General features: G+C 50.1%; 51 protein-coding genes (1 of these 51 running past the window's edge). 31 read left to right on the forward strand and 20 right to left on the reverse strand.

What is annotated here, in order from left to right; all coding sequences use genetic code 11:
- Positions 1 to 1311, forward strand: a 1311-nt coding sequence (locus tag GM173_RS10025) for a beta strand repeat-containing protein (RefSeq protein ID WP_203571244.1), incomplete at its 5' end; no start/stop codon positions are given.
- Between the two features lie 121 nt (positions 1312 to 1432).
- Here GM173_RS10025 and GM173_RS10030 read toward each other — a convergent pair.
- Positions 1433 to 2596 carry a class I SAM-dependent methyltransferase gene (locus GM173_RS10030; RefSeq protein WP_203571245.1) on the reverse strand — a complete coding sequence of 388 codons (1164 nt, stop codon included), beginning with the start codon at positions 2594 to 2596 and terminating at the stop codon, positions 1433 to 1435.
- Between the two features lie 137 nt (positions 2597 to 2733).
- On the opposite strand from GM173_RS10030, the gene GM173_RS10035 reads away from it, so the two are divergent.
- Positions 2734 to 3636 (forward strand): NAD(P)/FAD-dependent oxidoreductase, encoded by a 903-nt coding sequence (locus GM173_RS10035; RefSeq protein WP_203571246.1) that lies wholly within the window; start codon positions 2734 to 2736, stop codon positions 3634 to 3636.
- The gene (locus GM173_RS10040) at positions 3626 to 4552 is read left to right on the forward strand and encodes an endonuclease/exonuclease/phosphatase family protein (protein ID WP_203571247.1); all 927 of its coding nucleotides are present in this window, start codon (positions 3626 to 3628) and stop codon (positions 4550 to 4552) included. The genes GM173_RS10035 and GM173_RS10040 overlap by 11 nt, the downstream gene beginning before the upstream one ends.
- Positions 4553 to 4611: 59 nt before the next feature.
- On the opposite strand, the gene GM173_RS10045 is transcribed toward GM173_RS10040, so the two are convergent.
- Positions 4612 to 4929: a hypothetical protein gene (locus GM173_RS10045; RefSeq protein ID WP_203571248.1), complete on the reverse strand. Its 318-nt coding sequence runs from the start codon at positions 4927 to 4929 to the stop codon at positions 4612 to 4614.
- A gap of 174 nt (positions 4930 to 5103) precedes the next feature.
- On the opposite strand from GM173_RS10045, the gene ttcA reads away from it, so the two are divergent.
- The 6 genes from ttcA to phnD all read left to right on the forward strand — a co-directional run bounded on the left by ttcA (position 5104) and on the right by phnD (position 11623).
- Positions 5104 to 6057, forward strand: coding sequence for a tRNA 2-thiocytidine(32) synthetase TtcA (gene ttcA / locus GM173_RS10050; RefSeq protein WP_203571249.1), 954 nt, complete (start codon positions 5104 to 5106; stop codon positions 6055 to 6057).
- The gene (locus GM173_RS10055; protein ID WP_203571250.1) at positions 6057 to 6845 is read left to right on the forward strand and encodes a fused MFS/spermidine synthase; all 789 of its coding nucleotides are present in this window, start codon (positions 6057 to 6059) and stop codon (positions 6843 to 6845) included. Before ttcA ends, GM173_RS10055 begins: the two co-directional genes overlap by 1 nt.
- Positions 6846 to 6989: 144 nt before the next feature.
- Complete coding sequence (locus tag GM173_RS10060; protein WP_203571251.1) at positions 6990 to 7481, forward strand: RNA pyrophosphohydrolase; 492 nt, start codon at positions 6990 to 6992, stop codon at positions 7479 to 7481.
- A gap of 123 nt (positions 7482 to 7604) precedes the next feature.
- Positions 7605 to 9191, forward strand: coding sequence for a sensor histidine kinase (locus GM173_RS10065; protein ID WP_203571252.1), 1587 nt, complete (start codon positions 7605 to 7607; stop codon positions 9189 to 9191).
- Positions 9175 to 10554 carry a sigma-54-dependent transcriptional regulator gene (locus GM173_RS10070; RefSeq protein WP_203571253.1) on the forward strand — a complete coding sequence of 460 codons (1380 nt, stop codon included), beginning with the start codon at positions 9175 to 9177 and terminating at the stop codon, positions 10552 to 10554. Before GM173_RS10065 ends, GM173_RS10070 begins: the two co-directional genes overlap by 17 nt.
- Positions 10555 to 10648: 94 nt before the next feature.
- Positions 10649 to 11623: a phosphate/phosphite/phosphonate ABC transporter substrate-binding protein gene (phnD, locus tag GM173_RS10075; protein WP_203571254.1), complete on the forward strand. Its 975-nt coding sequence runs from the start codon at positions 10649 to 10651 to the stop codon at positions 11621 to 11623.
- A 21-nt stretch (positions 11624 to 11644) separates the two neighbouring features.
- Here the strand turns inward: phnD and GM173_RS10080 are convergent, their stop codons facing one another.
- From GM173_RS10080 to GM173_RS10095, 4 genes are read right to left on the reverse strand one after another with little or no spacing between them, the layout of a single operon-like run.
- A complete protein-coding gene (locus GM173_RS10080; RefSeq protein ID WP_203571255.1) occupies positions 11645 to 12508 on the reverse strand; it encodes a DUF6999 family protein in 864 nt (287 codons plus the stop codon).
- Entirely contained in the window at positions 12505 to 14412 is a 1908-nt protein-coding gene (locus GM173_RS10085) for an iron-containing redox enzyme family protein (RefSeq protein WP_203571256.1), read from the reverse strand. The genes GM173_RS10080 and GM173_RS10085 overlap by 4 nt, the downstream gene beginning before the upstream one ends.
- Positions 14402 to 15286, reverse strand: a complete 885-nt coding sequence (locus tag GM173_RS10090) for a fatty acid desaturase family protein (RefSeq protein ID WP_203571257.1) — start codon at positions 15284 to 15286, stop codon at positions 14402 to 14404. Before GM173_RS10090 ends, GM173_RS10085 begins: the two co-directional genes overlap by 11 nt.
- Entirely contained in the window at positions 15276 to 16052 is a 777-nt protein-coding gene (locus GM173_RS10095; RefSeq protein WP_203571258.1) for a sterol desaturase family protein, read from the reverse strand. The genes GM173_RS10090 and GM173_RS10095 overlap by 11 nt, the downstream gene beginning before the upstream one ends.
- Before the next feature lie 112 nt (positions 16053 to 16164).
- Here GM173_RS10095 and ampD point away from each other — a divergent pair, with 112 nt between their 5' ends.
- Both ampD and GM173_RS10105 read left to right on the forward strand, forming a co-directional pair.
- Complete coding sequence (gene ampD / locus GM173_RS10100) at positions 16165 to 16767, forward strand: 1,6-anhydro-N-acetylmuramyl-L-alanine amidase AmpD (protein ID WP_203571259.1); 603 nt, start codon at positions 16165 to 16167, stop codon at positions 16765 to 16767.
- Positions 16768 to 16867: 100 nt separating this feature from the next.
- Positions 16868 to 18760, forward strand: a complete 1893-nt coding sequence (locus GM173_RS10105) for a potassium transporter Kup (protein WP_203571260.1) — start codon at positions 16868 to 16870, stop codon at positions 18758 to 18760.
- Positions 18761 to 18842: 82 nt separating this feature from the next.
- Here the strand turns inward: GM173_RS10105 and GM173_RS10110 are convergent, their stop codons facing one another.
- The 3 genes from GM173_RS10110 to argB form a co-directional block, all read right to left on the reverse strand.
- The gene (locus tag GM173_RS10110; RefSeq protein ID WP_203571261.1) at positions 18843 to 19463 is read right to left on the reverse strand and encodes a pyrimidine 5'-nucleotidase; all 621 of its coding nucleotides are present in this window, start codon (positions 19461 to 19463) and stop codon (positions 18843 to 18845) included.
- Positions 19464 to 19589: 126 nt separating this feature from the next.
- Positions 19590 to 20021, reverse strand: a complete 432-nt coding sequence (locus GM173_RS10115) for a CBS domain-containing protein (protein ID WP_203571262.1) — start codon at positions 20019 to 20021, stop codon at positions 19590 to 19592.
- Between the two features lie 106 nt (positions 20022 to 20127).
- Positions 20128 to 21006, reverse strand: coding sequence for an acetylglutamate kinase (gene argB, locus GM173_RS10120; protein ID WP_203571263.1), 879 nt, complete (start codon positions 21004 to 21006; stop codon positions 20128 to 20130).
- Positions 21007 to 21180: 174 nt separating this feature from the next.
- On the opposite strand from argB, the gene GM173_RS10125 reads away from it, so the two are divergent.
- The 10 genes from GM173_RS10125 to GM173_RS10170 all read left to right on the forward strand — a co-directional run bounded on the left by GM173_RS10125 (position 21181) and on the right by GM173_RS10170 (position 34725).
- Positions 21181 to 21828: a TetR/AcrR family transcriptional regulator gene (locus GM173_RS10125; protein WP_203571264.1), complete on the forward strand. Its 648-nt coding sequence runs from the start codon at positions 21181 to 21183 to the stop codon at positions 21826 to 21828.
- On the forward strand, positions 21818 to 22897 hold the full coding sequence (locus GM173_RS10130) for an efflux RND transporter periplasmic adaptor subunit (protein WP_203571265.1): 1080 nt from the start codon (positions 21818 to 21820) through the stop codon (positions 22895 to 22897). The genes GM173_RS10125 and GM173_RS10130 overlap by 11 nt, the downstream gene beginning before the upstream one ends.
- A 1-nt stretch (position 22898) precedes the next feature.
- Complete coding sequence (locus GM173_RS10135; RefSeq protein ID WP_239078480.1) at positions 22899 to 26009, forward strand: efflux RND transporter permease subunit; 3111 nt, start codon at positions 22899 to 22901, stop codon at positions 26007 to 26009.
- Entirely contained in the window at positions 26006 to 27337 is a 1332-nt protein-coding gene (locus GM173_RS10140; RefSeq protein ID WP_203571266.1) for a TolC family outer membrane protein, read from the forward strand. Before GM173_RS10135 ends, GM173_RS10140 begins: the two co-directional genes overlap by 4 nt.
- Positions 27338 to 27431: 94 nt before the next feature.
- Complete coding sequence (locus GM173_RS10145; RefSeq protein ID WP_203571267.1) at positions 27432 to 27749, forward strand: H-NS histone family protein; 318 nt, start codon at positions 27432 to 27434, stop codon at positions 27747 to 27749.
- 90 nt (positions 27750 to 27839) lie between these two features.
- Complete coding sequence (locus tag GM173_RS10150) at positions 27840 to 29972, forward strand: UvrD-helicase domain-containing protein (protein WP_203571268.1); 2133 nt, start codon at positions 27840 to 27842, stop codon at positions 29970 to 29972.
- A gap of 71 nt (positions 29973 to 30043) precedes the next feature.
- Entirely contained in the window at positions 30044 to 31732 is a 1689-nt protein-coding gene (locus GM173_RS10155; RefSeq protein ID WP_203571269.1) for a tetratricopeptide repeat protein, read from the forward strand.
- 260 nt (positions 31733 to 31992) lie between these two features.
- Positions 31993 to 32709, forward strand: a complete 717-nt coding sequence (locus GM173_RS10160) for a metal ABC transporter ATP-binding protein (protein WP_203571270.1) — start codon at positions 31993 to 31995, stop codon at positions 32707 to 32709.
- 168 nt (positions 32710 to 32877) lie between these two features.
- Complete coding sequence (locus GM173_RS10165) at positions 32878 to 33753, forward strand: metal ABC transporter permease (RefSeq protein WP_203571271.1); 876 nt, start codon at positions 32878 to 32880, stop codon at positions 33751 to 33753.
- A gap of 81 nt (positions 33754 to 33834) precedes the next feature.
- On the forward strand, positions 33835 to 34725 hold the full coding sequence (locus GM173_RS10170; protein WP_203571272.1) for a metal ABC transporter solute-binding protein, Zn/Mn family: 891 nt from the start codon (positions 33835 to 33837) through the stop codon (positions 34723 to 34725).
- An 89-nt stretch (positions 34726 to 34814) separates the two neighbouring features.
- Here GM173_RS10170 and GM173_RS10175 read toward each other — a convergent pair whose 3' ends face one another.
- Positions 34815 to 35270 (reverse strand): ASCH domain-containing protein, encoded by a 456-nt coding sequence (locus GM173_RS10175; protein ID WP_203571273.1) that lies wholly within the window; start codon positions 35268 to 35270, stop codon positions 34815 to 34817.
- A 6-nt stretch (positions 35271 to 35276) separates the two neighbouring features.
- Positions 35277 to 36725 carry a GNAT family N-acetyltransferase gene (locus tag GM173_RS10180; RefSeq protein WP_203571274.1) on the reverse strand — a complete coding sequence of 483 codons (1449 nt, stop codon included), beginning with the start codon at positions 36723 to 36725 and terminating at the stop codon, positions 35277 to 35279.
- A gap of 256 nt (positions 36726 to 36981) precedes the next feature.
- Between GM173_RS10180 and GM173_RS10185 the strand changes: the two genes are divergently transcribed.
- Both GM173_RS10185 and GM173_RS10190 read left to right on the forward strand, forming a co-directional pair.
- A complete protein-coding gene (locus tag GM173_RS10185; RefSeq protein ID WP_203571275.1) occupies positions 36982 to 38187 on the forward strand; it encodes an MFS transporter in 1206 nt (401 codons plus the stop codon).
- Positions 38188 to 38284: 97 nt separating this feature from the next.
- Positions 38285 to 39370, forward strand: a complete 1086-nt coding sequence (locus GM173_RS10190; protein WP_203571276.1) for an acyltransferase family protein — start codon at positions 38285 to 38287, stop codon at positions 39368 to 39370.
- 21 nt (positions 39371 to 39391) lie between these two features.
- On the opposite strand, the gene GM173_RS10195 is transcribed toward GM173_RS10190, so the two are convergent.
- Positions 39392 to 40174, reverse strand: a complete 783-nt coding sequence (locus tag GM173_RS10195; protein ID WP_203571277.1) for a substrate-binding periplasmic protein — start codon at positions 40172 to 40174, stop codon at positions 39392 to 39394.
- A gap of 512 nt (positions 40175 to 40686) precedes the next feature.
- Between GM173_RS10195 and GM173_RS10200 the strand changes: the two genes are divergently transcribed.
- Complete coding sequence (locus GM173_RS10200) at positions 40687 to 41034, forward strand: YgiW/YdeI family stress tolerance OB fold protein (protein WP_203571278.1); 348 nt, start codon at positions 40687 to 40689, stop codon at positions 41032 to 41034.
- 39 nt (positions 41035 to 41073) lie between these two features.
- Here GM173_RS10200 and yaaA read toward each other — a convergent pair whose 3' ends face one another.
- The 6 genes from yaaA to GM173_RS10230 form a co-directional block, all read right to left on the reverse strand.
- Entirely contained in the window at positions 41074 to 41841 is a 768-nt protein-coding gene (yaaA, locus tag GM173_RS10205; RefSeq protein ID WP_203571279.1) for a peroxide stress protein YaaA, read from the reverse strand.
- Between the two features lie 64 nt (positions 41842 to 41905).
- A complete protein-coding gene (locus GM173_RS10210) occupies positions 41906 to 42535 on the reverse strand; it encodes a response regulator transcription factor (RefSeq protein ID WP_203571280.1) in 630 nt (209 codons plus the stop codon).
- A gap of 54 nt (positions 42536 to 42589) precedes the next feature.
- On the reverse strand, positions 42590 to 44914 hold the full coding sequence (locus GM173_RS10215; RefSeq protein ID WP_203571281.1) for a PAS domain-containing sensor histidine kinase: 2325 nt from the start codon (positions 44912 to 44914) through the stop codon (positions 42590 to 42592).
- A complete protein-coding gene (locus tag GM173_RS10220; RefSeq protein ID WP_203571282.1) occupies positions 44892 to 45887 on the reverse strand; it encodes a 2-hydroxyacid dehydrogenase in 996 nt (331 codons plus the stop codon). The genes GM173_RS10215 and GM173_RS10220 overlap by 23 nt, the downstream gene beginning before the upstream one ends.
- Positions 45888 to 45893: 6 nt before the next feature.
- Positions 45894 to 46151: an RNA-binding protein gene (locus GM173_RS10225; RefSeq protein WP_203571283.1), complete on the reverse strand. Its 258-nt coding sequence runs from the start codon at positions 46149 to 46151 to the stop codon at positions 45894 to 45896.
- Positions 46152 to 46219: 68 nt separating this feature from the next.
- On the reverse strand, positions 46220 to 48109 hold the full coding sequence (locus GM173_RS10230) for a lytic transglycosylase domain-containing protein (protein ID WP_203571284.1): 1890 nt from the start codon (positions 48107 to 48109) through the stop codon (positions 46220 to 46222).
- Between the two features lie 628 nt (positions 48110 to 48737).
- On the opposite strand from GM173_RS10230, the gene glyQ reads away from it, so the two are divergent.
- From glyQ to GM173_RS10260, 6 genes are all read left to right on the forward strand, one after another.
- Entirely contained in the window at positions 48738 to 49631 is an 894-nt protein-coding gene (glyQ, locus tag GM173_RS10235; protein ID WP_203571411.1) for a glycine--tRNA ligase subunit alpha, read from the forward strand.
- Positions 49632 to 49649: 18 nt separating this feature from the next.
- Positions 49650 to 50132 (forward strand): hypothetical protein, encoded by a 483-nt coding sequence (locus GM173_RS10240; protein WP_203571285.1) that lies wholly within the window; start codon positions 49650 to 49652, stop codon positions 50130 to 50132.
- A 296-nt stretch (positions 50133 to 50428) separates the two neighbouring features.
- Positions 50429 to 52498, forward strand: a complete 2070-nt coding sequence (gene glyS / locus GM173_RS10245; protein WP_203571286.1) for a glycine--tRNA ligase subunit beta — start codon at positions 50429 to 50431, stop codon at positions 52496 to 52498.
- Between the two features lie 151 nt (positions 52499 to 52649).
- Positions 52650 to 53192 (forward strand): D-glycero-beta-D-manno-heptose 1,7-bisphosphate 7-phosphatase, encoded by a 543-nt coding sequence (gene gmhB / locus GM173_RS10250; RefSeq protein WP_203571287.1) that lies wholly within the window; start codon positions 52650 to 52652, stop codon positions 53190 to 53192.
- A 141-nt stretch (positions 53193 to 53333) separates the two neighbouring features.
- On the forward strand, positions 53334 to 54062 hold the full coding sequence (locus GM173_RS10255; protein ID WP_203571288.1) for a lysophospholipid acyltransferase family protein: 729 nt from the start codon (positions 53334 to 53336) through the stop codon (positions 54060 to 54062).
- Positions 54063 to 54139: 77 nt separating this feature from the next.
- Entirely contained in the window at positions 54140 to 54832 is a 693-nt protein-coding gene (locus GM173_RS10260; protein ID WP_203571289.1) for a M48 family metallopeptidase, read from the forward strand.
- Between the two features lie 66 nt (positions 54833 to 54898).
- Here GM173_RS10260 and GM173_RS10265 read toward each other — a convergent pair whose 3' ends face one another.
- Positions 54899 to 55192, reverse strand: coding sequence for a hypothetical protein (locus GM173_RS10265; RefSeq protein ID WP_203571290.1), 294 nt, complete (start codon positions 55190 to 55192; stop codon positions 54899 to 54901).
- Between the two features lie 350 nt (positions 55193 to 55542).
- Here GM173_RS10265 and waaC point away from each other — a divergent pair, with 350 nt between their 5' ends.
- Positions 55543 to 56511 (forward strand): lipopolysaccharide heptosyltransferase I, encoded by a 969-nt coding sequence (gene waaC, locus GM173_RS10270; protein ID WP_203571291.1) that lies wholly within the window; start codon positions 55543 to 55545, stop codon positions 56509 to 56511.
- A 16-nt stretch (positions 56512 to 56527) separates the two neighbouring features.
- Here the strand turns inward: waaC and GM173_RS10275 are convergent, their stop codons facing one another.
- On the reverse strand, positions 56528 to 57671 hold the 3' portion of the coding sequence (locus GM173_RS10275) for a deoxyguanosinetriphosphate triphosphohydrolase (RefSeq protein ID WP_203571292.1). It continues 179 nt past the right edge of the window; 1144 of the gene's 1323 nt are visible here — the last part of the coding sequence; the start codon falls outside the window, past its right edge — the gene reads right to left on this strand; the stop codon is at positions 56528 to 56530.

The raw sequence follows: 57671 nt of genomic DNA on the forward strand, positions 1-57671 counted from the left end.
GGCGTCGATATCACGCTGTCGGCCACGAACCTCGATGGCTTTGCGTCGATCAACGGCGTCAATGGTGGAGCGGATGAAACGATTGCGATTTCGGGGGCTTTCGCTACCCTCAATTTGGTCGGTAATAATTTAACTGACATTGCCTTGTTAGCAATGACTGCCGGTAATGACAGTTTGACTGTGACTGCGGATACCTTAGGTGCTACGGGGGTTGCTACGATCAATGGTGGTAATGGTGTTGATACTTTAGTATTTGCTGCCGATGTGGCAGGGATTACTGCAGTTGATTTCAGTGTTGGTGCAGGTTCGCAGCAGCTGACAGGCTCTACTGCTGATGTGCGAAATTTTGAGAATCTAGACTCCAGCTTGTACGCGACTTCGATGACCGTGACTGCTGGTGGTGCAACTACATCGATCATTACAGGAGCTGGTGACGATACCATTAATGCTTCTGCAGCCGGTGGTGCTGTAACGATTTCGGGTGGTAACGGTAATAACGACATCACCGGTAGTGCTCAGGGCGACATGATTACTATCGGTTCCGGCAACGATGTGGTTCATGCCGGTGACGGTAGTGATGTGGTGTTGGGCTTAAGTAGTGGTGGTAATGATACGATTTGGTTGGAGGCGGGTAATGATAGCTTTACATTTGGTAGCACTAATTTGACAGAAGCTGATTCAATTGACGGTGGTTCCGGCGTGGATACGCTGATCTTTACTGGTTCTGTGGCAGGAACAGGGCAAATCAACGTGACATTCAATGCAGCTACCAATGCCGATCAATTATCGGGTTTGGGCAAATTTAGTAATTTTGAAAACCTCGATGCAAGTGGCGTTACCAATAATCGTAGTTTCTCGGTGATTGCGACAGCTGATACGTCAGTCATTAAAACCGCAGGTGGTATTGATTTGATTGATGCAACTGATGCAAGTCAGTCTGTGTTAATTAATAGCGGAGCGGGTGGCGATCAAATCACAGGCAGTGCGTATAACGATACGATTAATGCTGGTACTGGTGATGATGTGATTACGGCAGGCGCGGGGAACGATGAAATTACCTTGGGGACGGGGAGTGATGTGGTTACGATGGCGTCGGCATTTGGTAATGACACGGTTAATGATTTCAATATATCGGTTGATAAAATCGATATTTCGAGCATTGTTGGCAGCGGCACACTGAGTGACTTCTACAGCGTAACTGGCAATGCTGTTACTATTTATGGTGATAGTGGCCATGGTTCAACATTGGGTACATTGACGCTGTTGGGGGTTGATAGCAGCAGCATCAATGACAGCTTGTTTGTGGCTTAATCCGATGAAGGCTAACGTTTAGCCGTTGATTCTGCAAATTAAAGTGCCGTTTACTTTAACTGGTAAACGGCATTTTTATATTGAATCGAAACGGTTTATCGTTAGGTGTTGGCTGTTCGGCTTACAGCTCGCCGGATCGATCTCGCCCACGTAGGCCCGGTGCGGTATCGCCCTCTAGTCCTTTGGAAAACGCGATGGCTTTGAAAATTTCGCCCATTTCCGCGTTGGTTGTGAGTTTTTGGATTGCGGCGGCAGTTTTCATGTAGTCGATGCTTTCGGTGTCTAATTGTTCGGCCAGACTTAAAATGCCAGCATCGAGCAAGAAACTGGCTTGTGATGTATAGCCCTCTAAGCTAAGTCCATGAATGTCTGCTGCTGTATACATAGCAGAAAAATCCACGTGGCAGGTCAGGTCAGTTAGACCCGGATAATAGAAGGGATCATGAATCGTATGGTGGCGGTAGTGGCCAATGAGCGTGCCCATGCTGCGCTCGGGGTGGTAATACTCGCTAGCAGGAAAGCCGTAGTCGAATAATAAAATCATGCCGCGTTGTAGGCTTTGCGCCAGCGCGGCGATAAAGCCTTGTGCTTCGAGGTGAATTTCGCTGGTGTAGAGCGGGATTTGTGGTAACGGTGCGCAGGCGGCAGCGAGTTTGGGATTGCTGATTGGGCGATTGGCCATTGCAAAACCATTAGAGCCAACGGTGACGCCGCGTTGCTGCCATTGATGCTCGGAAAATTGCACTAATTCGCATGGCATTGCGTCTAGCACTTCGTTGCCAACGATGACGCCAATAAAGTCGGTGGGTAATTCATCGAGCCAGACGACTTGCGCCAGCAAATGTGGGGCTAATGTGTGCAAAGTCTGCCGTTGGCGTTCACGTAGTTGGCCAGAAAGCTCCAAAATCGCGTAGTGTTCGGGCAGTGTTTGGCGGCGTTCCAGTTCCAGTAGAATTTGCGCGGCAAGTTGTCCGGTGCCGGCGCCGACTTCCAGAATGGCACCACCGGTTTCCGCCAAGACGTGCGCTAGCGTTGCGGCAACACTGCCACCAAACAGTGGCGAGATTTCTGGGGCGGTGACAAAATCACCCGCGCCGCCAAATTTAGTTGCGCCACCACTGTAATAACCCAAGCCAGGCGTGTACATCGCGGCGCGCATATAGTCGGCAAACGAAATCCAGCCGCCTGCCAAGTCGATTTGCTCGGCAATCTGTTGGCAGAGCGTTTGGCTAGAGATGAGGGCTTCAGGGGATGGCGTTGGCAGTTGTACTTGCTGTGGATTCATAAGGTTTGGCGTCAAGAAAAGAGTGTTGCGATTTTAGCACTGCGACTGTCGCAGCTGTTTTATTTTGGTGAAAGTTGGTGCGCTGAGATGGTTGATGCATGGTGCTGGTTGGCGTAGTTCCGTTTGGGCAAAATTTGATGATTGATATGAAGAATGACGCAGTGACGCAATTGGAGCGCCAAGTCGATGTGTTGATTATCGGTGGCGGCGTGGGTGGTTTGACGCTGGCGCAATGGCTAACCGGCTTGGGGCGTAGTTGGTGCCTGCTCGAGCGCGAGTCGCATTTGGGTGGCCCATTGGCTACTAGCGAATATGTTTTGAAATGGATTCCGGGGCAGGCGCAAATCTCTGGGCGCGATTATCTGGCGGCGATGGTCGCGCAAATTGATCCGGCGAATTGTGAGTTACAAACGCAATTGAGCGCCGTCAAAGTGGGAACCGATTTAAGTCTGGGTGATTTTGCGTGCACCTTGAGTAATGGTGATAGTTTGCGCGCCAAAAAGCTGGTGTTTGCTTGCGGCGCAACGCCGTTTTCACCATTTACAGAATCGGAACGAGTGATTGTTGGCCCTGGCTTGCAAAAAATCGCGCATATTGCCGCTGGGCAACGCGTCGCGGTGCTGGGTGGGGGCGATAATGCAGCCGATCATGCGCTGATTTTGGCGGAGATGGGGGCTGTCGTTACGATGCTAGTGCGTGGTCAATTGCGTGTTTCGGCGGCCTTAATGCAACAACTTCGGCAAAATGCAGCGATTGTGATTAGGACGGGTTGCCAGAATATTGAGTTAAACGCTAATGCTGAAAGCGTGCTTGTGCAAGGCGAGCGCTACGATTACGCCGCGGTGTATTTTGGTTATCAGGTCTCGCAGCAGTTGAATGCTTTTCCCGAGCTCAAAACTGCTGCAGGTGCGCTGCAAGCTGGGGTATTTGCGATTGGCGATATGACCGAACCTGTATTTCCCAATATCTTGCTGACCCAAGGCCAAGCGGCGGTCGTCGCCAAGCAAATCGACTTTGAATTGTCGCGCGATGCGAGCTAACTGGCACGCTGTTTGGACGCTGAGCGCACGTTATGGTCGATTGGTGTTAGCGTTGGCGTTGCTGGGTGCGGCGCTAGCTAGTTTGGCCGCGTGGGATTGGCGCTTGGAATTGTTTAGCCATTTTCAGCCGTTTTATCTCATTTGTACTTTGCTGGGCGCGTTTTGGCTTAAGCAGCGCCGCTGGCGGATTGCTTTGCTGCTGATTTCGGTCATTTTGCTGTGGCAAATGGCGTTGGCGCTGAGTTCTCCAGTCCAATCAGTCGTCGAGCACTCGAAACCTTTGCGTGCGATTGCGATGAATCTGTTGTTGAGCAACACCGAGTATCAACAAACCGAGCAATGGCTGTTGGCGCAGCAGGCCGATGTGATTGTGCTGACCGAAGCAACGCCGCTGTGGCAGCAGCATTTGGCTAATGTGCAAAAAGTAATGCCCTACGGCTGTGCTGCTTGGGAAGACAGTTCGTTTGGGATTGCGGCGCTATTGAAGGAAAAACCGATTCAATGTGAAGTTCTTTACACGGATCAGCAGTATAGGCTGTTCCCCTATGTTCGGATTGAGTTAGCGGACAATACCGTCATATATGGTATTCATCCGCCACCACCATTGGGCATCGAATTGGCTACTGCGCGTAATGAAGCCTTGCTGATTTTAGCGGAACGCATCGCCAAAGAAAGTCAGGCTGTGATCGTCTTGGGCGATATGAATATCACGCCGTATTCGCCGCTGTATCAGGCATTTCGCCGCGATGCGGGTTTGAGCGAAATCGGCTTTGCGGGTTGGCCAACGTGGTCGCCGATGAAAGGCTTACCACTCTTGCCATTAGATCGTGCTTTGGTACGTGGTTTAGCGGGGCGATTGAGTGTGGCGCCTCACTTGGGCTCAGATCATCGGGCGATTGTGCTGGATGTTGAGTAAATGTAAAGGGTATTTGCTTGTGGATTTTTTAAATTAAAGTCTTTGTTTGTATACCCATGCTAAGTGATGTCCGTACTGCAATGAGAATCACAGCCAACGCCAGCGGCAATCCAGCGTTTTGCCCAGCGCGATAGGCGTCGATTTAACCATGTCCAGTTCACCGCTAAATATGCTTTGGGCTGCGTTGCCATTCCGCAAACATAACGCGTTTGCGCATCATCCCACAGCAAAGCATCACAACGCCCATGTCGCTTGCGGCTAATCAGTATGCCCATCGGGCAGGGCTCTACCGCGCAGCACGCCCCGCAACCATTACACGGCTCGCCGATTACGGGTTTGTTGGGGGTAAGTCGGTGGAGGTGGATGACTTTGGGCATGATTTTGTCTGGTTAGATTGTGTCTGGAGTTTAGCAATAAAGTCGTTCTGCGCGCGGGCTTGCCATTTTTCTTGTGTGGATTAGGCGCGACGGCGGGGGCGTTTTGCGCTAAAATCACTGCCAATTCAATTACCTAGAAACGGGGCGTCTTTGTGGCGTCCCGTACTCATTCTTATGAACGCAATCTCTGATTTACCTCAAGACAAGCCGCAATTGACCGAGGCGGAGCAAAAGCAAAAATACAATTTTAATAAACTCGTCAAACGCTTACGCCATAACGTCGGCGATGCGATCAATGATTTTAATATGATCGAGGATGGCGACCGCGTGATGGTTTGCCTGTCGGGCGGCAAAGACAGTTACACCATGCTGGATATTTTGCTAAGTTTGCAAAAATCGGCGCCGATCAATTTTTCGATTGTCGCGGTCAATCTCGACCAGAAACAGCCTGGCTTTCCTGAGCATGTTTTGCCGACGTATTTGGCGGAATTGGGCGTTGAATACAAGATTATCGAAGAAGATACGTATTCTATCGTCACCCGCGTGATCGAAGAAGGCAAAACCACCTGTGGGCTGTGTTCGCGCTTGCGCCGTGGGATTTTGTACCGCGTAGCGGATGAACTAGGGGCAACGAAGATTGCGCTAGGTCATCACCGCGACGATATTCTGGAAACGCTGTTTTTGAATATGTTTTACGGTGGCAAACTGAAAGGCATGCCACCGAAGTTGGTGTCGGACGATGGTAAGCATATGGTGATTCGCCCGCTGGCCTATTGCCGTGAGAAAGATATCGAGAAATACACCGCCGCGCGCGGCTTCCCAATTATTCCGTGCAATTTGTGCGGTTCGCAGCCGAATTTGCAGCGTCAAATCATCGGCGATATGTTGAAAGACTGGGATAAACGTTTTCCCGGTCGCTTGGAGACGATGTTTACCGCGATGTGTAATGTGGTGCCTTCGCATCTGGCCGACCCGAAACGCTATGATTTTGTGAATGCTAAAGCCGATGGCATCCCGCGCGCTGATGGCGATAAAGCGTTTGATAAAGAAACCTTTAGCGATCCAAACCGGATTTCTATCCTGGCAAGCAAACCCGCTGGCGTTACAGGCTGTGGGGGCGACGAATAATGCTATTTCGCTCGAAACGCTTTTCTAAACGCGATGATGACGACATTATGATCGATGTGTCGGAAGAGGGCGGCGTACGCAAGTTGCACTTTGGTAATGACGACACGCAAAGCGCGATGAAGGTCAACGCGCCTAATGAGCTGATTTTGGCGTATTCGCGTTGTGTGTTTGGTAGTTTGCTGTTTTTAGAGCCGCCACAAAAAATGCTGTTGATTGGCTTGGGGGGCGGTTCGATCGCGAAATGGGTACATGAGTATCTGCCTAATACTCACCTGACTTGCGTTGAGTTATTTCAGCAGGTCGTAAATGTGGCGCGCTCGATGTTTTTCTTGCCGCCGGACGATGAACGCCTAGAGGTGATTACCGGTGACGGTGCGGCACATGTTTACAATATGGCCGATGAATCGGTTGATATGATTATGATGGATGCGTATTCGGCAACGGGTATTGCAGCGCCACTTGCGAGCACCGATTTTTTTACCGCCTGCAAAAATAAACTCACCGATAACGGTGTATTGGCCGTCAATCTGTGGAGCATCGACCGCCGGTTTGAGCAATATTGCGCGCAATTGTCCGAGGTCTTTGAAGGCCGTTTGATTTGTTTGCCAGCGCGGCAAAAGGGCAATGTGATTGCTTTTGCGTTTATGCGCGGACAAAACAGCCCGCAGTGGGAACGCTTGGCCGATAAAGCCAAAAAATTAGAAGCGCAGTATGGCTTGGAGTTTGCTGAGTTTGTTAGCGATTTAGCACGGATGAATCCGCATAACGATAGGCGTTTGTTTATTTAAATTGCTGAGTGCAAGGAGTAAGGTGTGGGATCTGGCTTTTTGCCCTTACGCTTTACGCCTCACTCCTCACAGATAAAGGTTTTCAAGTTCGCTTAGATGTGAAAAAATTAGGGTAATCAACGAAATACTATATAGGTCGTATCTATGCTCGATCGTGATGGCTATCGGCCAAACGTCGGCATCATCATCATTAATCGACAGAACCAAGTTTTTTGGGGAAAACGAGTGCGTGAGCATTCGTGGCAGTTTCCACAGGGCGGCATCAAGCAAGGCGAAACTCCTGAACAGGCTATGTTTCGGGAGTTGGCAGAAGAAGTAGGCTTATTGCCGCAGCACGTCGAAATTGTCGGCCGTACCAGAGACTGGATGAAATATGATGTGCCGACCAATTGGGTGCGTCGTGAATGGCGCGGTACTTATAAAGGGCAAAAACAAATTTGGTTTATGCTGCGGCTCACCGGGAAGGATTCCGATGTTTGCTTACGCAAAACCACACATCCGGAGTTTGATGCATGGCGTTGGAATGAATATTGGTCGCCGCTTGATGCGGTGATTGAGTTCAAACGTGGCGTTTATGAAGCAGCTTTGGTTGAGTTGGCGCGATTAATTGGACAACAAGCACCATTAAATAATTAATGGTTTGCTTGCTAGACGGGTGGCTAGGGCCGCCCGTTTTTTTTAGTGTTTTTGATTGTGATCGATTGATTCTCTAATCGTATTGTATTGCGATAAAAACCCGATTACGTTGATTTGGAATTTATGCCTAACTCTCTGCGTACGCCTAACGAGCATCTGTGGCAATCGTTATCACTGTTTAATCTATTTCGCTTATTGATCGTCATTGGCTTAATGGCTGGTGCTTTTTTACTCAATGGCGGCAATTTTCTTGAGCAGCAGCATTTCTGGGCTTCGATTTGGGTATTGGTGGGCTATACGCTGTGTGGTTTCATCTTTATTTTTAGTATTGCCCAGCGCTGGCCACGGTTTGATATACAGCTCTCGATTCAAGTCACTATTGATGTGATGTTTATTGTCACCTTGATGCATTTAGGCGGTGGCATTAAAAGCGGTTTCGGAATTTTGCTGCTGCCTTATTTGGCTGCGGCTGGCTTGATTGCCCGTGGCCGGATGACGATGTTTCATGCAGCTGTCGCCAGCTTGGCTTTGCTGGGTGAGTTGGTGTGGAGTATTTTGCAAGGCGATACAACTGATACGATACCGATGTCGACGGTATTTCTCTGTATCGCTTCATTTGCGGTGGCTTGGCTTGCATACCGTCTTTCACGCTATGCTGAAGAAAATCGTGAACTTGCTGAACAGCGCAGTGTTGATATCGCGAATTTAGGCCAACTGAACGCGCGGATTTTGCAAGACGTCTCTGACGGCGTTTTAGTGGTCGATACATTTAATTTGATTCAACAATTTAATGAGCAAGCTGTTCGCTTTACCGGCTTGCGCCCTGATTTGGGCAGTCCACTTGCGGCTGATTTACCCGAGTTGGCTGGCCCGTTGGCGCGCTGGCGCGAGTTTCCCGAGATGGGCAGCAGCGAATTGATTCAAACCGCTGGCGGCCGGAATACGCTGCGCGCGCGCTTTGTGTCATTGACGACCGATTCAATGGGCAATGTGTTGATTTATCTGGAAGACATGGCGCGTTTGCGGCGTGAGTCGCAACAACTCAAGCTGGCGGCATTAGGCCGTCTGACGGCAAATCTAGCGCACGAAATTCGCAATCCTTTGGGGGCGATTAGTCACGCCGCGGAGTTGATGCGCGAAGAGACGGCGGGTGATCCTCTGCTGCAAAAACTTACCCGAATTATTAATGACAATAGCCAGCGCTTAGAGCGCATGGTGAAGGACGTGCTCGAGCTTAATCGTCGTGATCGGGTGAAGCGTATTGACGTACATTTGGCAGAATGGCTCAATGATTTTGCCGAAGAATTTGTGTTGCAAGAAAAAATCCCGATTAAATTGACGATTTCATGCGATCCGGCGGTGATTGTTCGCTTTGACGCGGGGCATTTGCACCAAGTACTGTGGAATTTATCGCGCAATGGTTGGCGTTATTGCACGCAGCGCGAAGGCAGCTTGCAATTGTGCGTTGAGCCGTTTCAAGATGGCTGGGTACTCAATGTGATTAATGATGGGCCACCAGTGCCGGCGGATGCGCAAACGCAATTGTTTGAGCCGTTCTTTACCACCGAAAGCAAAGGCACAGGTTTAGGCCTTTATATTGCACGGGAAATATGTGCGGCGAATGCTGCTTTACTTGAATATCAATCACCGCCAACGGGCGGGGCTTGCTTCCGTATTCTATTTGGATATACCGATGGCGAAAAAATCTAAAACCTTACCGCGTGTTTTGGTCGTTGATGACGAAGTCGATTTGGCCGAGTTGCTCGAGCTGACTTTGTTAAAAATGGGCTTGGACGTAGAAAAAGCCAACGGGGTGGCTGCTGCAAAAGCCTTAATCGATAGCCAGCATTTTGATTTGTGTTTATCGGATATGCGGATGCCCGATGGCGAAGGCTTGGACTTGGTGCGCTACATTCAGGCCAAGGGCTTGGATTTGCCAATTGCCGTGATTACCGCCTACGGTAGCACTGAAAACGCAGTGGCGGCACTCAAAGCGGGCGCGTTTGATTACTTGGCTAAGCCAGTTGCTTTGGAGCAATTGCGAGCGCTGGTGAAATCGGCACTCAAAATCGACGCGACACCTGCGGTGAAAGCGGCGCGGCGTGATCGGCCCTTACTTGGTGATTCGGCCGCATTGCAGCAAGTCTTGGTTTTAATCGAAAAATTAGCGCGCAATCAAGCACCGGTGTATGTGACGGGAGAATCGGGCTCGGGTAAAGAGCGCGCCGCGCGCGCGATTCATGCCAGTTCGAATCGCGCCGAAAAACCGTTTGTGGCTGTTAATTGTGGCGCGATTCCAGAAAATTTAATGGAAAGTGAATTTTTTGGCTATCGCAAAGGCGCATTTACCGGCGCGAACGAAGATCGGGAAGGTTTTTTTCAGGCGGCAAATGGCGGCACCTTGTTTTTGGATGAGGTCGCCGATTTGCCACTGGCGATGCAAGTTAAATTATTGCGTGCGATACAAGAGCGCAAGGTCCGTAAAGTCGGCGGGGTGCATGAAGAAGACGTTGATGTTCGAATTATTTCGGCGACGCATCAAAATCTGGCGCGCTGCGTAGAAGGCGGACGTTTTCGGCAAGATTTGTATTATCGTTTGAATGTGATCGAGCTGAAAATGCCTGCGCTGCGTGAGATGGGCGAAGATGTACTGACGATTGCGCAATTTCTGGTCGAAGACATCGCTGCGCGTCATGGTATGCCAGCAATGGTTTTTACTGCGGCCGCCAAGCAAGCGCTGTGTCGCTATGATTTTCCTGGCAACGTGCGTGAGCTGGAAAATTTATTGGAGCGTGCGGTCGCCTTGGCCGATGGCAATCAAATCGATGCCGATGATTTGCAATTAAACCATTCCCATAGTCAGAGTGATAAGGCGGAAGCGGTGGCCGCGAATCTGGGCGATACCTATCCCTTACAAGATTATCTGGATCGCGTTGAAAAAGCCGCTATTTTAGCGGCGCTGGATAAAACTGGATTTAATCGCACGCGTGCAGCGAAACTACTCGGGGTGACGTTTCGCAGCTTGCGTTACCGTCTGGAGCGCCTATCGATTACACCGGAAAGTGAAACCTAAGTCATTTTTGTAAGCTTTGTTACACTTAAGTTGAAAATTTGCTGCTAGTCTCCCGCCTTTGTAAGAAATTGCATGTAAAAAGGTGGATAAAAGGATGTGGCGTAAGCTAGTGCTGGTCAGTGTGATGGCTGTGACTGCAAAAATGGGCATAGCGAAAGAGACAATTACGGTGGGCTTGGTGGCTCACGGTGAAGCGCAAGAGGCCATCGCGGCGTGGCAGCCGATTTTGGATGATTTAGCCAAAGCGACCGGCGCGAATGTCAAAGCCGTGGCGGCCAAAAGTTACGCCGAAATTTTAAATGGCTTGAAATCCGGTGATATTCAGGTGGCGCGGCTGGGGAATAAAGTGGCGCTGGAAGCCGTCGAAAGCGCGCAATGCGATGTATTTGGCCAATTGGTGCTCAAGGGCGGCGTTGATACCTATTCATCGGTACTGATTAGCCGTAAAGACTCGGGCTTGAATACTCTAGAACAAGTCTTGCAGCAAAAAGGCCGTTATCGTTATGGCAGTGGCGATACTAAATCAACCTCCGGATTTTTAATTCCGCAGTACTACGCCTTTCTAAAAAACAATGTCGTGATGGAGCAGCATTTTAAGAATGTGCGCTACGGCAATCATCAGGATAATTTCTTGCTAGTGGCCCGTGGTGACGTTGATGTGGCGGCAAACAATACCGATGATTTGGCCAAATTTGCCAAGAAATTTCCTGCCGAATTTAAAAATATCAAAGTGATTTGGCAGTCAGACGCATTTAATTTTGATCCATTGGTCATGCGTAAAAATATGCCAGCGGAGTTAAGAAAATCAGTTGCCCAATTTTTCCTTACTTATGCGGGCAATAAGCAATATCCGGATTCAGCCGCTAAATTACTGGCGGCCGATAATTTGGCAGGTTTTAAAACTATGAGTAATCGGGAATTAAAACGAATTGCCGAAGTTGAATTATTCTATGCACAATTTCGCACCATGCTCGATAGCAGTCTGAGTCTGGCTGATAAGCAAAAGCAAGAAAAAGCTTATTATCGTCGGCATGAATTGCTGATTGCGCTGCTGGGCGGCCCGCGCTAAAGGCAGAAATCCAGCGCAGCCCTAAGCGGCTGCGTTGGCTTTCATTTGGCTCAATAAGCAATGCAGCATTTCAGTCGATAGTCCGTGCAGAACCAAACGATGCCCAGCGCGTAATGTTGAAAGCGGTACCAGTGGGTGCTTATTATTGAGTAGCAATAAATGTTGCGGCGTATTCAGAATCGTCGCGACATACACGCCCATCGTTTCATCTAGTTGCAGCGAATTGGCGGCGCGCCAGAAATCATTGTCGGTTAAAAATAACTGATACACTGGCGTGAAAATTTCAATCGCGGTTTGCAAATCAATCCAGTTCATTTTGCCTTGCGGCATCGCCGCTAATGCCAATGGCGGTTCGATTATCATGCTGAAATCGATTTGCTCAAGATGCGCTAGCGCTTTGCCTTCATCGCGCAGCGCTTGGTTAAGGCGAATCACGAAGTTAAATAAATTTAAATCATGTTTTAAAAACAGCTCGTCTTTGAGCGCATCAAGGTCGGCCGGTTTCAGTGGCGATAGCGGCACGCTGACTGGCGCGTTGCGCTCAACAAATTCGATAATTTGTGCGCCCAGATGAAAATGGCGCAAGATCAGCCAATTGGCTTCGGGCGATACAAAACCTTTTAATCCCCAGACTAAAATTCGGTGCAAGAGTTTGGATGCCGACCAGCGCTTGGGCAGTAAAATTTTGCACACCTGAATCAGAATAATCATCAGACGGGCTATCGGGCGCATCAAGGGCAGCAAGTATTGCCGCGAACTAGAGGCAGAATCGGTCAGCCACGCGTGCTTAACGTGATTGGGTAGTGGCGTGCTTTGATCTAGATACAGCGCCTGCCATGGATTCGGGTCGCGCGGATCGTGTGGTTCGTTCAGAAAATCGCTCATGATGTAGTGTCACTTTCTTGAATATGTTCAAACTGCATTAAATACAACTGCGCGGTGCGTTTGGCTGTGCGGTAAATCGCATCTGCCGCTGTTGGGTCGATCGCAAGTGTGATTTCAACGGCACTCAGCCAGCGCGCCAAATGATGCTCGTCGTTCGTGCCGTGATATTCCAAAAAGCGAAACGCCGCAGCGGGCAAGGCCACTTGCTGACGCAGTAGCGGTAGCAAAGCGGGAACGATGCGCTGCCCCGTACCTTCGATAATATAAATTGCACCCAATAAACCAATCGGATTGGGCGTTGCAGCTAGCGCGTGCAAATAGCTATTGAGCGCTTCGCCCCCGGGATTGCGGCGTAAATCGGCCAGTTTGGCGGTGCCGCCAGCAGCTTGATAATCCTGATACAAAATCTGGAAATCATTTTGCTCATCACCCGCGTGCATTTCGATCAAAGCACCGAGCGCAGCAAAGTCGCCAGTGAGCGAGGCAACGGCATTCCTCATCCATTTGCTGCCTTCGTGCACTTGCGGTATCCATTGCGCCGTCCAGTTGCGGTAGGCCGTGACATCAAATTGCCCGCTCACCAGTTGGTGGATGACTGGCGTGCGCCAGACGTTCGAACGGTATTCCTGCCACAAGCTGGCTAGCCGAGTCAGTAGCGGCTGCAAAGGCTCGGGTGCGTCTGCTGCTTGATGTGGTACTGCGATATTGTTGACTAGGGTATTGACTTGTAGTGCTTGCTGAGTAATTTCTGGCGATGTATACCTAGAGCTTATTTCGCTTTGTTCTGCTTCGACTTCAAACAGCATAAACGCTGCCGTCATCCGTCCCGATTCGGGAATAAAGCAGAAAATTTTCTCGCCAGCTTTGAGTGTTTTCTGCTGCAAAAATTCAGCCAGCATAATAAAAATCGACGCCGCGCCGGTATTACCTCGAGTCGCCAGATTGCTATACCACTTTTCGGGCGGAATCGTTAAGCCGGCTTTTGCTAGCAAATCCTCAACCACTGGCATAAATTTGGCCGATGAATAATGGCACAGAAAATGATCGATCTCGGTCGATTTAATCCAGCCAGCTTCGACGAGTTTGACGTATTCGTGAATGCAGATATCGAATAAATGCGGTAGCAAGCGAATGTCTTGCCGCAAAGACAGCGCACCAGCGGCTTCGGCTTCGGATGACGAGGCAAAATCCAGAAAAGACTGGCTGCGATCCGCAGTCAGCCCTAGTTGCATGCAAACAGGATAATCACCGGAAAAGCTCTTTTGGTGTATCCATTTCAATTTGATTTGCAGGCCGTTTTTGGCGATAGGCTGGCGAGTGAGTTGCATCGCGCCCGCGCCGTCAGACAGCATCCAGCGCAGAAAATGCGCGTCAAAATCGCTTTCATAGCCACGCGGTGCAAAGCGCGAACGCTTGAACATCCGCGATGGCATTTCTGCGGCAACGGCGATGGCGCTGTGATGTGCGCCCAGCTCAATCGCTTGTGCGGCAAATTCAATCGCACTAACGCCAGCGGCGCAAACGCCTTGGCTAGATAGGGTTTGCATTGGCGGCGCACCCAGCTCGCCTTGGATCATATTGGCAAAGCCCGGCATCAGCGCATCGCCGCCCGACGAGCCTACGCTGAGCAGCGAAATCTGCTCTAGCGGCGTTTGCGTTTGGCTTAAACAGGCGTGAATCGCGTTGGCTGCCAGCTGTGCGTGGCTTTCTACGGTCTGGCCTTGCTCATCAATCGCGTAATGCCGCGTTTGAATGCCGTTTTCGTCCAGAATCCGTTTTTTGATTCGCGCTGAAATGCGGTTAATCGGCGCGATATAAGCATCCATTGCGTTGTTGTCTATGGGGTTGCCCGGTAAGTGCAAGCTAGCTGCGGCGAGGTAGACATGGTTAAACTCAATTGGCATGTGGGTTTCCTGAACTTTGAGGCGGCATCAAGCTGCGGCTACGTAAGGGAGGCAGCAGCAGGCTGAGAATAAAGGTGCGAAACATATAAGGGATCAAAGGTCCAGCATTGAGCGTAGGATGAACTTGCTGGCGGTAATGCAAATTCAGTTGTACTAATTCCGACCAATGCGCGCGCGGGTGATGGTGGTGGGCGGTGTGTAGCCCGATATTAAATAGCAGCGGATTGACCCAGCCGGAAAAATTGCGCGCGTAATTGATCGTTGAGTGGCCATCGGCGTGTGCGTGTTGCAAATAATTGGTCGCCAATAACCAATGCAGACCATGCAATTGCGGGATTAGCACAAATAGTAAGAACTTTTGCCAATCCAGCCACGCTAAAACGCTCCACAGCAACAGCACCGCCAGATATTGGCGCAGGCAATAATAAAACACGCTGGAATGTCGCAGCATCAAATGTCGTAACCAACCGATAAACAAGGGGTAAAGTACCAATACCGCTTGAAACGGATGCAAAAGATAGCCCAGCAAATGATTGTGATCGCCACCAAATCGGTAAGTCCGCGCGACATCGCGCTCGCCATGATGGTAGCGATGATGATTGGCAATATGTGAAGGATAAAACACAAAAGTCGGATGGCCTTGCAATAGCGTGATCCAGAAATCGGTCAGCCGGTTCAGGCGTTTGCTGCGCCACATCCGTAGATGCGTGTGATTGTGATGAATCACGCCAATGCCAAGGCTCAGAAAAAACACCAAGCCATAAATCAGCCAGCTTGCCAGCGACGATAAGCCTGTGTGCCATAAATACGCCATCAGCAAGGGCTGCAGGATGAGATACAGCACGCTTTGCAGATCGCGGCGATTACGCAGCATCTTGAGGTGATCCGGCTAGGTCACGATGGATGCGGGCTTGTGCGGCATCGGGCGGCAATGCCGTGCCAAACAGTCTATCCATAAACGGAAACATAAAGCCAAAATTACCGTTATAACAGGCGTGGTGCAAATGATGGCGGCGTGCGCCGTTGAGCCACCAGCGGTCATGATGCGCGTCGGGCAGAAAATCGTAATTGGAATGGCCGATATTATTAAAAATAATACTAAACACCGGCACGGCAGCCAGTGCGTAAATACTGAAATCGTGCAGCAACATCGGCAGCAAAATCACATTGCCAAGCATAATGGCTTCCAGTGGGTGAAAGCTATACGAAGCCCACGGCGTGGTGACAATCGAGCGATGATGCGGTAGGTGAAAGCGTTTGAGCCAGCGCGTATGCAGCAGCCAGTGGTTGGCATAGAAATGGATTTCATTCCAGATCACCAAGAGTATGATTTCTGCGGCAATTTGCCATGTAGCAGGGTTGATCGCCAAGTGAGCCCAGCCTAATTGCAACAAACCCCAAGGGAAAATCATTCCCGTGCCAAAAATGAAAATTGAGCACGCAGACAATCGCCATTCACGGCGTAACTGTCCGGCAGCAAGTGGCCGCGGATCTAGCACACGGCCATAGCCGATCGCGGGAAGTAGCCAGTGGCTTAACGCCCAATTGAGCGCACCCACACCAAGGTATAGGCTGGCAAAAAAGACCAGACCCAGTAGCATGATTTCATGCCACTGACAATTGAGAATAAATTCGCGCACTAACTGACAGCTCCAAGACAGTGTGACGATTGTATGTCATTTCGCTGTAGACGTGCAGATACAGGCTGAAAACGCTAGCATAGCGACTTTGATCGACACACTAGGAGCAAGAATGGCGACGAAAAACGCGCTAGAGATTAACGCGCAAGGTGTGTGCAGCGCTGCACGGCAGGTGCCTAGCCCTAATTGTGATGCGCGCCCAGATGGTATCGTGCCGGATATGGTGGTGATCCATAATATTCACCTGCCGCCGGGTGAGCCGGGAACGACGGCGTTTGCTGGCGACGCGATTGAGCGTTTGTTTACCAATTGCCTTGATGTCAACGCGCATGAATGCTTTGCCGAGTTATCGAACTTACGCGTTTCGGCGCATTTTTTGCTTCGCCGCGATGGTGAAATCATTCAATTTGTCTCTTGCAATCAGCGTGCTTGGCATGCAGGGGTTTCCAATTGGCAAGGTCGCGAACGCTGCAATGATTTTTCGATAGGTATCGAGCTGGAAGGCTCTGATTTTGTGCCGTTTGAGCCAATACAGTATGAAAGGCTAAATTTACTCCTAAATGCAATTCAAGCGCGTTATTCGATTGCGCATCTGGTCGGCCATAGTGAGATTGCGCCGACGCGAAAAACCGATCCGGGGCCGTTTTTTGACTGGGGAAAACTACCTAAATCCATTTTGGAATTACGCCAAGCTGGCTACAGAAGCGAAAGCTAATTTTCGTGCTGCATCGCCACAACAATGCACTGAAATCGTGCCTTAAGTCATTGAAGCGGGACTATAATTCGCTTCCTTTGTTGTCTCTCTAAGAATTTATATGTCAACAGCTCAAACGCATGATCCCAAAAAGCTGGCTGGTCTGATTGTCGGCGCGATTGGCGTGGTGTATGGCGATATTGGTACGAGCCCTTTATATACGCTGAAAGAATGTTTTAACGGCCACGTGGCGCTGGAACTCAACGCGTTCAATGTGCTGGGCATTTTGTCGCTGATTTTTTGGGGCCTGATGCTGGTCGTGACGGTGAAGTATGTGTCGATCATCTTGCGCGCCGATAATCGGGGCGAGGGTGGTATTTTGGCTTTGATGGCCTTGGCGATGCGGGTGGTGAGTGGTAGTCCGCGCAAGACGCTGTGGGTCGCGATGATGGGGATTTTTGGCGCAGCACTGTTTTCGGGCGAAAGTATTATTACGCCGGCGATTTCGGTGCTATCGGCGTTGGAGGGGATTAGTATTATTTCCCATACGCTTGACCCATATATCTTGCCGATTGCCATTATGGTGATGGTCGCCTTGTTTGCGATGCAATCGCGCGGTACGGCGCTGGTGGGCAAATTATTTGGCCCTGTGATGTTGACGTGGTTTGTCGTTATCGCGGCTTTGGGCGTGATCAATATTATTAAAGCGCCGCAAGTCTTGGCGGCGATCAACCCGTTGTTTGCAATTGAATTCTTTGTTGCTCATCCTTGGGTGGCCTTTGTCTTGCTCGGTGCGGTGGTGCTATGTTTGACTGGGGTTGAGGCGCTGTATGCGGATATGGGGCATTTTGGCCGTCCTGCGATTCGTTATGCTTGGTTTTTGCTGGTGCTGCCAGCGTTGCTACTCAATTATTACGGTCAGGGCGCGCTGCTGCTCACCAATCCTGAAGCGATTAAAAATCCATTTTATTTCCTTGCGCCAACTTGGGCGCATCCGCCTCTAGTGGTGCTCGCCACGATGGCGACAGTCATTGCGTCGCAAGCGGTGATTTCGGGCGCATTTTCGGTCGCCAATCAAGCGATTCAATTGGGCTTTTGCCCACGGATGGATATTCAACATACTTCAGCGCAAGAGCGAGGCCAGATTTATATTCCGGGGATCAACTGGTTCTTGTTGGTGTCGGTCATTGCCTTGATTTTGGCATTTAGAAGCTCAAGTAATTTGGCTGCCGCCTACGGTTTTGCGGTGACGTGCACGATGGTAATGACGACCTTGCTGGCCTTTGTGGTTGCCAGCCGCCACTTTAAAGGTGCTAAAAAGCACGGTATGTTTGTATTGCTCGGTCTACTTCTGATTGTGGATTTGGCGTTCTTCTCGTCGAATATTCTGAAGTTGCATCAAGGCGGTTGGTTCCCGCTGTTGATCGGCATGATCGCCTTTACGATGATGATGACGTGGAAGCGTGGTCGAAAATTGCTTTCTGCTAAATTGCGTGAGGGTGAAATGCCTCTGGCTGGTTTTGTCGAAAGTTTAGAATCTAGCCCACCGCAGCGAGTCGAAGGTTTGTCGATCTTTATGACGGCGAGTAGCGATTCGGTGCCGCATGCGCTGCTGCATAATTTGAAACACAATAAAGTGCTGCATGAGCAAGTGGTGTTCCTGACGATTCAGTCTTGCGATATTCCGTTTGTACCGTTGAAAGAACGCGTCGTTGTTCGTCGCTTGGGCGAATCTTTCTACCAAGTGATTGCCACATTTGGCTTTAAAGAAGAACCGAGTGTGCCAACGGTACTGGAGCAGGTGACTCATTTGCAGCCGGAATTGCTGTTTGACGAAATGAATACCTCGTTCTTCTTGTCGCGTGAGACGATTGTCGAGGCGAAATACCCATCGATGAGCTGGTGGCGTCGCCGCTTGTTTAGTTTGATGAGTCGCAACGCAACGCGCGTGACGAACTTCTTCAAAATCCCACCGAACCGCGTGGTGGAAATGGGGATGCAGGTCGAGTTGTAATGGGTATTGCTATTTAGCCAATGATTAAGAAAGGCTATAGCCATATACCTATAAAAAAACGCAGCTTTCGAGCTGCGTTTTTTTATAACTGTCTGAGTTGTGAAATACAGCGATCGGCGGCGGGGTGATTGCGTGTGCCCGAGCGCAGCCACACGGTGTGCATGCCGAGTTTTTTGGCGGTAATCAGATTGGCGATACTGTCCTCGACCATGATGCAATTGTTGGCTTGCAGTTTAAACTGCCGCAGCATTTGATAGTATGCCTTGGGTATTGGCTTGGGGGTCAATTTTACAGTGTCAATAGCGGCTATACCCATGAAGTACTGGTCGATGTTGAGCGCTGATAACATCGCGCGGGCATAGCTTTGCGGTCCGTTGGTGAACAAAATTTTATTGCCGGATAAACGTTGTAGCGTTGTTTTGAGCTGCGGCATAGGGTGGATTTCAGCCAGCAATGCTTCAAGCGGATGGCAGGCGGCCAGAAAATGGTGTGGATTTAAGTGAGCGTGATGTTTGATCAAGCCAAGCATCGTCGCGCCATAGCGCCGCCAGTAGTCTTGGCGTAAATGATTGGCTTGGCTGTGATTGAGTTGCAGATTGTCTTGCAGCCACGTGGTCATCGACGCATCGATAATCGGAAAGGCGTGGCGGCTGGCGTTGTGCAGCGTGTTATCGAGGTCAAAAATCCAAGTGGGCTGAGGCATGGAGAATAAAAATGGCCGATGAGTTCGGCCATTGTGTCGAGTTTATTCAGTTTAGACAATCAATGCTCATGCAAAAGTTTTATGGCAAGGCGAGACAACGATGCTAGAAAATTTTTGCTTATCTATTTAGCGATAAATGTAATGCTCAAGTTGCTCGATAGTAAATTCTTGGTCGGCCATTTTTTCATGCACCAAGTCGCCGATGGATAAAACGCCCAAGACTTTGTCGCCGTCCAAAACGGGCAAATGGCGGATGCGTTTTTCTGTCATCAAGCCCATGCATTCATCGGTGGTAGCGCTGGGCGGAACACAGAGCAGCTTATGCGTCATGATGTCAGAAACCGGTGTTCCGGCGGAGGTTTTTCCCATCAATACGACTTTGCGTGCGTAATCGCGCTCGGAAAAAATACCTACTAGTTTTTCCCCGTCCATCACCAAAATAGCGCCAATATTGGCATCAGCCATCATTTGCAGTGCTTGATAAACCGTGGCGGTAGGAGTGACAGAAATCGTGTCGTGTTTGGCCTTGGCGGCGAGGAGTTGGCGGGCTGTTTTCATGGTTGGGCTCTCAGGGCTACAAGGTATCTTTACTGTAGTTGTCCTCACCCAAGTTGCAAGCAAAAAGGGCAACCGAAGTTGCCCTTTTTTATTGGATTGATTGCGTTTATTTGGCGCGAATCATCGTGCCGACGCCTTGCTCGGTCAGAACTTCAAGCAAGAGAGCATGTTTAACGCGGCCATCGATGATGTGGACGGCGTTCACACCGCTTTTTGCTGCATCCAGTGCCGATGAAATTTTTGGCAACATGCCACCAGAAATCGTGCCATCAGCAAACAATTCATCAATACGGCGTGCGGTGAGTTTGGTCAGCAGATTGCCTTCTTTGTCGAGTACACCCGGTGTATTTGTCATCAAGATTAATTTTTCGGCTCTCAGGACTTCGGCCAATTTCCCTGCGACCAAATCGGCATTGATATTCAAGCTCTCGCCCGTTGAATCGACACCAATTGGCGCAATGACCGGAATAAAATCAGCGGCATCGAGATGCATGACAATTGATGGGTCGATTTTTTCGATTTCGCCGACTTGGCCGATATCGACATTGTTTTCGCCTTGGTCGTCTTTGAGCATCATTTTGTGTGCGCGGATAAAGTGGCCGTCTTGACCGGTTAAGCCAACGGCTTTGCCGCCGTGCTTATTAATCAGCGACACGATTTCTTTATTCACATGGCCGCCTAAGACCATCTCAACCACGTCCATTGTTTCGGCATCAGTCACGCGCATGCCTTGGATGAACTCGCCTTTTTTGCCGATACGATCGAGCAAATCGTTAATTTGCGGACCGCCGCCGTGAACGACCACGGGATTCATGCCCACGAGCTTGAGTAACACCACATCGGATGCAAAGCCATCTTTGAGCTCTTCATCAATCATCGCGTTGCCACCGTATTTAATCACGATGGTTTTGTCTAAAAAGCGCTGAATATACGGTAACGCTTCAGAGAGAATTTCAGCTTTGATTTGCGGGGTGATATCGGGCATAACAGGCTCCAAAGATAGGCTGGACGAATTGCTCGCGATTGTACCGTATTCATTTGTAAAGAGTGGCGGCGATTGCCGCAAAATTAATGTCGTTTATCTATTGAGCATGGATTGACGCAGGAAAATGATGAGCAGATAATAAATGAACGTTCATTTATTTTTAGGCGTCATACCATGTGCCCGATAAAATGTTGGACTCGCCGCAAAGAGGCGCGTCCCCAAGAAATCCTTGAAGCGGCGCTGGGCTTGTTTGTCGAAAAAGGTTTTGCCGCGACCAAAATCGAAGACATCGCGCGCGCCGCAGGCGTAACGCGTGGTACGCCGTATTTATATTTTGCCAATAAAGAAGAAATTTTTAAGTCGGTGATTCGCTCTTTACTGGTGCCGCAACTGGCGGTTGGCGAATCTTTGCTCAAAGAATGGCAAGGTAGCGCGCGTGATTTATTGGTGCAGTTATTTCAAATGTGGTGGCGTACCGTGGGCGACACCTCGCTCTCTGCTTTTCCCAAGTTGATGATTGCCGAAGGCGGTAATTTTCCTGACGTGATGGCTTTATACAATGAGGAATTTATCTTGCCGGGCCAAGGATTGATCCGTCATGTGCTGGAGCTTGGCGTGGCGCGTGGCGAGTTGGTGGTGGATGACATCGAGTATGCGGTACACGTCGTTTCAGCGCCCATTGTGATGGCGATGATGATGAAAAACACGCCCTTGTCCTGCTTGCCGAGTCATTTTTCTGCCGAGCGCTATGTGCAATGTACGCTCGATCTCTTTTTAAACGGCCTCTTGGCTCGCTCTGTGGATGCTGCTCATGCTCAATAAACGCTCCGTATTGATTGCTTCTGTTCTATTGGCTTTAGCGGCTTGTAAATCCGAGGTGCAGCCCGTGGCCGAAATTCGCCCTGTACGCACGATGGTTGTTGGCGGCGCATTGCCCGCCGCAGCCGAGGTGTATAGCGGTGAAGTGCGTGCCCGACATGAAGCGCCACTGGGCTTTCGGATTCCGGGCAAATTAATCAGTCGCGCCGCCGATGTGGGCGACCATGTGAAAAAAGGGCAAGTACTGGCCAAATTAGATGCGGGTGATGTGGCGCTCAACGCGAGTGCCGCTGCTGCGGGCTTGGCATCGGCGCAAGCGCAGTTGTCGCAAGCCAGCATCGATTACAAGCGCTCACTTGAACTCCTGGCGCAAAATTTTGTTAGCCAAGCTGAAGTCGATAAGCGCAAAACAGCGCTGGTTTCCGCACAAAAACAAGCTGAGCAAGCCAAAGCGCAAGTTGATTTAGCCAATAATCAAGCCAGTTATGCGCAGCTGATTGCCGACAGCGACGGCGTGGTCACCAAAACTTTGGCCGAACCGGGCTCGGTATTAGCGGCGGGACAGTCGGTGCTGATGGTCGCCAAAGCGGGCGCTTACGAAGCGGTGATCGATGTGCCAGAAAATCGGGTACAAGCTTGGCAAGTCGGTCAAAAAGTGAAGCTCGTATTGTGGGCGGATGATTCGGCGCAACTTGATGGCGTGGTCAACGAGGTGTCGCCCGCGGCTGATCCACAAACGCGTACCTATCGTGTCAAAGTGACTTTGCCGGAAGATAGTGGTGCTGCTTTGGGTATGACCATACAAGTAAAGCAAGTATTTGCTGCTGGTGATATACCTGCAGAAATTTCCGTGCCGATGTCGGCGCTTTACGGTAAAGAAAAAGCCATGCGCGTTTGGGTTGTCGACGCCAAAAATACCGTGCACAGCCGTGAAGTAACAGTGTTGGGGCATCAAGGCCAGCAAGTTCGCATTCAAGGTGTGCCAGCTGGCTCGGTAGTGGTCACGGCGGGCGTGCATTTATTGCGCGAAGGTCAAACGGTGAAAATTCTTGCGGCACAAGAAGGAGCTTGAGATGGAGCCGCTTGATATGAAATCCGTTGAGATGAACCAATCAAAAGAAAAATTTAATCTATCTGCTTGGGCGCTCAAGCATCAGTCTTTGGTGCTGTATTTGATGGTAGTCCTTTCCCTTGCTGGTGTGCTGGCATATACCCAGCTAGGTCAAAAAGAAGACCCCGAGTTTACCTTTAAAGCGATGGTGGTGCGCAGCTTCTGGCCAGGCGCGTCGGCAGCTGAAGTTGAGCGGCAAGTGACGGATAGGCTGGAAGAAGCGCTACAAGGCATTCCTGAGATTGATTACACCAAAAGTTACTCTCGCTCGGGCGAGGCGCTGATTACGGTGATGCTGCGCGAGAGCATTCGTGGCGATAAAGTGAATAATGCGTGGTACCAAGTTCGGAAACGGATTAATGACGCCAAAGGCAAGCTGCCACCGGGCGTGGTTGGGCCGTTTTTTAATGATGAATTTGGCGAAACTTATGGCAGCCTGTACGCGTTTACGCGCGATGGTTTTAATGATGCCGAGCTGAAAAAGTACGTCGAAAGCGTGCGTACCGAATTACTGCGGATTCCCGATATTAATAAAGTCACGCTGATCGCACCGCAGGACGAAAAGATTTATGTTGAATACCGCAGCGCCAAATTGGCGACCTTGGGCATTACGCCATTGCAAATCAATCAAGTGCTAGCGGCGACCAATACGGTGACACCCGCGGGCGTCGTTGAGGGGGCTGACGAGCGCGTATTTTTGCGCGTGAGTGGTGGCTTTGATGCCGTGGAAACGATTAAGGCGACGCCAATTACCGTCAATGGCAAAACCTTCCGCGTCAGCGATGTGGCGGAAGTAGTGCGTGCTTCATTGTCACCAGCGGAAACGCGGATGTATTTTCAGGGCGAGCCAGCGATTGGTTTGGGTATTTCAATGCGGCAAGGCGGCAATGTGCTCAAAATGGGCGAACAGATTGACGCGGTGATTGCGCAAGTGAAAGCCAATTTACCTGTCGGCGTTGAAGTTCATGCGGTGTCAGATCAGCCAGCGGTCGTGAAATCAGCAGTGCATATTTTTATGAAATCGCTGTTCGAAGCCGTGGCGATTGTGTTGGCGGTGAGCTTTCTGGCATTGGGCTTTCGGATGGGGATTGTGGTTGCTTTGTCGATTCCGCTGGTGCTGGCGCTGACGTTCTTGTGCATGAAGCTATTTAACTTGGAATTGCAGCGCATCTCGCTCGGTGCTTTGGTGATTGCGCTCGGTTTGATGGTCGACGACGCGATTATTGCCGTTGAAATGATGGCCTTGAAATTGGAGCAGGGCTGGGATCGTTTTAGTGCCGCGACGTTTGCGTATAGCTCAACGGCGTTTCCAATGTTGACGGGGACACTCATTACTGCGGCGGGGTTTTTGCCGGTAGGCCTTGCTAAATCGAATGCGGGTGAATATACCTTCTCTATTTTTGCCGTGGTTGGGCTGGCTTTGATTTTATCATGGGTCGTTGCAGTGTTGTTTACGCCGTATATGGGCTATCACTTGCTGCCAGAGAATTTGAAAGAACACGAGCACGATGCGCATGGTGGTAAGTTTTACACCGCGTTTCGCCGTTGGGTGACGTGGTGCATTACGTGGCGTAAAACGACGATTGCATTAACGCTGGCGGCGTTTGTCGTTTCGGTGATCTTGTTTGCCGTTGCTGTACCTAAGCAATTTTTCCCTGCGTCGAGTCGACCTGAATTAATGGTCGATTTATGGCTGCCGTATACCGCCTCGTTTGAGGCGACCGAGCGCGAAGTCAAAAAAATCGAAGCGATTTTGATGAAAGATCCCGATGTGGCTAGTGTAACCAGTTACGTGGGCGTGGGCTCGCCGCGTTATTACATGCCACTTGATGAGCAAATGCCGAATTTAAACTTTGGTCAGCTCACCGTGATGACCAAAGACGAGCACGTGCGTGAGAATGTTTATCAGCGCGTCAAAACGCTGTTTGATAATGATTTTCCGAATGTCCGTGGCCGAGTGACTCGTTTAGAGAATGGCCCGCCAGTGGGTTATCCGGTGCAATTTCGCGTCATTGGCCCCGATCAAAAGCAATTAAAAATTATTGCCAATGACGTTGCCAACGTGATGCGGCAGAATCCGCACTTACGCCAAGTTCATACCGATTGGGGCGAGCAGGTGAAAGTCTTGCATTTAGATGTGGATCAAGACAAGTTACGTGTTGCAGGGCTGACGTCGCAACAATTGGCGCAATCCTTGCAAATGGCCGTCAGCGGTATTACGGCCACCGCTTTGCGTGAGGATAACTTGCAAATTGAAGTGGTGAGTCGATTGGCGGCGCAGGAGCGTACGCGGCTCGATTTCTTGGCGAATTTACCGATTCCGCTCCCTTCGGGGCGTAGCGTGCCGTTGTCGCAGTTGGCGAAAATTAGCTTGGTGAGCGAAGAAAGTATTATTTGGCACCGCAACCGCGTTCCAGCATTAACGGTGCGCGCCGATGTGCGCGGTAATGCACAAGCGCCAGATATCTCAAATGCGCTATGGCCGCAAATGAAGGAAATCAAAGCGAAACTGCCGCTTGGTTATCACATCGAAGCCGGTGGTACGTTAGAGTCGTCCAAAATTTCCGAAGAATCCATCGCTGCGGTGATGCCGCTGATGTTGATTGTGGTGATGACCTTGCTGATGCTGCAATTGCAAAGCATACAGCGGATGATTATGGTGCTGTTGACCGCGCCACTCGGCATGATCGGCGTCACGATTGCCTTGCTGTTGTTTCAAGCGCCATTTGGATTTGTCGCCACTTTGGGGGTGATTGCGCTGTCGGGCATGATTATGCGCAACTCGGTGATTTTGATGGATCAAATCGAGCAAGACATTGCCGCTGGCAGTGCGCCATGGGATGCGGTGATTGATTCGGCAGTACGGCGCTTCCGCCCGATTATGCTGACCGCTTTGGCGGCGATTTTGGCAATGATTCCATTGACGCGCGATACCTTCTGGGGGCCAATGGCGATTGCGATTATGGGCGGTTTGTTTATTGCAACGATTTTGACTTTATTATTCTTGCCCGCGCTGTATGCAGCTTGGTTCAAATTGAAACCCGCTACAGTGGCGGCATTGGAAACAAAATGAAAAAAACAATTTTAGCTTTCAGCTTGGCGGTGTTAAGCCATTCGGGCTTTACCGCTGATTTAGTGGCGGCATGGCGCGCTGCACAGCAATATGATGCGAGTTTTCTCGCTGCGCGTTACGCGCAAACGGCGGGTCTTGAGAAGGCCAATCAAGGTCAAGCGCTGCTGTTGCCATCTGTGACCTTAGGCGGTAATACCACTTATTCCAATACCGATTTTTCACCCGGCAAAACGAGTTCCACGGTGAAAGACACGCAAAGTAGTGGTCAAGCGTATGGTTATTCGGTGACAGCGACTCAGCCGGTGTATCGTGTGGATGCGTTTGCCTCGGCGGATCAATTAAAACAACAAGCTAAATTAGCCGAGGTGCAATTTCGGGTGGCTGAGCAAGATTTAATTTTGCGGGTGGCCAAGGCGTATTTTGAAGTATTGGCCGCCGATGAAAAAGTCGCTTTAGCCAATGCAGAGAAAAAGGCAGTCGGTGAGCAATTGGCATTTGCTAAAAAAGCATTTGAAGTGGGCGTGGCGACGATTGCCGATACCGATGAAGCGCAGGCGGCGTATGACAGTATTATTGCGTTTGAAATTCAAGCGAAAAATGATTTGCAAGTAAAACGTAATGTATTCACTTTATTGACTGGCATAAACGCCGATTCAATTGCTCGCTTAAGTGAATCTATTGAGCCCACTGAGGTCGAGCCAAACGATTTATCGGTCTGGTTGAAAAAATCAAGTGATACCAGTTTAAATATCAGTAGCCAATTGTTGCAATTAGATATTGCTACGCGAGAAGTCGATAAATATCGCTTGGAAAGTACGCCTAAGGTCGATTTAGTCGCAAATTATGGTCAAAATTGGGATAGCAGTGGGATCTCTCGCTCTGGAGGCTTAGATCAAACCAATAAAGCGACGATTACCTTGCAATTATCGATTCCTCTTTTTACCGGTGGTCGCCGTTCATCTGAATTGCGCGAAGCCGCCGCCAAACAATCAGAACAAAGAGAAACACTGGAAGCCACACGCCGAAATACCGAGCAATTAACGACGCAAACTTTTCTGGGGGTAAATGCAGGTGCTGCGCAAATATCGGCTTTAGAACAAGTGCTTAAATCGAGTAAAAGCTTATTAGCCTCGAGTAAATTGGGTCGTGATGTCGGTGTGCGTACGACGGTCGACGTACTTAATGCTGAGAAAAAACTATTTAATACACGCTATGATTTAACCGTGGCCAGATATACCTATCTTTACACGAGATTGCAGCTAGCTGCCGTAGTAGGTGATTTAGATGAAAAAGACTTACGTAGTGTTAATCGTTGGTTGGTCAATTAATTATCTATCTGCAATATTGACCTTGAATTATTAGAACGCTAGCTGCATAATCATTTGGTAATCAATACACATGCATTAATTTGAGGAGTCAGTAATGGATTTATCTACATTAGGTTACCAAGAATTAGTTGAGTTGCGTACGCAGCTTGATGGCGAATTAGTTCGTCGTAAAGAGCAAGAAAAAAGCCGCATCTTGAGCCAATTGCAAAGCGCTGCTGCGGCTAGCGGTTTCACAATTGCTGAATTGTTAGGCGAAGTATCTGGTAAAAAAGGCGCGAAAAAAGCGCCTGCAGCGGCTGCTTATATGAACCCAGCTGATGCAAGCCAAACTTGGTCAGGCCGTGGTCGTAAACCACAATGGGTTCACGATGCAATCGCCAATGGCGCTACATTGGATACATTGAAAATCTAATTCATCGTTTGAATTGATGAATCAGTGAACAGGGCGCTTTGTCGCCCTGTTTGTATTTGTCCTAATTTATTTTGCTATCGAGTTGATCTAATGTCCCATGCCCTCACCGCTAAATTAAATCCACAACAAGCCGCAGCGGTTGAATTACCTGCCGAACATGCTTTGATTTTAGCGGGCGCGGGCAGTGGTAAAACCAGTGTATTAACCACGCGAATTGCATGGCTATTATCAACCGGGCAAATTAGCCCGTCGGGTTTATTGGCGGTGACCTTTACTAATAAATCGGCCAAAGAAATGCTCTCGCGAATTACCGCTATGTTGCCACTGAATCCGCGTGGATTATGGGTGGGAACATTTCATGGTTTATGTAATCGTATGCTGCGTTTGCATCATCGTGATGCCGGATTGCCTGAAGCGTTTGCAATTTTGGATCAATCCGAGCAATTGGGCGCCATTAAGCGGGTATTAAAGTTTTTGGGTTTAGACGACGACAAATATCCACCGCGCGCGGTACAAAATTACATCAATGGTCACAAAGAAAATGGTCGTCGTGCCGGAGATGTCGATGCCTTTGATGATTATTCACGGCAATTGCGTTTGGCGTATGAGGAATATGAGAAACAATGTAATCGCGAAGGCGTGGCGGATTTTTCTGAATTATTACTTCGTTGTTATGAATTATTGTCGCATAAGCCGGAAATTAGGCAGCATTATCAACAGCGATTTGCGCATGTTTTAGTCGATGAATTTCAAGACACCAATCGTTTGCAATATGCATGGCTTAAATTATTGGCAGGCAATAATAGTGCGATTTTTGCCGTTGGCGATGATGATCAATCGATTTATGCCTTTCGCGGTGCAAATGTCGGCAATATGGTTGATTTTCAAACTGATTTTGCGGTTAAGCATGTAATTCGTTTGGAGCAAAATTATCGCAGCCACGGCAATATTCTCGATGCCGCGAATGCGGTGATTAGCCACAATACGCAGCGGCTTGGTAAAGAATTGTGGACGCAAGCGAGCGCGGGCGAGCCGATTCGTGTGTTTGAGGGCGCGTCGGATTTCGAAGAAGCGCAATTTATCGTTGAAGAAGCCCAAACGCTGATTCGCGACGGCATGGCGTCGAGCGAAATCGCCATTCTGTATCGCAGTAACGCGCAATCGCGGATTATTGAGCACGCCTTATTTTCCGCCGGCGTGCCGTACCGCGTTTATGGCGGTTTGCGCTTTTTTGAGCGACAAGAAATCAAACACGCGCTGGCGTATTTACGCTTGATTGCTAATCCATCGGACGACAATGCTTTTTTGCGCGTGGTTAATTTCCCTACGCGCGGCATTGGCTTAAAAAGTGTTGAAGCGATTGTTGATCGCGCGCGCTTAGAGGGGTGCTCATTATGGCAAGCTGCGTGCGCAGGCGCGAGCGGGCGCGGCGCCGCAGCCTTGGCTAAGTTTGTGCATATGATCGAAGCGATGCGTAATCAGGCCGATGGTCTTGCGATGACTGATATCGTTACGATGATGCTGGATTTATCGGGTTTGCTAACGCATTACCAGAATGATAAAGAAGGCGAAGAACGTGTCGCCAACTTGGAAGAACTGATAAACGCTGCTGCGACCTTCATCAGCGAAGATGAAAATAATCTGATCGCCTTTTTATCGCACGCTAGCCTCGAAGCGGGCGACCATCAAGCGGGCGCGCATGAAGACGCGCTGCAATTGATGACGGTACACGCGGCGAAGGGCTTGGAATTTCACGCGGTATTTTTGTCGGGTCTTGAAGAGGGCTTGTTCCCGCATGAAAATAGCGCCAATGATAGATTGGGACTCGAAGAAGAGCGTCGCTTGATGTATGTCGCCATTACGCGCGCTCGGCAGCGTTTGTATCTGAGTCTGGCGCAAAGCCGTATGTTGCATGGGCAAACGCGCTATGGCGTAGCCAGCCGTTTCTTAGACGAGATTCCACAAGAACTACTTAAATATTTGAATCGTGGTTACGCGCCGAGCAGCTATAGTTCAGCAGCTTACGTTCCACCTGTGGCGTCGCCAAAGAAAACCACGCCAGAACATGGCCTGAGTATTGGGATGAAAGTCGAGCATCCTAAATTTGGTATCGGGATTGTTACTGATCACGAGGGCGGCGCAACCGGCAATGTGCAGGTGAACTTTGCGCAGTTTGGTAGCAAATGGTTGGCGGTCGCCTATGCCAAGCTAAAGCCTGTTTAGGGGTATTGCTGTATAGTCATCGATTTTTGATGTCTTGATTGGTATACCCTATATTATTTAATGAATTGATTATGCCCAAAGTTCGCCCTTATTCGTTTACCGAACGCGCCGCCGTGGATGAGCCGCAGGCTGATGTTGTCGATGTAAATGATTTATCTAGCTATAAAATCCTCGTCATCGAAAACGTGGCCGAAATGCGTACGACGATGGGAATGATGCTGGGGCAATTTGGCGCGACGCAGGTCGAGTACGCGCACCGCAGTGGTGAGGCCTTGGGGCAACTGCGCCGTTACTCTTACGATATTATTTTATGTGCGTTTGATCTTGGCACTGGCTTTGATGGCTTGTATTTATTTGAAGAAGCGCGCCGTCATGGATTGTTGAAAGCCAGTTGTGTCTTTATTGTGCTCACTGCCGAGCGGCAAAGCACCAAAGTCATCGGTGCGGCAGAGCTTGCTCCCGATGCGATTATTTTAAAACCGTTCACAGGCGAGACGCTCTACACACGCATCTTGCGTGCATTACGTAAAAAACACCGCTTCAAGCCGATTGATGATGCCTGTATCGCGCATGATTTCTTGCGCGCCATTCAATTGTGCGATCGTGCTGCTAGCGAAGGTGGTGAAGATGCGCTTGAGTTTGTCCGGATGAAAGTGCATTTAATGCTGCGAGTTGGCGATTGGAAAGGTACGCGCGATTTAGCGCGCGAATTGCTGGGGACGGTCGATTTTCCATGGGCGAAAATGGCCTTGGGCAAGGCTCTGTATCAACTGAAAGAGTACGACGAAGCGCAGCATATTTTTCGGCAAGTCATCGCTGAGCATGAACTGATTATGGATGCCTACGATGGCTTGGCCAAAACGCAAGCAGCCAAGCACGAAGTCGAAGCGGCCAAGCAAACCTTGCAAGACGCTTGTCGCCGCTCACCGTATGTCGTCGGGCGGATGCGGGAATTGGGCGAAGTGGCGGTGATTGCTGGCGATTTGCCCTTGGCCGAACAAACGTTAGCCGAAACTGTGCGCTTGGCGCGGTTTTCCTTTTGGCCGCAAATTAGTGATTATGCGGCATTAGGTGAAGTGCAATTGCAGCGCGGCGATGTTGGCGCGGCGCGTAAAACCGCGGATAGCATCCGCAAAGATTTTCGTACTAGCAATGACCGTGTTCTGGCCGAGGTGCTTGAGTCGAATGTCGCACTGAAACTCGGCGATAAAGTCAAAGCGCGAAGTATTTTGGAGAATGCTTTGCATTCGGCAGCGCAAGGCATCGAACCACCTTCATCGACTTTGGGCTTGGCCTTGGCGCAAACTTGCTTGAGCCACAATCGTGTGACCGAGGCCGAAGAACTCACCCGTGCAGTACTTAAAAATCGCCACGATGATCCCAAGCTTGCAGCCTTAGTGACGCGCCTCTACAAAACGCAAGGCCGCGAAGACGAAGCGCTGCGCCTCATTGAAGCCACCGCCGCTGATATTGTTACGTTAAATAATGAAGCCGTCGCTTTGGCGCAAGCAGGCAACCTCAAAGCCGCTGCAGAGCGATTTTTGGCCGCCGGCAAAGAAATGCCGAATAATCTGCAAATGCTGCTCAATACGGTGAATGCGCTACTGGCCTTGGTTAATCAAGAAGGTTGGCACGCCACTTATATGCAGCATGCGGGTGATTTGCTCAGTCGAATCAACACACTCGACCCAACCTCTGGCCGTGGTTTGCAGTTGGCAGAAATCTACCGCAAGACTAAGCGGCGCTATGGGATGCAGTAATCCAAATTAGGCTGTGGAATGAATTAGATTCGGGCAATGATATTCTCTCGGCAAATGCAACTAGCTTGCACAAAGTGGTGGTTTTTGTATATCCTTAGCCGCTTAATGAGATTTACTCTCAGTTGTTCGGCATGATTGGGGCGCAGTTTGAAATTGTTTAGTTTATTTGGCTTTTTCGCGATGGCGGGTTGGCAGCGGGTGCTGTGTATTGTGCCGCTGCTCGCGGCCTTGTGGGCTTTGACTTACTGGGCTTTACAGCCGTGATTGAAATCCATCATTTAACGCTGTGCTACCGCGATCGCGCAGCGGTGCATGCGGTATCAGGGCGCTTTGCTAAAGGCAGCCATACTGCGGTCGTTGGCCCCAATGGTGCGGGTAAATCGACTTTATTGGCGGCGTTGGCGGGCGTGAAGCAAGCCGATGAAGGCCATGTGCATCGGCATGGTCGTATCGCGTATTTGGCGCAACTCTCGACCCTCGATAAGCAATTCCCGCTCACGGTGCGTGAGTTGGCGCTGGCCGGCACTTGGCAGCAGCGGGGCGCTTGGCGTGGTTTATCTAAAGAAGATTGCCTGCGCGCTGATGCGGCGCTGGAACGGGTTGGTCTCTCCGATTTTATTAAGTCACCGATTAGCAATCTTTCTGGCGGGCAATTGCAGCGCGCACGGTTTGCGCGGCTGATTGTAGAAGACGCCGACGTGATGCTGCTGGACGAGCCATTTGCCAATGTTGATAGCGCGACCATTGAAAACCTACTCGACGTGCAAGATCATTGGCATCAAGCGGGTAAAACCCAAATTACCGTGCTGCATGATATGAGTCAGGTGCGTGCGCATTACCCGCAAACCTTGTTGCTGGCGCAATCGGCGCTGGCATGGGGCGAAACGGCGGAAGTGTTGACACCGGAAAATCTACAAGAAGCCAATCGCAGAGCGCAGCATTGGCGCAATGATGCGACTTGGTGCCAAGAATGTTGAGAGCGCACTTTAAACATGCTGCGCATCCCGTGATCGAAGTTCGGGCGGTGCTCGGCATCCTCATGTACAAAACGTACATTCCGGTGCCTGCGCTCCGGTCTCACTTCGCTGACGGGCGCTCGCTATGTTTAAAGCGCACTCTCGCTGGCGAGTTGAACTAGGAATACCATGCTAATCCCCGATATTGAATTATTTAACGCCCTTGGCGAATTTGCTTTTATGCGCCGCGCTTTGGTCGGTAGTTTGGCTTTGGCCGTCGGCTGCGCGCCGGTGGGGGTATTGCTCTTGCTGCGTCGGATGTCCTTGTTTGGCGACGCACTCTCCCATGCGGTATTGCCCGGTGCGGCGATTGGTTTTTTGCTCGGCGGTTTGTCGTTGCCATGGTTGGCGGGCGGTGGTTTGGTCGCAGGCTTGCTAGTTGCGTTAGCGGCCGGTTTTGCGGCGCGCAAAACGCGCTTGAACGAAGACGCGAGTTTTGCTGGATTTTACTTGCTGGCCTTGGCGATTGGCGTGTTGATCGTCTCTAAATGGGGCAGTAGCGTCGATTTGATTCATTTGCTGTTTGGCTCGGTGTTGGCGATTGATGATCCGTCCTTGCTTATTGTGAGTTCAGTCGCGTCGATTACTTTGATTTGGTTGGCCTTAGAATATCGCGGCATTGTGCTCGAGTGCGCCGATTCGGGTTTTGTCGCGGCGACTACGGGTAATGGCGCTCGTTTTCATATTGGTTTTGTCGTGATTGCGGTACTGAATTTTGTTGCGGCGTTTCAAGCGATGGGCACGTTGATGGCGGTCGGCCTGATGATGTTGCCCGCCGCGACGGCACGGCTGTGGGCAGAGCGCTTGTCGATGCTCTTTGTCGCTGCGTGGATTGTCGCTTTGGTTTCTTGCCTGCTGGGTTTGGTGGCGTCGTACCAATGGGATTTACCATCGGGCCCAGCGATTGTGTTGGTGGCCGGAGCGCTTTACTGCATTTCGCTATTGGTCGCGCCATTTGGCCTGTGGGCGCAACGCCGCAAAGCGCGGCGGCATCATGCGATTTGATTTGTGAGGTGTTAGGGCTAAAGCCTTTGACCTCGTTGTTACACTTCACGTCTTACCCCTATCTCTTCACAGGAATCTGCTATGCGTCAAATTCTCGCTGTTATTTGCTTAGTATTGAGTTCATTTGTTGCTGCCGAGCCGATCAAAGTCGTCGCTAGTTTTAGTATCTTGGGCAATTTAGTCCAAGAAGTCGGTGGCGATCGCGTGCAGGTGATGACCTTGGTCGGCCCTGGTGAAGACGCGCATGTTTGGCAGGCCAAACCTGCTGATTTAAAAAAACTCTCGGGGGCGTCGCTGTTTTTTGTCAATGGTTTGGGTTTTGAAGGCTGGCTTAAGCGCGTTGAGCAAGCTGCGGCGTACAAGGGCAAAGTCATTACCGTGACCAAAGGCATCAAGCCTCTGACGTTAAAGGAAGAAGGCCATCACGATCACGATGGTCACGATCACGGTAAAACCGATCCGCACGCTTGGCATGATCCACGTGCCGTGCTGGTGATGGTCGATAATATTAGTGCCGCGCTGCAAGCGGCTGATCCAACAGGTGCGGAGCAATATCGTAAAAATGCCGCTGCATTCAAAGCCAAAATCAGCCAGCTCGATACGCAAACCGCCGCCGCGTTTGCGGCGATTCCGGGCGCCAACCGCAAAGTCGTGACCTCGCATGATGCCTTGGGTTATTTGGGTGCTCGTTATCAGATTCAGTTATTCCCGCTACAAGGAATTTCGACCGAAGCCGAGCCGAGCGCCAAAGAAATGGCTGCGTTGATTCGTGAAATTCGCAAAAGCAAAATTAAAGCGGTGTTTGCCGAAAATATTAGCAATCCGAAATTGATCGACCAAATCGCCCGCGAAACCAGCGCCAAAGTCGGCCCGCCGATTTATTCTGATGCACTAGATACCAAAGCTCCCGCTAACACTTGGATTGGCATGTTTACACACAATACACAGGCGATTTTGGCGGCGTTGAAATAAAGGTTGAAGCACTGGCTAGCCTACGCACGTCACAATGCCTCTGATTACGCTGGACAAATCGCTGCTGCGGAGCTAACGATTTTGGTAATTTAGGTCATGGCGTTGAAATATTCACACACAATGGGCATTTGCAGCGTGGGTTGTCGCTTGATCGATGCACAGGCTCGCGTGAAAAAATCCCAATGAACTTTGCGCCAATGCGCCAGCGATAAATCACCTTCTCCTTCTGCTGCGGCAAATTCTGCGCTTACCGCGATAAAGGGGCAGACAATGACCTCCCGCGTTTCAATGATGGCAACTGGGGTGCCGTCAAAACGAGTTAGTAAACTTAAATCACCTGCTGTTGGCGTTGCAAGCCCCTCATACTCGTTGAGCCATTGCAGCCCTGCGGTTGCTTGCTTTTGGCCTGATAAAACCATATCAGCCAAGGCGTCGGCATCTGCTTGATTGTCGTCAAAGTAAAAGATTTCATGGCATTGTGATGCGGGATCTCGGTCGTACTTGGCGAGAACTTGCTGCCAAAAGGCCAGTTGAATTGGTTGCATGCTGAGTTAATCTCCGATGGGTGTGCTGGTTTGTTTTTCCCATGCAGCTAACAAATCCGCATAGGCAACACCATTGATCATTAAGCCATCCAATTGCCCGCCTTGGATGTGCGCGTCGCGTAAATCGCAATCTTCGATTTGTGCTTCGCGTAGATCGACGCGCTCCATTCGTACTGGATCATTATCACCATGCCAGCCGCGGCCTAGGTCATGTAAATACGCGCCGCCCCAAGATGAATGACACAATTCCAGCCGTGCTAATCGGGCGTCGCCGACACACAATCCGCTGACGTTGACATTGTGGAAGTGCGCATCGGTCATCGTTGATGACGCAAGGCGAAAATTCGGTAAGCCACAGTTATAAAACTGGGCCTGCGCAAAAAAACTATCACTCCAACATGGCTTGTCGAGCGATTGGCCACTGAAATGATTTGCTGGCGCTACGGTTTCGCGCACTATTCGGGTGAAATAACGGAACGCATCATCAGCGCCAGTTTCTTGGTAGCCACAGCTCAAATAGAAACGCGCATTGTCCTCGCTGCGTGCGCTCGTGCCTAAATTCCAGCAATCCACGGCGGGGAAATGATTTTCGATCAAGGCGAGCGCTTGCCGCCCAATCCCTTGCCGACCGAATGCCGGGTCGACAAAAAACCACGAGACATAAGCTTTGTTGGCATATGGGCCTTCAACACAAATCCCGCCCGCCACCACACCGGCGATTTCAATGACGAAGTAATGTGCAGTGCGAATCAGGTAACGTAACAGATGCGGGCTGTCGTGTCCTGCGCTGCCAGCGGCATCGCTGTCGGCGAGGTTCCACGCGCCCCAGCGTTGGTAATGCTCTAGAAAAGCTTGCTTTTGAATATGGGCCAGCAGATCGGCCTCACTTTCAACAGCGGGGCGTAGCGTAACTGCGGCGACTTTTGCCAATTTGGGGCGCGGTAAGATGAATAAATCAAATTCGCCGTCGTCCTCAAGCGTTGCTGTGCCGCGCGGTAAAAAGCCAGCATTGATCACAACGCCTTGCGATGATGTGTTCCAGCTCTTCACGATCGCCACAACAGCAGGCAAAGTGGGGCAGTGACTAAAAATTTCGGCACAAGCGGCTTTGACGGCTTCGCTGGCGTAACCCTGTCTGCGATGATCGCGTGATAGCGCGTAGGCGACCTCGGGAAAGGGCGAATCGAGTCCTTCTTTTGGCCATACTCCAACCCAGCCTATTAACTGCTCGCCAAGACAAATCGCATACAACCTTGCTGGGTTTGCTGGATCAAAGTCTGGATATCCTTGAGTGACCCAGTACTTTAAATACGATTGCATTTGTTCTGGCGTCATTCTCCAATCGGGCAGAATGTCGCTAATTTCGGACTGGCGAGTGAGCGTAAATAAGGCATCAAAATCTGTGTAGCTAAATTGGCGCAGAATAAGGCGCGGGGTTTGTAACTGAGACTGCATTTTAAGTATTCCTGAGCATATTCAAGACGCTGTGTTGGTGCGCTTTGAACAGGTTTATGTACTGAGTTCGCAAATTCTATGCCCCTACTTGAATGGAATACTTTGCATTTCTTGCTATTTTTCGCCGTATTTTCAATCAAATTACAGTTGATTGATTTGACATCGGTTCCTAGGGCAAATCGTCGAAGTCAGGAATAATCTCGTCCTTGCCTGTGAATTCGGTAAGATAAGACGACTTCTCAAAGACGACCGAACAATGACTGCACCGCAAACCCCTTTGCCTACCTCCATTCGCGTGCTGGCGCTGTGCCAAGCGCTGTATACGATTGCCATTTCAATTCAGCTGACGTTGACGGGCTTGGCTGGCTTGCAGTTGGCCAGTAATAAAACGCTGGCGACGCTGCCGTTTTCATTGATTATTCTCAGTGCCGCTGTTACCGCATTGTTTGCCTCGCATTGGCTGCAACGAGTTGGCCGTCGCAAAGGGTTTTTAACGGGGGCGGCATTGGGGGCGTTGGGTGGTGGCATGGCTTTTGTGGCGATGCAGCAGCAAAGTTTTGTGCTGCTGTGTGTGGCGGCGCTGCTCAGTGGCGGTTTTCAAGCGTTTGCGCAGTTCTATCGTTTGGTCGCTGCTGATTCGGTGCCGGGCGATCGTAAAGCGCGCGCGATTTCTCTGGTGCTGACAGGCGGTGTGTTGGCGGCTTTGCTCGGCCCGTGGTTGGCCAAATCATCGCAAGCTTGGTTGCCGACGGTGGTGTTTGGTGGCGCTTATTTAATGGCCAGTATGATGGGTATGATTACCTTTGCTTTAATTTATTTTGCCTATAAGCCAATACCCTTTGCTATGGCGAGCGATGATTGCAGCGCATCGGCGCGGTCTTTAGCGCAGATTGTGCTTAATCCCGTGTTTATGGCTGCGCTGGCGAATAATGTTGTCGCCTATACGTTGATGGCGGGCTTGATGACTGCAACGCCGTTGGCGATGCAGGTGTGTGGCTTTAGCATCGGTGACAGTGCCGGCGTGATTCAGTGGCATATGCTCGGTATGTTTGCGCCCGCCTTGATTGCGGGAAAACTGGTGCAACGCTTTGGCGGGCCGACGCTGGCAGTGACGGGAATGCTGCTGTTGCTGCTGGCGAGTCTGCTGGCGCGCAGCTCGATTCAGTTGCCGGTGTTTTATATCGCGCTGTTATTGCTGGGCGTGGGGTGGAATTTTTTGTTCGTGGCGGGGTCGACCTTGCTCACACTGAGCTATCAGCCCAACGAGCGCAGTAAAACGCAGGCCTGTAGCGAATTTACGACCAGTTTATTCGCGGCGATGGCGTCACTGTTTGCTGCGCCTTTGTTACAGCAATGGGGCTGGGCCAAGCTCAATACCTTTGCGCCATGGTTGTTGCTGATTCCTTTGCTGGCAACGATGTATTTGTGGCACAGCCAAAGGCAAGCACGAAAGGCGATTTAATTCGATCAACGTGTCAGCATTGCGCAGCGTCTTGCCGTAAAATTGCGCGGATTGTTCTTCACAAAGACGCCTTGGGCGTCTTTTTTTACTGTTGATTATGACTTTGCATCCTCATCCCAGCCCGCGGCATAAACACCGCTTTATTGTGCTCGATAGTTTTCGGGGCTTGTGCGCCCTGAGCGTCGTGGTGTTTCATTTGCATTTGCTACAAGGCTTTAGTGAGTGGGATTTCTTTCGCTCGGCGGGTTTGATGGTCGAGTTCTTTTTCACGCTCAGCGGCTTTGTGCTGGCTTATCGCTACGGTGCAGAGCTGATCAATCGCGATGGATTTCGCCGCTATATGATTGCGCGTACATTCCGCATTTATCCGCTGCATTTGCTGATGTTGCTGCTGTTTAGTGTGGCGATGTGGTTGCAGTGGGCGAGCGGTGATTTTCGTGCTTGGCAGTTTGAGCAATGGCTGTATCAAATTTTATTGCTGCAAGCGTGGTTACCAGCGGGTGATCCGTTTGGCTTTAATGGGCCTTCATGGAGTATTAGCGTGGAGTTCTATCTTTACGTGCTGTTTGGCGCAATACTCTGGGTCACGCTGCGCTGGCGGCAGGCGGCTTTTGCACTGGTGGTGGCGGCTTGCTCCTTGTGTGTGTGGCTGTCGCTGGATTTCACCAGTAGCGGTGGTTTTCGCGGGATTACCTGTTTTTTCTTAGGCGCGTTAGCGTATCGCTGCTTTGATGCGATTCATCATTGGCGGCTCAATTGCAAACTGGCAACTTTTATCGAGGTATTGCTGCTAGCTGCATTGTATGTAGTGATTACAGCTCAATACCCTGCCAAAAGTTTTTTTGCCGCGTGGGCATTTGCGTTAGCAATTATTGTATTTGCGTTTGAGCAGGGCGCGGTGTCTCGTTTGTTACGGCAAGCGGCTTTTGTAAAAGTGGGGAAATGGTCGTTTTCGATTTATCTCACGCATTATGGTGTGCTGCATCTGTTGCAATTGGGCTTGGCTGTGTGGGCACCGCATTTCTTGTTGCAACAAGACGGGCTCAGCTTTATTCATCTGGGCAGTGCGCTGGCTGACCATGCCGCTGGGATTGCGATTTTGGCGCTGGTGCTGTGGGTTTCACGCTGGAGTTATCAACTCGTTGAGTTACGAGGCATCCGTTGGGGCAAGCATTTTAAGTAGCCCTGTAACAGGTTTGCTTTATTACTTGGTCACATACCGCGCAATAATTTGATCTAGTTCGCCTGATTTAATCGCCTGTTCAAGCGAAGCATTCATTTTACGAATAAAGTCGGCTTTGTAGGGCGCATTAAAGGCTTGGCTATAGCCGATAAATGCGTCTTCGTGCGACAGCGCACTGGCTTCAAAAAGCTTGAAGTTGGCCATACTGGGGTTCGCTTTTTTGAGTTGCTGCAAAGTGTATTGCGCAGCAAGGCGGTCGTTTGCATAGCAGTCGATGTGCGAAGCGGCGAGTTTCAATAAATTCGTGCTGTTGCCTTTGGCTTCTTCGACTTTGATCGCTCCACTTTGTACCGCTGCTTGTACATTGGGTGAGAGCAAATAGCCTAGATTGACGCCGATACGCAAGTCTTTAAAATCGTCAGGAAATTTGACTTTGTTGGATTTCTGCGTTTTGGGATTGCAGAAGATCACAATCGTTTCCCGATACATCGGGACTGAGTAGGGGCTAATGTAGGGGCGTTTTTTTTGTAAATACGTACTGACAATTCCAATTCCACGGCCAGACTTGGTGTAATCCAGCGCACGCTTCCAAGGTAAACCTTGGATTTCTACTTGGTATTCGGGCGCTAAACGCTTTGCCGCAAGGTTGACCAAGTCCACATAAATTCCCTTATACGTTTGGCCGTCAAAATACATATAAGGTGGATTGCTGTCGTCGCCATACAGTGTGACTTTCTCTACCGCTTCGATTAAGGGTGAGCACAAACTGAATATGGCGATGATCAGAGCGCAAAGTTTGGTCATTCGATTTTCTTCTTATGATCGTCTTGCTTGTTATAGCCTATTTGCGCACTTCAGGCTGATTGTGTCGCCTTGCGATATGCATGACCATTGATCGGCTTGGCGCCGTGAATGAGTGCTCATGTGTACTTGTAACACGCGTTTTAGGTGGGATTCGAGTAAATTGGTTCGCCTTATTCGTTTAATCTTGTGCGAACGAAAAGAGCGAATTAATTGGATATGCCAAAGTGAGTTACCCTGCCCATCGAAAAAAACGAATCGAAGCGCGTTTGCAGCACATTACAGATGCCGCAGATTTAAAACGCAGCCATGCTGAGTTGGCCGTTTTGCGAAAAGTACTGCAGAGCAATAATCCATATTGTTTAGATTGTGTTTTTGACTGCGTACGGTGCAGTTGGATTAATGAATCAACACCGTTGTCGGCTTAGCTTGATAGCCCATCGATTGCAATTGCCCTGAAAAATGGCTGTGGCATAATTTGTTTTTACTTTCTTGTTTGAGTTGGAGTAATTTAAATGAAATTATTGCTAGCCAGCGCATTGGTTGTGGGTTTGACGGTTTCAACTGCGAATGCACAGTTTACGGGGCCGAGTGCACGTGGTGCGACCAGCACTGTTGCACAAGTGCAATCGGCACGAATCAATACTTATGTGACAGTGACGGGTAATATCATCGATCACCAACGGAAAAACTACTATACCTTCCGCGATGAAACGGGTGAAATTCGCGTTGAAATCGAGCCGTCGGTGTGGCGCAATCGGAATGTCGGGCCGACAGACACCGTGCGATTGATGGGAGAACTTGATCGCAACTCTGCTGGAAATCTATATATTTGGGTGAAAAGCTTAGATTTGGTGAAATAAGCCGCTGAGAATAAAAAAATGCCCGAATCGGGCATTTTTTTATTCGGCCAAGCGTCGACGGAACAGCCAGCGTGTGCTATTAGATTCATCGGCGATAAACTGATAGCCGTCTAAATCAAAGTGTTTTAAATCATTGGCATCCGTAATGTTATTGAGTGCCGCATAGCGCACCATCAGGCCGCGGGCGCGTTTGGCATAGAAGCTAATGATTTTGTATTTGCCACCTTTGAAGTCTTCAAAAATTGGCGTAATGATGTTGGCGGTCAGCACTTTAGGGCGAATGACTTTGAAGTACTCTTCGCTGGCTAGGTTCACGACGACGTGATTTTCAATTTGATTCACGGCTTCTGTGACGGAATCGAGCCAAAAGTCATACAGATTTTGGCCATTCGGATGCGCCAAGCGTGTGCCCATTTCAAGGCGATACGGCTGCATCAAATCATGGGGGCGCAATAGACCATACAGCCCCGATAGAATGCGTAAATGCTGGCTTAAATACGCGTGTTGCGGTGCAGTCAGGCTGCCTGCGCCAAGGCCCGCGTAGACGTCCCCCATGAAGGCCAATACAGCGGGTTTGGCATTGTCGAGCGTAAAGTGAGGCTGCCAGCTTTGATAGCGTCCCACGTTGAGCATCGATAGTTCATCGGATAATTTCATCAGCTTGGCAATATCGGTAGGTGACTTTTGCCGTAGCACATTGATGAGTTGCTGTGATTGCACCAAAAAATCAGGCTGCGAGTGGGGTAAGTCGGTAGGTGTGGGGGTGGTGTAATCCAGCGTTTTCGCTGGAGAAATCAACATCAGCACTGAACAATCCTATTGGGTATTGGTTTGTAGCCATTTTATATTAATGGCTACATAGATATACCTATTATTGTGGTTCTACGCCTGCATCGCGCAAACGTGCGGCGAGTTCCATTGCGGTTTTGACTTGCATTTTTTCTAAAATTCGCGCGCGATGGACTTCGACAGTCTTCATCGAAATCGACAAATCATCAGCGATTTGCTTATTCAGGCGGCCCGTTAAAATCAACTTCATTACTTCGCGCTCGCGTGGCGTCAGGCAGGCGAGGCGTTGATCGACAGCGGTACGCGTTTGCCATTCTTCGCGACTGAGTTGGTCTTGCGAGAGACAGCTTTCAACCAAGTCAACGATGTCATTATCGGAAAACGGTTTTTCAATAAAATCGGCTGCGCCTTGTTTGAGCGCCGCCACCGCCATGGGGACATCGCCATGGCCGGTTAAGAAAATCACTGGTGGGCAGTAGGCGTATTCTTGTAGCTTCACGAATAATTCCAGCCCGCCCATCCCTGGCATGCGGACATCGAGCACGAGGCTGCCATAGTCTTCTGGGCGATAAGTGGCGAGTAGTTCCTCGGCGCTGGCAAAGGTGCTGACTTGGTGATTGCGAGTCGAAAAGAGCCATGAGAGTGCGTCGCGGATTGCGTCGTCATCATCCACAATGGCAATTTTGCGGGTATTGGCATGATTGATGCTCATAAGCGGTGTACTCCTGCGCTGGGGCTAAATTCGAAAAGGGCCAGTTCAAATTAATTAGGGCTCATAAGCCAGATTATCTTGTGGTAAGGGCAAGGTAAAGATAAATCGGCTACCGCCGCCGGGGTTGGCTTCAACCCACAGGCGGCCTTGATGGTGCTCGATAATCGAGCGGCAAATATTCAAACCCATTCCCATGCCGGTATTTTTAGTGGTAAAGAAGGGTTTAAACAATTGTTCCATCTGCTCGGGGGCAATCCCGCTGCCGCGATCACTAATCACAAAAGAGAGAATATCGTCACTCGGTGTAATTGTTAGCGTCAAACTGCGCTCGGCTGCGGGTGTATTATGCATGGCTTCAATCGCATTCTTCATTAGGTTAAACATCACCTGTTCTAGCATGACCGCATCAGCAGAAATCGCCGGCAGCTGGCTGATGTCGTTGATGGTGAGTTTAATTTGATGCTTGGCGATTTCGGCCGCCAGTAAAGTCCGCACAGTATCGACTAAATCGACAATTGCGCACGGTTTGCGGTGCGGCGCGCGCCGCTGCACAAACTCGCGAATCCCTGAAATAATCTTGCCCGCGCGTTTGGCTTGGGCGGCCATTTTTTCAATCGCTTGATCCAGTTGTCCGATATTGGGCTCGGCTTGCGACAAGACATTGCGGCAACCGGTAGCGTAGCTGGCAATCGCGGCTAAAGGCTGATTGAGTTCATGCGCCAAGCTGGATGCCATTTCGCCCATGCTAATCAAACGCGTGGTTTGCTGCAGTTGCTCGTTTTGCAGCCGTTCGCGCTCTTGGGCATTTTTGAGTGCAGTAATATCGGTGGCGATTTCGAGCCAGACTTCGGAGCCATCGACCCACACACTGCTGCGGCTTTTCACTTGATACCAGTGCCCACGGAAAGCGTCGAACCATTCGGTATCAATCGGTGCGCCTTTGCGTCTGGCCACATACGGCAGCGCGCAATAGCGGCCATGCCAGTCGGGAATACTGAACGCTCGGTCAAATTGTCGATTGGTGAGCAACATTTCCCCACTGGCGGCATCGCTGACCGAAACCGCGGCATCGAGGCCATTTAGAACGGTAACAAAGCGTTCGTGTGAAGCTTGCAAGGCATCGCGTTCACGCTGTAGCTCAGTGATGTCGTAAATGGAGCTGATCCAGCCAGTGTGTTGGCCTTCGCCGTCGATTAGCTTGGCCGCGTACAAGCGCACATCAAAGCGCTCGCCATTGGCGCGCATAAAGCGCATTTGATAGCCAGCGGCTTCTGCGCGACCCGATAAAATTGCGCGATACACGGCCATGCAGCGATCCAAATCTTCTGGTGGCCAGTAGGGCATGATTTGGCTTTTGCCGATCAGTTCTTCCGCGCTATAGCCCACCATATCGCAAAACGCGCGATTGATGTAAATGAGGTGACCATCTTTATCCATCGCCCGAATGCCAGTGACCAGCGAGTTCTCCATTGCCTCGCGCATTGCAGTTTCTTGGCGTAATTGACCTTCGACTTTTTGCCGTTCTTTAATGTGGCGGCGTAGCGCCCATGTTGAGCCAATCATCAAAATCGATAGCGTGGCCACCACCAAAGTGAGCAAATGCTGTTGCCAGCTTTGTTTTTGTTTATAGACGGTGGCTTTTAGCTCGAATTGATTGGGGGCTAAGTCAAATTGTATGCCTTTGGATAACTGAGTTGGATCGAGATTGCGATCAAATTTGCTAGCAATTTGTTTTCCATTTTGATTGAGCGTGATCTGGTAGCGCTGCGCAATCCACCAAGGAACTTGTTGCTGCAGCAGCGTATTCAAATTAATCATCGCCAGCAAAGTATGCCGTCCATTAAAAGAGAGGCGAACAGGCACGACGAGCGCAACGAGGGGAACATTCTGTTTGCCAAGTATCACCGAGCTGAAATGCGCGTCTGCACTGGCTAGCACGGCACTGCGCGCGGCGACCAGATTACGGTGCTTTTGCTCAGGTAAAAAGTCAGGGCGGTATTGTGGGTAGCGCCAGCGCTCTTGCCCTGTTTCGTCGACATACTCTAAGGACATGACTTCGGGTGAGTCTTGCAAAATAGACAATGATCGTCCGGTGAAATTGGCAGAGGCGACCCCCTCTGTGGCAATCACTTCTGCTAGGCCGTTAAGTTGCGTACTGAGGTTGTCCAATCGATTTTTTAATGCTTGTTTTTGCCAGAGCAAATCTTGCTCTAAAGCCACGCTGGTTGCTTGGTCTTCTTTGAGTGCGGTTTGGATTAAAAATAAGGCGAAGGCGAGCGCAAACAGCGCTGCCGCAAATGGCGTAATGCTCAGTAGCCAACGGGACAGCGCGTGTTCTTTTTGACGCGAGGGCTGGCTAAGCACCCGCTTTGACCTCATTGCTTAATGGCTGCTGTTGGGCAAACTCGGCCACGCTGTGCAGCACCGACGCCGCGATGTTATCTAGCGCTTCGCTAGTCAGAAAACCTTGATGTGAGGTGATCAGTACATTTGGGAAGGTCGTGAGTAGCGCTAATACATCATCATCGAGCATGCTGTCAGATAAATCCTCAAAAAACACGCCTTCTTCGTGTTCGTAGACATCCAGGCCGACACCGCCTACATGGCCGGATTTGAGCGATTTGATCAGGTCAACTGTATTGATTAGACCGCCACGACTGGTGTTAATGATGACCACGCCTTTTTTCATTTTTGCCAAAGACGTTTCATTAATCATATGGTGCGTCGTAGGAAACAGGGGCGAATGCAAGGAAACGATGTCAGATTGGGCGAGCAACTCATCCAGAGAAACAAATTCGCAACCGACTTCACAAACCGCGGGCGGGTAGGGGTCATAAGCCAGAACCTTTAGGCCAAAACCGCGTGCAATACGGGCGGTCGCGAGACCAATTTTTCCGGCGCCCACTACACCAAAGGTACGACCATGCAGGTTGAAACCTTCCAGACCATCGAGAGAGAAATTACCATCGCGAACCCGATTAAAAGCGCGATGGGTTTTGCGAATCAGAGTCAACAGTAATGCAAATACATATTCGCCAACGGCTTCTGGCGAATACGCCGGAACGCGGGTAACTGGAATGCCGTGTTGAGCAGCCGCATTAAGATCAACGCCGTTAAAACCCGCACAACGCAGCGCGATGAGCTGTACGCCGAGTTTGGCGAGTTTGGCAATGGTTGGCGCATCGAGTTTATCATTCACAAACGGGCACACTACGTCAAAACCTTCTGCCAGCGGTACGGTTTTGATATTCAAGCGATCATCAAAAAACACCAATTCATGCTGATGTTGCAAGTTGGCTGCATTTAATGCGGTGCGGTCGTATTGTTTGCTATCAAAAACGGCGATGCGCATTTTCGATTACTCCTTGAAATTATGCGTTACGGTGGCATTCAAATCATGGCCTTTATAGTTTAACCCTCTGAGCTTGCCGACCAAAGCCTCGCCCAGAGCCTTCGGTGCATCGGCGGCATATTGCACCAAGGCGATTGTATTAATGCCCATCCCTTGATTTAAGCTGACTTCCAGTGGTTCTGGTGCGCCAATTTGGGTAATAAGTAGGGCGTTGACATCATCAAGTGTGACTGTTGCAGGGAGATTCCCAATGAGGATTTGCATCGTATTTACTCCAAGTTCAGTTTGATGTTGCAGGGTGAATAAAGGTAATCAGGTAATGCTTAGTTTACTTACTGTGGCGGCTGCACAGTTTGTAACCGTTGGCTCAACTGGGTTGCGCTATTGGGATAATAATGCGCGTAATGACTCGCATTGCTGAGCACTTTTTTGACATAGTCGCGGGTTTCACTAAATGGAATCGTTTCAATATAAATTGTTGGATCCATTTCGCTGGCAGCACGCCATTTTCTAGCATTGCCAGGGCCAGCGTTATATCCCGCAGTCGTCAAAATGGCGTTGCCATTGAAATTGTTGGCCCAATAAGCAAGGTAGTAGGCTCCCATTTGGGTATTGATTTCAACGTCAGTGATGTCGCTGGGTTTGAAGTCGGTTAATTTCATTTTTCCAGCGACCCATTTTGCCGTATCAGGCATCAATTGCATCAACCCTGCGGCGTTTGCGCTTGAACGGATGTCGCTGATAAAACGGCTTTCTTGGCGAATCAGGCCATAGACCCAAGCAGGATCAAGATCCTGAGTTTTCGCGGCAAAGTCAATTTCAGCTTGATAGGGGCGTGGATAGCGCAGCGTAAAGTCATGGATGGCTTTGGTACGCTCGGCGCTATAAATGCTGCGGTCATACATGCGATTTTTTTGCGCTAATTCTGCGGCGGCCAATAGCTGGGTGTCGCTTAAATTTTGCATGGCAAAATTCCATTCCCGATTGGCCTCGACGCGCCAGCCTTGTTGATTTAGCCGCAGTGCGCGAATCACTCCCGGTAGCGCTGCGACTTGTTTCATTTCGTCTTTGTTGAGCGTGTAAGGCGCTCTGGACTCTTGCAGCATGGTGCCTAGTTTTTCTTGTGACAATAAACCGTAATAGTCAAAACCATCGCTGAGCGACGCATAAATCGCCCTTGCTTCGGCGGTTTTGTTTTGTGTTTCATAGGCGCGCGCGAGCCAATAGCGATAGGTTTTCTTCTCGCGGGTTTCTTTCGGTAGTGCATTAATCCGCTGCTCAACCGCCGACCAGTCGCCGGCACGTAATGCTGAGCGCAGCAACCAAGCTTGGTCTTCTTCGTCTAAATCATTGAGTGTGGCTTTGCCGAGCCAAACTGATGCACTTGGGTGGTGACGACGCGCGGCAAATAAGCCTAGTTGTTGCCAAGCAAACCGCTGATCCTCAACGCTGAGTTGATCGCCTAGTTCTTCGATCAGGCGAGCGGCTTGCTCTGGATTTTTTCGACCGATGAGTTCCAGTGCATACAGTCTTAATTCACGATCTGCTCGGCTATTACCCAGTTTGCTAAGTTGTTTTTCGGGGGCATTTTTTAATGCGGCAAGGTTTTTGGCAGAAAGCTCAATAGGCGAGCCAACTCGTGCACTGAGTTGACGGGCAAAATCGGCTCGATCGCCAGCAAAGGCTTGGCGGATGCGCCACCATGCATCATTGCTGGTGAGTGCTCCGCTTTCAAATAAAGCATCAAATACCGGATTGCAGGCGCTGGCTACCGGTTTGCCACTAAACCAGAAAGATTTATTGCTACTGAGGGTGCTGCTATCGTTGCGCGCTAAAGCCGCTTGCGTTTTAAAGCATTGCAGCTCAATAGAGGGGCTGTCGAGCTGGCTAAATTCGCGTTCAAATGAAGCCCATGATTGGCGAGCCGCCAATTCTTTGAGCCATTCTTCACGAAAGCGGTTGGCTAGCGGTGTATTGGGGAAGCGATTTAAAAATGCAGTGGCGTCTTCTTCAGCGATCTGTTTGATTTGTAAACTGAGCCAGTAATATTGTGGGTACATTTCTAACGGTTCACCTGCGCTGGCTTCGCTCATTTGTGCGATGCGCGGCAAGTCGCGGGCACGTACTGCTTCGCGTAAGGCGTCTAAATCTAGGCTAGCAAATGCACTGGCCGAGAGTAATAAATTGCTACTAAGAATAAGGGCTGATAAAAGCGAACGCATTATTGAAACCTAAACAGAAGAACAGTGGCAAACCAAAAGTTTTCATCCATCGTTACCTTGCCTTGCCGTACAGATGTACTTTCTTCGGCGCAGAGCTTTGTCTGAAAACTTTTGTTCGGGTATTTAGGGTCTGTTGACGTTTGGTTTGCCAACCGCGTTTGCGCGGATTTTGGCCTGAGGCAAGGCACGAAGCGCGCAACTTAGCATTCTAAGTCAGCGCTTTGTAACGCAGCATCAGGCCAAAAGCCGCCAAACCCGAGGGCTGGGCGCTTTTCGCGGCGACTCCGCGTTGTAGCAAGCTCACATAGAATGACTATGCATCGCTTCCTACGCCTTGATTCACCGCGAGAATCGCTCCAGCGCGGCGGGAAACCAAACGTCAACAGACCCTAGTCGCGGTAAATTCACGCATATAAAACGCAAGCATAACAAGAAGCTTAGGTTTTGCGGTGCTGCAGAAAATATATTTCTGATTAGGTACGTAAGTTTGTTACATTTTCACGTTTTTTTGGGGTTCTGCAGGCGCAACTGTGTTGAGAAGCGGACTCAATGAGTGGGCTGTGCCACGGTGACGATAAAAACAGGTAGAATTATCTGATTAAAGAACTGTACCGTGTGCCATAAAATTATGCTGACTTTTCAGGAAATCCTTCTTAAGTTACAAACCTACTGGGCGGGGCACGGCTGCGCCTTGTTGCAACCCTATGATATTGAAGTCGGCGCGGGGACTTTTCATACCGGCACGTTTTTACGTTCACTCGGCCCAGAGCCTTGGAATGCGGCCTACGTGCAGCCGTGTCGTCGTCCGAAAGATGGCCGTTATGGTGAAAATCCAAACCGTTGCCAGCACTACTATCAATACCAAGTGGTATTGAAACCATCGCCTGACAATATTCAAGAACTCTATTTGGGTTCTTTGCAAGAGTTGGGGATTGATACCAATGTACATGATGTACGTTTTGTTGAAGACGACTGGGAAAGCCCAACTTTGGGGGCTTGGGGTCTTGGTTGGGAAGTGTGGCTGAACGGCATGGAAGTGACGCAATTTACCTACTTCCAACAAGTTGGTGGTTTGGACTGCAAGCCAGTATTGGGCGAAATCACTTATGGTGTCGAGCGTCTAGCGATGTACCTACAGGGGGTAGATAGTATCTACGACATCGTTTGGACTGAATATCCAAATGGTCAAAAAGTCACCTACGGTGATATTTATCACCAAAATGAAGTTGAGCAATCGATTTACAACTTCGAGCAATCGAATGTGCCATTTTTATTTGAGCAGTTCAATCACTTTGAGTCTGAGGCAAAACGTTTGATCGAGGCGAATTTGGCCTTGCCCGGATTTGAGATGGTGATGAAATGCTCGCACATGTTCAATCTATTGGATGCCCGCGGTGCGATTTCGGTGACTGAGCGCGCGGCTTATATTGGTCGTGTGCGTACTTTGGCGCGTTTGGTCGCTCAAGCGTACTACGATAGCCGTGAGGCCCTGGGTTTCCCGATGTGCGCGGTTTCTGAGTAATTCGGAGTTGGCCTTTTGATGTTGAAGCGAGTCAGTTTTTTAGTGATGGCAGCACTGTTGGTCAGTGGCTGTGGCAAGAAAATGGACGATGGCATGAAAGGCCCTGCGCCAATTCCGTTTAAAAATACCGATTGGCGTTTATACGGCACGATGCACGAGTTTGAAACGTGGGTAGACGCCAATTCGGTCAAGCACGAAAAACAGTATGAAGAGTCTAATTATACTTTTGTGTGGATCGTGCAGCGGTATTTTGAAGACCAGATTGACCCTGAAACCAAAGAAAAGTATCGCTTGAAGTATGCTCGCTCGGCGATTCACTGCGAATCTGGGCGGATGGCTGGTGTCGCAGTGTCTTTGCAAAATAGTGAAGACAAAGAGATTGCCCGGCACGATGTGCCGGGGTTTATGTGGGAATTTACTACCCCTGAGAAAGACAGCTATGGTGCTGATTTTGTGCGGCAAGTTTGCCAAATCATGGCTGAGAAAGAGGCTGCTAGGTAACTGAACGAAAGTTTTCGAACAAGGCGGCGAAGCCGAAGAATAGTACAAGCCGTACAGCGAGGCGAGCCAACGGTGGGCGGAAATTTTTGTCAGCCTACTTAAGCAACATTAAATCAGCACCTTGCAGTAGTTAACTAAACGTTTTTGCGTCAGGCGGTAAGCCGAAAAGTGTACAAGTTGTATAACAAGGCGAACCAAGGAAGTGCGGGAACGATTGTCTGACTACGTATTAACGTTTTCCTGCCAGATGAAGCGCTGCGGCAAGATAATTGCCCACGCATTTAAAGAGAATAAGCATGAATCCAACGCTATTGATTGAATTATTTACCGAAGAATTGCCACCGAAAGCCTTGCCAAAACTCGGCGCTGCTTTTGCCGATCACTTGTTTGCTGAATTGCAAAAATTAGGCTTTGTTCCCGCAGGCACTGAATACACGACTTTTGCTAGCCCGCGTCGTTTGGCGGTGAGTATTCCGAATGTGGCTGCAGTGCAGCCTGAGCAGCATATTGAAAAACGCGGCCCCGCAGTGACTGCAGGTTTTAAAGACGGTAATCCAACGCCAGCCTTGCTGGGTTTTGCTCGCTCTTGTGGTTTGGCTGCTGATGCAGTTTCAAGCCTTGAAACTGTACACGACGGAAAACAAGACGTTTACGTTTATCGTATGAGTAAAGCCGGTGAGGCGTTAAGCGCGGTATTGAGTGGCTTGGTTGCTGCAACCTTAAAAAAATTACCCGCGCCAAAAATGATGCGTTGGGGTGATCGTGAAGGGCAATTTATCCGCCCAGCACACGGCTTAGTGATGCTGCACGGTGATGATGTCATTGCAGGGCAAGTGCTGCATTTAAGCGCAGGCCGTACCACACAAGGCCATCGTTTTCTGTCCAACGGCGAGTTGGTGCTCAATAGCGCGTCTGAATATGCGCGTAAATTGCACGATGAAGGCCGCGTGATTGCTAGCTTTGCGGCACGCCGTGCCTTGATTGGTGAAAAACTGAAAGAAGCTGCTGCCGCAGTCAATGCAACGATTGCCGCAGATGATGCTTTGTTTGACGAAGTGACGGCTTTGGTTGAGTGGCCGGTGATTTTGAAAGGCGAGTTTGAAGCTGAATTCCTCGAAGTGCCGCAAGAGTGCTTGATTTTGACGATGCAGCAAAATCAGAAATACTTCCCGTTGCTGGATACGAATGGCAAGTTAATGAACCAATTCTTATTGGTATCAAACTTGCAAGCGGCCGATTCGAGCCACATCATCAACGGCAACGAGCGCGTATTGCGCGCACGCTTGTCGGATGCGAAATTCTTCTTTGAGCAAGACAAAAAAGCGCCGCTCGCTAGCCGTGTTGCCAAGCTTGAAAACGTGGTTTATCACAACAAAATTGGCTCGCAACTCGAGCGAGTTTCGCGCTTGGAAAGCATCGCTGGTGAAATCGCCCGCTTGCTGGGCGCAGATGTGGCCAAAGCCACCCGTGCTGCTTATCTTGCCAAAGCGGATTTGTCGTCCGATATGGTCGGAGAGTTTCCTGAGCTGCAAGGCATTATGGGGCAGTACTATGCTAAGCATGATGGTGAAGATACTGAGGTGGCGTATGCCGTTGAAGCGCACTATAAACCTAAGTTTTCAGGTGATACCCTGCCAGAAGGCGCGGTTGCGCAAGCGGTTTCTCTGGCTGATAAACTCGAAACCTTGGTCGGTATTTACGGCATTGGTTTGATCCCAACCGGCGACAAAGATCCATTTGCGTTGCGCCGCGCAGCGTTAGGTGTATTGCGGATCTTGTTGGCGCAGCCACTGGATTTGAAAGGGGTGCTGAATATTGCTGCCGCGAGCTTCCCGGCCGGCTTGATTCAAGATGGCACGGTGGATGGTTTGTATGGCTTTATGCTGGAACGCTTGAAAAACCTGTTGGCAGCCGATTATCCTGCCGCCGATATTGATGCGGTATTGGCAATGCAACCGACCCGTCTGGATGATGTGACGGTACGTTTGGCTGCTGTTGCTGAATTTAAAGCCTTGCCAGAAAGCGCAGCGCTGGCGGCGGCAAATAAACGCATTCGTAATATTTTGAAGAAAGTAGAAGGCGAATTGCCGACACTGAATGCGGCCTTGATTGGCGCTGGTGCAGAGCAAGCCTTGTACGCACAACTGCTGGCTTTGCAGCCTGCAGTGGAAAGCGCATTAGCCGCGAATGATTTTACCTCGGCGTTGAAACAATTGGCCGCACTGAAAACACCGGTAGATGCCTTCTTTGATGGCGTGATGGTGATGGCTGATGATTTGGCGGTGCGCGGTAATCGTTTGGCCTTGCTCGCGAGCTTGGCCGATTTAATGAACCGCGTCGCTGAATTGTCACTGCTGGCGGATTAAGCTAGGCGCGCCAATAAAAACAAACCCTGAGTCCACGAAAGACACGAAAAACACGAACGCAAACATTCGATGCGCTGCTTTTTCGTGATTATCGTGTGTTTTGTGGACTCCGTTTTGACTTTTCGGGCTTGGCGTTTTTTAGGATGTTGCGATGAAATTGCTGATTTTAGATCGTGATGGCGTGATTAATGAAGATCGCCCTGATTTTATTAAATCGCCTGAAGAATGGTTGCCGATTCCCGGAAGTTTAAATGCGATTGGCGAGCTCACTCGTGCTGGTTGGACCATGGTAGTCGCGACCAATCAAAGCTGTATTGGGCGCGGTATTATTGATGTGCACATGCTCAATCGTATTCACGCCAAAATGCACAAGGCGGTGCATCATGCGGGTGGACATATTGACGCGGTGTTTTTCTGTCCGCACGCACCCGATGCCGCTTGTGATTGCCGCAAGCCAGCACCGGGGCTGGTGCTGGACATTGCCAAACGCTTCCGGGTTGAGCCAAAAGATTGCTATATGATAGGCGATTCGCGTCGTGATCTAGACGCCGTGCTGGCGGCGGGTGGGCAAGCGCTGTTGGTGCGAACTGGCAATGGTGCGAAAACTGAGCAGCGTGGCGATGTTCCAGACGGAACTCTGGTTTTTGACCACCTAGCGGCCGCCGCAAATTGGCTGATGAGTTCAATTGATTAAGTCTTGCGGCGCATCGACTCGATTTTTAGTTAAAGCATATAAGTTATTGATGGCAAGTCGGTGGTAAATCCATCCGGGTGATATGTAAAACATTTTGCCGTTTCATTTTATTCTGCTCGATTTCCTACAGGTGTCTGTTTCATGGTGTGGTTGCGGTCTATTTTGTATTGGTTGTTGCTGGTCATCATTACCCCGCTGTTTACGCTGATTGCTATCTTGATTTTGCCCTTGCCGCCGGTGACGCGAAATCGAATCATTCGTTGGTGGTCGGTGATTTTATTAAAGTGGCTACATATTACATGTGGCCTGAAATACAAAGTGGAAGGCGCTGAGCATATTCCTGCTGGCCCCCTGATGGTGATGTGCAAACATCAATCCGCATGGGAAACAATGGCGCTGCAATTGATTTTCCCACCGCAAGTATGGGTGATGAAGCGTGAACTGCTCAAGTTACCGTTTTTTGGCTGGGCCTTGGCAACGACTTCACCGATTGCGATTGATCGCGGTCAGCGCGCGCAAGCACAGCGGCAATTAATGGAGCAGGGCAAAGATCGCTTGGCGAAAGGGCTGTGGATCGTGATTTTCCCTGAAGGCACGCGGATTAAGCCCGGTGAGCGTGGCCAATACAAGCAAGGTGGTGCGCGCTTGGCGATTGATTTAAACGTGCCGATTGTGCCTGTGGCGATGAATTCCGGTGAGTTTTGGCCGAAAAATTCGTTTTTGAAGTATCCGGGTGAAATTACGGTTCGGGTCGGCGCGCCGATTGCAGTCGAAGGCAAAAAGTCACTAGAGTTAATTCAAGAAGTCGAAGACTGGATCGAAGGGCAAATGGTCGAAATCACAGGCCGTGGGCCGTGCTATCGCATGTAAGGAGTTAGGGGTAAGGCGATAGGTGTAGATCCGTTGGATTAAGTGCTGAATTGATACCTCATGCCTCACGTATTGTTATGCAGACTTGGTTTAAAAATGCTTCTGGCGATATACCCTATATACTAAGGCGTAGTCCGCGTCGCCGTAGTATTGGTTTAAAAATCGATGCAGCGGGGCTGACGGTCATCCTGCCGCAACGCGCGCCACTGGCGGAAGCTGAGCGCGTTATTCATCTCAAACTCGCGTGGATCCGCGCCAAACTTGCCGAGCGCGAAACCCGCCTTGCTGAGACAGTGCAAGCCCAATTGACTTGGGGCGCAACAGTATTGTGGTTGGGCGAGCCTCGAATCTTGCAAAGCGCGCTACGCGCGAAACTCACCGCTGATACGCTGTTTCTTTGTGCCGCGAACGAGCAAAAAATCGCCCCCGCCCTCATCCGTTTTTATCAGCGTGCAGCCAAGCCGTATTTTGCCGAACGACTCAATCTGTGGGCGGAGCGAATGAATTTGCACCCACGCCAATTAATTTTATCTTCCGCCAAAACCCGCTGGGGTAGTTGCACGTCAAACGGCGATATTCGGCTCAGTTGGCGGCTGATGCAAGCACCTGCCCGCGTGATTGACTATGTTGTGATTCATGAATTGGCGCATTTAGCTGAAATGAATCACTCAGCACGATTTTGGGCGATTGTCGCGCAAGCGTGCCCGCACTGGAAATCGGAACGTGCATGGCTCAAACAGCATGGTTCGAATTTGTTGGCTTGGACCTAATTATTCCTTATCTCTGGCGAGTGGGGGGCGTGAATTAGTGAGCGTACACGCAATTTGCAGTATTGATTACTCTGTTTCAGCGGGATCTGGTTTCGCCAGTGCTTCGACCGCGAACTCACCGGCGGCATAAGTTCCAGTGGCGACTGCTTTACTCGTTTCGTAGGTCAAATCAAGCGCCGTTGTCGTTGCGCTAAGCGCTACACCACCCACGACGGCTGCGGTCGTGACGACGGCACAGCCATTTAGTAGCGCTGCCGCGCAGATAATCAATACGATCTGTTTGTGTGTGCTGACTTGCGTGAGCGCGACGCGGCACGCTGTTGCGGCGCGAGCGCTTAGGAAAAGTGGTGTTTTAATCACTGTTGTGCCTTGAAAAATTACAGTTATTCTGCGTTCGGCGCGAAATACTTACATAGTTTCCCCTTTCGTGGAATAATCCTTTTCCGCGCTCGCTTAGGTGCTGTCCTTATGAGAATGACGCTGGTGCGGGTCAGTTTTTTTAGTTAAGTAGGGTTCCTCCCACTTTTTATTGACCATCGTCTGCGCTGATGTCACGTGTGGTGTGCCTTACCTCTGCACAACTAGGGCAGCAATTCAATCGACCTTATTCATAAGGTCGCTGCGCCATGCCGATCGCAGGAAGGATGGCATGGCTTTATTTCGGATTGTTCTTTGAACATCGTTAGTGTTACTTCAGGCGTTTGCTGCACATGAAAAGTATTTTGATTGCGAAATTGACTTCACTGGGGGATATCATTTTTGCTTTGCCGATGGTCGATGACTTGCAGCGGCAATTTCCTGAGGTGCAGATTGATTGGCTGGTGGATGCACAATTTGCAGAATTACCAGCAATGCACAGTGGTATTCGTCGGGTAATTTCAGTGCCATTGCGCGGATTTAAAAAGCGGACGCATAAAGCCAATTTGCAAGGTGTGTTCGCTGCTGTTAAGCAGTTACGCATGGAACAATACGACGTCGTGCTTGACTGTCATGGCATGATTAAATCGGCTTTGCTGAGTAAAGCGGCGCATGCGGATGCAATTATTGGGCCGCCGGATGCGCGTTTGGGGGAGGCGATCGCTCGTTATGCTTATGATCGACAAGTGATGCCAGATTCACAGTTGCCGGGTACTGAGTGGTATCGAGCATTTGCTGGGTTGGCGATGAACTATGACGTGCATGATGCCCCAAGCCTTGGCTTGAAAACACCCTCTTTTACCCCTGACTGGTTACCGACTCAGCAGCCTTTTGTGCTGTGTTTTCATGCGGCATCGAAAGCAGAAAAACAATGGCCGATGGCTTATTGGGCTCAGTTACTACAAGCCTTAGAGCAAGCAGGTATCACTGCGATTTTGCCGTGGGGGAGTGAGCATGAGCATCAAGTTGCGCAGCAAATTGCGGCGGCTTCGACCTTGGCGGTAGTGCCACCTCGCATGAGTTTGTCGCAAATCACTAGCTTAATTCAGCGGGCGGATTGGTCGATTGGGGTGGATACGGGGCTGACGCATTTAGCTGAGAGTTTGCATTGCCACTCGGTTGCTTTGTACACCCAAACCGATGCAAAAAGTTATCACCCGGATTGGAATGTGCACGCTTATTCTCTTGGCGGTGGCGGGGTGATTCCACTGCCAGAACAAGTGCTGGCTATTTTGGGAATCGCCCCCTGTCGAATGAACTGAGCTTTTGGGTATCTGCTTATCTACCCATTCCACCAACCTGTTGCGCTAGATACGTCGCGTAATTGTCGGTCATGCCACCGATGAAATCGAGTACACGGCGATAGGTTTCGTAAAGCGGCCATTCTTTTTTCGGCGCGTTGTAGTCCATCAAGTCGAGTACGCGGCGCATACGGAACGGCATTTCTGCACTAACGTGTTGTTCGTACGCCGCGGTGCAAAATGCGCTGAGTAAGATTTCAAGGCAGGTGAACGAGCCGACTTCGATTTCAATTTTGCGCCGTTCATTAAAAATCCGGTCACGCGCCAATTGTTTGGCCTCTAGCAAACCCGTGCGCATACTGGCCGGGCAATCATTGAGCAAGTCGCCTTGGTAAGTGCCAGCCATAATTCGGTCGTAATGAGCCATAAACGTGCTGGCCACATCGCGGATGCAGCGGTCGATCGCTTTGCCGCGTAGCAGTGAAATTTTACGGCGGGTACTTGGCGCGGCAGCGACTTCCAATTGCAAGAGGCTGGTTTCTCCGCCACAAATTTTCATCAACAGCGGTTCGACGGTTTCAAAGGGTAGCGTGCCGATTTCGATGCCGTCTTCTAAATCCAAAATGGCGTAGCAAATATCGTCGGATGCTTCCATCAAATACGATAAAGGGTGGCGCGCCCATTTATTGGGTTCAATCAGCGGCAGACCGAGTTCGAGCGCGACGTTTTCCAGAATGTCGAGTTCGGATTGATAGCAACTGAATTTCCCTTTATTGCCAGCAAACTCACTGCTCCACGGGTATTTTAGCGTCGTGCCGAGCGTAGCGTAGGTGAGGCGCAAGCCCCCGTCGAAGCGGTGATTTTCCAATTGCGTAATGATGCGAAAACCTTGGGCATTGCCTTCATAAGTCATCAAATCGCGCCGTTCGGCAGCGGTCAGCGTTTGCATTAAATAAGCTTGCTCGGGGCGCCGAAACCAATCGCGAATCGCGTATTCTCCCGCATGACCAAAGGGCGGATTACCAATGTCGTGCGCCAAACAGGCGGCTTGCACAATGCCGCCTAAATCAAACGGGCTGATGTGTGCCGGTAGTCGTCCTTGCAATTGTTCGCCAATCAACACGCCCAAGCTGCGTCCGACGCAGGCGACTTCGATGCTGTGTGTGAGCCGCGTATGGACG

Origin of the sequence: Deefgea chitinilytica (assembly GCF_016881405.1) — a bacterium.
Lineage (GTDB): Bacteria > Pseudomonadota > Gammaproteobacteria > Burkholderiales > Chitinibacteraceae > Deefgea > Deefgea chitinilytica.

Excerpts from the sequence above, each read along its gene's own strand:
- GM173_RS10240 (WP_203571285.1), top strand. The coding sequence starts at position 49,650 with ATGTTGAAGCGAGTCAGTTTTTTAGTGATGGCAGCACTGTTGGTCAGT.
- GM173_RS10090 (WP_203571257.1), bottom strand. The coding sequence starts at position 15,286 with ATGCTGCGTAATCGCCGCGATCTGCAAAGCGTGCTGTATCTCATCCTG.
- GM173_RS10080 (WP_203571255.1), bottom strand. The coding sequence starts at position 12,508 with ATGAGCGATTTTCTGAACGAACCACACGATCCGCGCGACCCGAATCCA.
- glyS (WP_203571286.1), top strand. The coding sequence starts at position 50,429 with ATGAATCCAACGCTATTGATTGAATTATTTACCGAAGAATTGCCACCG.
- GM173_RS10165 (WP_203571271.1), top strand. The coding sequence starts at position 32,878 with ATGCTAATCCCCGATATTGAATTATTTAACGCCCTTGGCGAATTTGCT.
- GM173_RS10230 (WP_203571284.1), bottom strand. The coding sequence starts at position 48,109 with ATGCGTTCGCTTTTATCAGCCCTTATTCTTAGTAGCAATTTATTACTC.
- GM173_RS10220 (WP_203571282.1), bottom strand. The coding sequence starts at position 45,887 with ATGCGCATCGCCGTTTTTGATAGCAAACAATACGACCGCACCGCATTA.
- argB (WP_203571263.1), bottom strand. The coding sequence starts at position 21,006 with ATGCCCGATATCACCCCGCAAATCAAAGCTGAAATTCTCTCTGAAGCG.
- GM173_RS10185 (WP_203571275.1), top strand. The coding sequence starts at position 36,982 with ATGACTGCACCGCAAACCCCTTTGCCTACCTCCATTCGCGTGCTGGCG.
- GM173_RS10190 (WP_203571276.1), top strand. The coding sequence starts at position 38,285 with ATGACTTTGCATCCTCATCCCAGCCCGCGGCATAAACACCGCTTTATT.
- GM173_RS10260 (WP_203571289.1), top strand. The coding sequence starts at position 54,140 with ATGCAGACTTGGTTTAAAAATGCTTCTGGCGATATACCCTATATACTA.
- GM173_RS10030 (WP_203571245.1), bottom strand. The coding sequence starts at position 2,596 with ATGAATCCACAGCAAGTACAACTGCCAACGCCATCCCCTGAAGCCCTC.
- GM173_RS10210 (WP_203571280.1), bottom strand. The coding sequence starts at position 42,535 with ATGAGCATCAATCATGCCAATACCCGCAAAATTGCCATTGTGGATGAT.
- phnD (WP_203571254.1), top strand. The coding sequence starts at position 10,649 with ATGTGGCGTAAGCTAGTGCTGGTCAGTGTGATGGCTGTGACTGCAAAA.
- GM173_RS10175 (WP_203571273.1), bottom strand. The coding sequence starts at position 35,270 with ATGCAACCAATTCAACTGGCCTTTTGGCAGCAAGTTCTCGCCAAGTAC.
- GM173_RS10060 (WP_203571251.1), top strand. The coding sequence starts at position 6,990 with ATGCTCGATCGTGATGGCTATCGGCCAAACGTCGGCATCATCATCATT.
- GM173_RS10255 (WP_203571288.1), top strand. The coding sequence starts at position 53,334 with ATGGTGTGGTTGCGGTCTATTTTGTATTGGTTGTTGCTGGTCATCATT.
- GM173_RS10125 (WP_203571264.1), top strand. The coding sequence starts at position 21,181 with ATGTGCCCGATAAAATGTTGGACTCGCCGCAAAGAGGCGCGTCCCCAA.
- GM173_RS10040 (WP_203571247.1), top strand. The coding sequence starts at position 3,626 with ATGCGAGCTAACTGGCACGCTGTTTGGACGCTGAGCGCACGTTATGGT.
- GM173_RS10170 (WP_203571272.1), top strand. The coding sequence starts at position 33,835 with ATGCGTCAAATTCTCGCTGTTATTTGCTTAGTATTGAGTTCATTTGTT.
- GM173_RS10105 (WP_203571260.1), top strand. The coding sequence starts at position 16,868 with ATGTCAACAGCTCAAACGCATGATCCCAAAAAGCTGGCTGGTCTGATT.
- GM173_RS10180 (WP_203571274.1), bottom strand. The coding sequence starts at position 36,725 with ATGCAGTCTCAGTTACAAACCCCGCGCCTTATTCTGCGCCAATTTAGC.
- GM173_RS10070 (WP_203571253.1), top strand. The coding sequence starts at position 9,175 with ATGGCGAAAAAATCTAAAACCTTACCGCGTGTTTTGGTCGTTGATGAC.
- GM173_RS10145 (WP_203571267.1), top strand. The coding sequence starts at position 27,432 with ATGGATTTATCTACATTAGGTTACCAAGAATTAGTTGAGTTGCGTACG.
- gmhB (WP_203571287.1), top strand. The coding sequence starts at position 52,650 with ATGAAATTGCTGATTTTAGATCGTGATGGCGTGATTAATGAAGATCGC.
- GM173_RS10130 (WP_203571265.1), top strand. The coding sequence starts at position 21,818 with ATGCTCAATAAACGCTCCGTATTGATTGCTTCTGTTCTATTGGCTTTA.
- GM173_RS10135 (WP_239078480.1), top strand. The coding sequence starts at position 22,899 with ATGGAGCCGCTTGATATGAAATCCGTTGAGATGAACCAATCAAAAGAA.
- ampD (WP_203571259.1), top strand. The coding sequence starts at position 16,165 with ATGGCGACGAAAAACGCGCTAGAGATTAACGCGCAAGGTGTGTGCAGC.
- glyQ (WP_203571411.1), top strand. The coding sequence starts at position 48,738 with ATGCTGACTTTTCAGGAAATCCTTCTTAAGTTACAAACCTACTGGGCG.
- GM173_RS10225 (WP_203571283.1), bottom strand. The coding sequence starts at position 46,151 with ATGCAAATCCTCATTGGGAATCTCCCTGCAACAGTCACACTTGATGAT.
- GM173_RS10110 (WP_203571261.1), bottom strand. The coding sequence starts at position 19,463 with ATGCCTCAGCCCACTTGGATTTTTGACCTCGATAACACGCTGCACAAC.
- GM173_RS10150 (WP_203571268.1), top strand. The coding sequence starts at position 27,840 with ATGTCCCATGCCCTCACCGCTAAATTAAATCCACAACAAGCCGCAGCG.
- GM173_RS10140 (WP_203571266.1), top strand. The coding sequence starts at position 26,006 with ATGAAAAAAACAATTTTAGCTTTCAGCTTGGCGGTGTTAAGCCATTCG.
- GM173_RS10055 (WP_203571250.1), top strand. The coding sequence starts at position 6,057 with ATGCTATTTCGCTCGAAACGCTTTTCTAAACGCGATGATGACGACATT.
- GM173_RS10065 (WP_203571252.1), top strand. The coding sequence starts at position 7,605 with ATGCCTAACTCTCTGCGTACGCCTAACGAGCATCTGTGGCAATCGTTA.
- GM173_RS10085 (WP_203571256.1), bottom strand. The coding sequence starts at position 14,412 with ATGCCAATTGAGTTTAACCATGTCTACCTCGCCGCAGCTAGCTTGCAC.
- GM173_RS10155 (WP_203571269.1), top strand. The coding sequence starts at position 30,044 with ATGCCCAAAGTTCGCCCTTATTCGTTTACCGAACGCGCCGCCGTGGAT.
- GM173_RS10035 (WP_203571246.1), top strand. The coding sequence starts at position 2,734 with ATGATTGATATGAAGAATGACGCAGTGACGCAATTGGAGCGCCAAGTC.
- GM173_RS10045 (WP_203571248.1), bottom strand. The coding sequence starts at position 4,929 with ATGCCCAAAGTCATCCACCTCCACCGACTTACCCCCAACAAACCCGTA.
- ttcA (WP_203571249.1), top strand. The coding sequence starts at position 5,104 with ATGAACGCAATCTCTGATTTACCTCAAGACAAGCCGCAATTGACCGAG.
- GM173_RS10115 (WP_203571262.1), bottom strand. The coding sequence starts at position 20,021 with ATGAAAACAGCCCGCCAACTCCTCGCCGCCAAGGCCAAACACGACACG.
- GM173_RS10215 (WP_203571281.1), bottom strand. The coding sequence starts at position 44,914 with ATGAGGTCAAAGCGGGTGCTTAGCCAGCCCTCGCGTCAAAAAGAACAC.
- GM173_RS10200 (WP_203571278.1), top strand. The coding sequence starts at position 40,687 with ATGAAATTATTGCTAGCCAGCGCATTGGTTGTGGGTTTGACGGTTTCA.
- GM173_RS10195 (WP_203571277.1), bottom strand. The coding sequence starts at position 40,174 with ATGACCAAACTTTGCGCTCTGATCATCGCCATATTCAGTTTGTGCTCA.
- waaC (WP_203571291.1), top strand. The coding sequence starts at position 55,543 with ATGAAAAGTATTTTGATTGCGAAATTGACTTCACTGGGGGATATCATT.